This is a genomic window from Citrobacter sp. Cpo103, assembly GCF_030332605.1.
Lineage (GTDB): Bacteria > Pseudomonadota > Gammaproteobacteria > Enterobacterales > Enterobacteriaceae > Citrobacter > Citrobacter portucalensis.
This window is the reverse complement of the sequence record NZ_JAOWHO010000029.1, coordinates 400,903-458,573: the sequence shown is the minus strand read 5'-3', so window position 1 is coordinate 458,573 and position 57,671 is coordinate 400,903. Positions and strand designations below refer to the sequence as shown.

General features: G+C 51.4%; 54 protein-coding genes (2 of these 54 only partly in view). 22 read left to right on the top strand and 32 right to left on the bottom strand.

What is annotated here, in order from left to right; all coding sequences use genetic code 11:
- Positions 1-695, bottom strand: the 5' portion of a protein-coding gene (gene apbC, locus OGX89_RS10865) for an iron-sulfur cluster carrier protein ApbC (RefSeq protein WP_003027343.1). 415 nt of this gene lie to the left of the window's left edge; 695 of the gene's 1,110 nt are visible here — the first part of the coding sequence; it begins with the start codon at positions 693-695; the stop codon falls past the left edge of the window.
- Positions 696-859: 164 nt separating this feature from the next.
- Here apbC and metG point away from each other — a divergent pair, with 164 nt between their 5' ends.
- Positions 860-2,893, top strand: coding sequence for a methionine--tRNA ligase (gene metG / locus OGX89_RS10860; RefSeq protein ID WP_003834451.1), 2,034 nt, complete (start codon positions 860-862; stop codon positions 2,891-2,893).
- 205 nt (positions 2,894-3,098) lie between these two features.
- Positions 3,099-3,557 carry a YehR family lipoprotein gene (locus OGX89_RS10855; RefSeq protein ID WP_125112583.1) on the top strand — a complete coding sequence of 153 codons (459 nt, stop codon included), beginning with the start codon at positions 3,099-3,101 and terminating at the stop codon, positions 3,555-3,557.
- A gap of 43 nt (positions 3,558-3,600) precedes the next feature.
- Here OGX89_RS10855 and OGX89_RS10850 read toward each other — a convergent pair whose 3' ends face one another.
- The 3 genes from OGX89_RS10850 to OGX89_RS10840 are packed head-to-tail and all read right to left on the bottom strand — an operon-like array spanning position 3,601 to position 6,519.
- Positions 3,601-4,071, bottom strand: coding sequence for a YehS family protein (locus tag OGX89_RS10850; protein ID WP_003834454.1), 471 nt, complete (start codon positions 4,069-4,071; stop codon positions 3,601-3,603).
- Between the two features lie 46 nt (positions 4,072-4,117).
- Positions 4,118-4,837, bottom strand: coding sequence for a two-component system response regulator BtsR (btsR, locus tag OGX89_RS10845; RefSeq protein WP_003834456.1), 720 nt, complete (start codon positions 4,835-4,837; stop codon positions 4,118-4,120).
- On the bottom strand, positions 4,834-6,519 hold the full coding sequence (locus OGX89_RS10840; RefSeq protein ID WP_003834458.1) for a sensor histidine kinase: 1,686 nt from the start codon (positions 6,517-6,519) through the stop codon (positions 4,834-4,836). The genes btsR and OGX89_RS10840 overlap by 4 nt, the downstream gene beginning before the upstream one ends.
- Before the next feature lie 225 nt (positions 6,520-6,744).
- Here OGX89_RS10840 and mlrA point away from each other — a divergent pair, with 225 nt between their 5' ends.
- Together mlrA and OGX89_RS10830 are read left to right on the top strand one after the other, a co-directional pair.
- Positions 6,745-7,476: an HTH-type transcriptional regulator MlrA gene (gene mlrA / locus OGX89_RS10835; RefSeq protein ID WP_125112584.1), complete on the top strand. Its 732-nt coding sequence runs from the start codon at positions 6,745-6,747 to the stop codon at positions 7,474-7,476.
- 259 nt (positions 7,477-7,735) lie between these two features.
- Positions 7,736-7,843 (top strand): protein YohO, encoded by a 108-nt coding sequence (locus OGX89_RS10830; RefSeq protein ID WP_003027354.1) that lies wholly within the window; start codon positions 7,736-7,738, stop codon positions 7,841-7,843.
- Here OGX89_RS10830 and OGX89_RS10825 read toward each other — a convergent pair.
- The 5 genes from OGX89_RS10825 to bglX all read right to left on the bottom strand — a co-directional run bounded on the left by OGX89_RS10825 (position 7,824) and on the right by bglX (position 14,108).
- On the bottom strand, positions 7,824-8,555 hold the full coding sequence (locus OGX89_RS10825; protein WP_232397645.1) for an ABC transporter permease: 732 nt from the start codon (positions 8,553-8,555) through the stop codon (positions 7,824-7,826). The two genes, OGX89_RS10830 and OGX89_RS10825, sit on opposite strands and share 20 nt — an antisense overlap.
- Entirely contained in the window at positions 8,539-9,486 is a 948-nt protein-coding gene (locus OGX89_RS10820) for an ABC transporter ATP-binding protein (protein ID WP_125112586.1), read from the bottom strand. Before OGX89_RS10820 ends, OGX89_RS10825 begins: the two co-directional genes overlap by 17 nt.
- Positions 9,479-10,645 (bottom strand): ABC transporter permease, encoded by a 1,167-nt coding sequence (locus OGX89_RS10815; protein ID WP_125112587.1) that lies wholly within the window; start codon positions 10,643-10,645, stop codon positions 9,479-9,481. The genes OGX89_RS10820 and OGX89_RS10815 overlap by 8 nt, the downstream gene beginning before the upstream one ends.
- 15 nt (positions 10,646-10,660) lie before the next feature.
- Positions 10,661-11,578 (bottom strand): glycine betaine ABC transporter substrate-binding protein OsmF, encoded by a 918-nt coding sequence (gene osmF, locus OGX89_RS10810; protein ID WP_125112588.1) that lies wholly within the window; start codon positions 11,576-11,578, stop codon positions 10,661-10,663.
- Between the two features lie 232 nt (positions 11,579-11,810).
- Entirely contained in the window at positions 11,811-14,108 is a 2,298-nt protein-coding gene (gene bglX, locus OGX89_RS10805; protein ID WP_003834471.1) for a beta-glucosidase BglX, read from the bottom strand.
- 232 nt (positions 14,109-14,340) lie between these two features.
- On the opposite strand from bglX, the gene dld reads away from it, so the two are divergent.
- The gene (gene dld / locus OGX89_RS10800) at positions 14,341-16,050 is read left to right on the top strand and encodes a D-lactate dehydrogenase (protein WP_063940511.1); all 1,710 of its coding nucleotides are present in this window, start codon (positions 14,341-14,343) and stop codon (positions 16,048-16,050) included.
- A gap of 102 nt (positions 16,051-16,152) precedes the next feature.
- On the opposite strand, the gene pbpG is transcribed toward dld, so the two are convergent.
- Complete coding sequence (pbpG, locus tag OGX89_RS10795; protein ID WP_003027363.1) at positions 16,153-17,100, bottom strand: D-alanyl-D-alanine endopeptidase; 948 nt, start codon at positions 17,098-17,100, stop codon at positions 16,153-16,155.
- Between the two features lie 180 nt (positions 17,101-17,280).
- Positions 17,281-17,868 carry a Yip1 family protein gene (locus OGX89_RS10790; RefSeq protein ID WP_125112589.1) on the bottom strand — a complete coding sequence of 196 codons (588 nt, stop codon included), beginning with the start codon at positions 17,866-17,868 and terminating at the stop codon, positions 17,281-17,283.
- A 161-nt stretch (positions 17,869-18,029) separates the two neighbouring features.
- Here OGX89_RS10790 and OGX89_RS10785 point away from each other — a divergent pair, with 161 nt between their 5' ends.
- Positions 18,030-18,599, top strand: coding sequence for a DedA family protein (locus tag OGX89_RS10785; RefSeq protein WP_003834476.1), 570 nt, complete (start codon positions 18,030-18,032; stop codon positions 18,597-18,599).
- Positions 18,600-18,636: 37 nt separating this feature from the next.
- Here OGX89_RS10785 and mdtQ read toward each other — a convergent pair whose 3' ends face one another.
- Positions 18,637-20,076, bottom strand: a complete 1,440-nt coding sequence (gene mdtQ, locus OGX89_RS10780) for a multidrug resistance outer membrane protein MdtQ (RefSeq protein ID WP_125112590.1) — start codon at positions 20,074-20,076, stop codon at positions 18,637-18,639.
- Positions 20,077-20,245: 169 nt separating this feature from the next.
- On the opposite strand from mdtQ, the gene OGX89_RS10775 reads away from it, so the two are divergent.
- On the top strand, positions 20,246-20,980 hold the full coding sequence (locus OGX89_RS10775; RefSeq protein ID WP_125112591.1) for a class I SAM-dependent DNA methyltransferase: 735 nt from the start codon (positions 20,246-20,248) through the stop codon (positions 20,978-20,980).
- Positions 20,981-21,050: 70 nt separating this feature from the next.
- Complete coding sequence (gene yohP, locus OGX89_RS23875; RefSeq protein ID WP_015572324.1) at positions 21,051-21,134, top strand: small membrane protein YohP; 84 nt, start codon at positions 21,051-21,053, stop codon at positions 21,132-21,134.
- Between the two features lie 103 nt (positions 21,135-21,237).
- Here the strand turns inward: yohP and dusC are convergent, their stop codons facing one another.
- The 6 genes from dusC to mhbT form a co-directional block, all read right to left on the bottom strand.
- A complete protein-coding gene (gene dusC, locus OGX89_RS10770; protein ID WP_125112592.1) occupies positions 21,238-22,182 on the bottom strand; it encodes a tRNA dihydrouridine(16) synthase DusC in 945 nt (314 codons plus the stop codon).
- Positions 22,183-22,243: 61 nt separating this feature from the next.
- Complete coding sequence (locus OGX89_RS10765; protein WP_063940515.1) at positions 22,244-23,437, bottom strand: 3-hydroxybenzoate 6-monooxygenase; 1,194 nt, start codon at positions 23,435-23,437, stop codon at positions 22,244-22,246.
- 14 nt (positions 23,438-23,451) lie between these two features.
- Positions 23,452-24,096 carry a maleylacetoacetate isomerase gene (maiA, locus tag OGX89_RS10760; protein ID WP_003834489.1) on the bottom strand — a complete coding sequence of 215 codons (645 nt, stop codon included), beginning with the start codon at positions 24,094-24,096 and terminating at the stop codon, positions 23,452-23,454.
- An 8-nt stretch (positions 24,097-24,104) separates the two neighbouring features.
- Positions 24,105-24,806, bottom strand: a complete 702-nt coding sequence (locus OGX89_RS10755) for a fumarylacetoacetate hydrolase family protein (protein ID WP_063940516.1) — start codon at positions 24,804-24,806, stop codon at positions 24,105-24,107.
- Between the two features lie 15 nt (positions 24,807-24,821).
- Positions 24,822-25,859 (bottom strand): gentisate 1,2-dioxygenase, encoded by a 1,038-nt coding sequence (gene gtdA / locus OGX89_RS10750; RefSeq protein WP_003834492.1) that lies wholly within the window; start codon positions 25,857-25,859, stop codon positions 24,822-24,824.
- Positions 25,860-25,870: 11 nt separating this feature from the next.
- On the bottom strand, positions 25,871-27,229 hold the full coding sequence (gene mhbT, locus OGX89_RS10745) for a 3-hydroxybenzoate transporter MhbT (protein ID WP_125112593.1): 1,359 nt from the start codon (positions 27,227-27,229) through the stop codon (positions 25,871-25,873).
- Positions 27,230-27,355: 126 nt separating this feature from the next.
- Here mhbT and OGX89_RS10740 point away from each other — a divergent pair, with 126 nt between their 5' ends.
- The 6 genes from OGX89_RS10740 (at position 27,356) to OGX89_RS10715 (ending at position 31,650) form a co-directional block, all read left to right on the top strand.
- Positions 27,356-28,264: a LysR substrate-binding domain-containing protein gene (locus OGX89_RS10740; RefSeq protein ID WP_125112594.1), complete on the top strand. Its 909-nt coding sequence runs from the start codon at positions 27,356-27,358 to the stop codon at positions 28,262-28,264.
- 131 nt (positions 28,265-28,395) lie between these two features.
- Entirely contained in the window at positions 28,396-28,800 is a 405-nt protein-coding gene (locus tag OGX89_RS10735; RefSeq protein WP_003834497.1) for a CidA/LrgA family protein, read from the top strand.
- A complete protein-coding gene (locus OGX89_RS10730; protein WP_003027380.1) occupies positions 28,797-29,492 on the top strand; it encodes a CidB/LrgB family autolysis modulator in 696 nt (231 codons plus the stop codon). The genes OGX89_RS10735 and OGX89_RS10730 overlap by 4 nt, the downstream gene beginning before the upstream one ends.
- Positions 29,493-29,640: 148 nt before the next feature.
- A complete protein-coding gene (gene cdd / locus OGX89_RS10725) occupies positions 29,641-30,525 on the top strand; it encodes a cytidine deaminase (protein ID WP_125112595.1) in 885 nt (294 codons plus the stop codon).
- A gap of 163 nt (positions 30,526-30,688) precedes the next feature.
- A complete protein-coding gene (gene sanA, locus OGX89_RS10720; protein WP_003027383.1) occupies positions 30,689-31,408 on the top strand; it encodes an outer membrane permeability protein SanA in 720 nt (239 codons plus the stop codon).
- A gap of 2 nt (positions 31,409-31,410) precedes the next feature.
- Positions 31,411-31,650 carry a DUF2542 family protein gene (locus OGX89_RS10715; RefSeq protein WP_003834502.1) on the top strand — a complete coding sequence of 80 codons (240 nt, stop codon included), beginning with the start codon at positions 31,411-31,413 and terminating at the stop codon, positions 31,648-31,650.
- Between the two features lie 51 nt (positions 31,651-31,701).
- Here the strand turns inward: OGX89_RS10715 and mglC are convergent, their stop codons facing one another.
- The 6 genes from mglC to folE all read right to left on the bottom strand — a co-directional run bounded on the left by mglC (position 31,702) and on the right by folE (position 38,622).
- Positions 31,702-32,712, bottom strand: a complete 1,011-nt coding sequence (mglC, locus tag OGX89_RS10710; protein WP_003027393.1) for a galactose/methyl galactoside ABC transporter permease MglC — start codon at positions 32,710-32,712, stop codon at positions 31,702-31,704.
- 15 nt (positions 32,713-32,727) lie between these two features.
- Positions 32,728-34,248, bottom strand: a complete 1,521-nt coding sequence (gene mglA, locus OGX89_RS10705) for a galactose/methyl galactoside ABC transporter ATP-binding protein MglA (RefSeq protein ID WP_003027396.1) — start codon at positions 34,246-34,248, stop codon at positions 32,728-32,730.
- 71 nt (positions 34,249-34,319) lie between these two features.
- Positions 34,320-35,318: a galactose/glucose ABC transporter substrate-binding protein MglB gene (mglB, locus tag OGX89_RS10700; RefSeq protein ID WP_125112596.1), complete on the bottom strand. Its 999-nt coding sequence runs from the start codon at positions 35,316-35,318 to the stop codon at positions 34,320-34,322.
- A gap of 293 nt (positions 35,319-35,611) precedes the next feature.
- Positions 35,612-36,637 carry an HTH-type transcriptional regulator GalS gene (galS, locus tag OGX89_RS10695; protein ID WP_032943995.1) on the bottom strand — a complete coding sequence of 342 codons (1,026 nt, stop codon included), beginning with the start codon at positions 36,635-36,637 and terminating at the stop codon, positions 35,612-35,614.
- Between the two features lie 144 nt (positions 36,638-36,781).
- Positions 36,782-37,939 carry a DUF418 domain-containing protein YeiB gene (gene yeiB, locus OGX89_RS10690; RefSeq protein WP_125112597.1) on the bottom strand — a complete coding sequence of 386 codons (1,158 nt, stop codon included), beginning with the start codon at positions 37,937-37,939 and terminating at the stop codon, positions 36,782-36,784.
- 14 nt (positions 37,940-37,953) lie between these two features.
- A complete protein-coding gene (gene folE / locus OGX89_RS10685; protein WP_003027410.1) occupies positions 37,954-38,622 on the bottom strand; it encodes a GTP cyclohydrolase I FolE in 669 nt (222 codons plus the stop codon).
- Between the two features lie 322 nt (positions 38,623-38,944).
- Here folE and fghA point away from each other — a divergent pair, with 322 nt between their 5' ends.
- A complete protein-coding gene (fghA, locus tag OGX89_RS10680) occupies positions 38,945-39,781 on the top strand; it encodes an S-formylglutathione hydrolase (RefSeq protein ID WP_125112598.1) in 837 nt (278 codons plus the stop codon).
- Here fghA and OGX89_RS10675 read toward each other — a convergent pair whose 3' ends face one another.
- Both OGX89_RS10675 and OGX89_RS10670 read right to left on the bottom strand, forming a co-directional pair.
- The gene (locus OGX89_RS10675) at positions 39,782-40,171 is read right to left on the bottom strand and encodes a helix-turn-helix domain-containing protein (protein ID WP_087878893.1); all 390 of its coding nucleotides are present in this window, start codon (positions 40,169-40,171) and stop codon (positions 39,782-39,784) included.
- Positions 40,161-41,531, bottom strand: a complete 1,371-nt coding sequence (locus tag OGX89_RS10670; RefSeq protein ID WP_125112599.1) for an L-serine ammonia-lyase — start codon at positions 41,529-41,531, stop codon at positions 40,161-40,163. Before OGX89_RS10670 ends, OGX89_RS10675 begins: the two co-directional genes overlap by 11 nt.
- A 216-nt stretch (positions 41,532-41,747) precedes the next feature.
- Here OGX89_RS10670 and serB point away from each other — a divergent pair, with 216 nt between their 5' ends.
- From serB to OGX89_RS10655, 3 genes are all read left to right on the top strand, one after another.
- A complete protein-coding gene (gene serB / locus OGX89_RS10665; protein WP_125112600.1) occupies positions 41,748-42,635 on the top strand; it encodes a phosphoserine phosphatase SerB in 888 nt (295 codons plus the stop codon).
- Positions 42,636-42,666: 31 nt separating this feature from the next.
- Complete coding sequence (locus OGX89_RS10660) at positions 42,667-43,989, top strand: MFS transporter (protein WP_125112601.1); 1,323 nt, start codon at positions 42,667-42,669, stop codon at positions 43,987-43,989.
- Positions 43,990-44,324: 335 nt separating this feature from the next.
- On the top strand, positions 44,325-46,310 hold the full coding sequence (locus OGX89_RS10655; protein WP_003834514.1) for a ligand-gated channel protein: 1,986 nt from the start codon (positions 44,325-44,327) through the stop codon (positions 46,308-46,310).
- Positions 46,311-46,375: 65 nt separating this feature from the next.
- Here OGX89_RS10655 and lysP read toward each other — a convergent pair whose 3' ends face one another.
- Complete coding sequence (gene lysP, locus OGX89_RS10650; RefSeq protein WP_125112602.1) at positions 46,376-47,845, bottom strand: lysine-specific permease; 1,470 nt, start codon at positions 47,843-47,845, stop codon at positions 46,376-46,378.
- 195 nt (positions 47,846-48,040) lie between these two features.
- Positions 48,041-48,922, bottom strand: a complete 882-nt coding sequence (yieE, locus tag OGX89_RS10645) for a DNA-binding transcriptional regulator YeiE (RefSeq protein WP_003834519.1) — start codon at positions 48,920-48,922, stop codon at positions 48,041-48,043.
- A 244-nt stretch (positions 48,923-49,166) separates the two neighbouring features.
- On the opposite strand from yieE, the gene OGX89_RS10640 reads away from it, so the two are divergent.
- The 3 genes from OGX89_RS10640 (at position 49,167) to OGX89_RS10630 (ending at position 52,236) form a co-directional block, all read left to right on the top strand.
- The gene (locus tag OGX89_RS10640; RefSeq protein WP_003834521.1) at positions 49,167-50,216 is read left to right on the top strand and encodes a YeiH family protein; all 1,050 of its coding nucleotides are present in this window, start codon (positions 49,167-49,169) and stop codon (positions 50,214-50,216) included.
- 71 nt (positions 50,217-50,287) lie between these two features.
- Positions 50,288-51,145: a deoxyribonuclease IV gene (nfo, locus tag OGX89_RS10635; RefSeq protein WP_003834523.1), complete on the top strand. Its 858-nt coding sequence runs from the start codon at positions 50,288-50,290 to the stop codon at positions 51,143-51,145.
- 2 nt (positions 51,146-51,147) lie between these two features.
- Positions 51,148-52,236, top strand: a complete 1,089-nt coding sequence (locus OGX89_RS10630; RefSeq protein ID WP_125112603.1) for a sugar kinase — start codon at positions 51,148-51,150, stop codon at positions 52,234-52,236.
- A gap of 43 nt (positions 52,237-52,279) precedes the next feature.
- Here the strand turns inward: OGX89_RS10630 and OGX89_RS10625 are convergent, their stop codons facing one another.
- The 4 genes from OGX89_RS10625 to hypT form a co-directional block, all read right to left on the bottom strand.
- Positions 52,280-53,530, bottom strand: coding sequence for a NupC/NupG family nucleoside CNT transporter (locus OGX89_RS10625; protein WP_125112604.1), 1,251 nt, complete (start codon positions 53,528-53,530; stop codon positions 52,280-52,282).
- Between the two features lie 96 nt (positions 53,531-53,626).
- Positions 53,627-54,562: a pseudouridine-5'-phosphate glycosidase gene (locus OGX89_RS10620; protein ID WP_123267564.1), complete on the bottom strand. Its 936-nt coding sequence runs from the start codon at positions 54,560-54,562 to the stop codon at positions 53,627-53,629.
- Complete coding sequence (locus OGX89_RS10615; protein ID WP_003834530.1) at positions 54,550-55,491, bottom strand: pseudouridine kinase; 942 nt, start codon at positions 55,489-55,491, stop codon at positions 54,550-54,552. Before OGX89_RS10615 ends, OGX89_RS10620 begins: the two co-directional genes overlap by 13 nt.
- A gap of 303 nt (positions 55,492-55,794) precedes the next feature.
- On the bottom strand, positions 55,795-56,706 hold the full coding sequence (hypT, locus tag OGX89_RS10610) for a hypochlorite stress DNA-binding transcriptional regulator HypT (RefSeq protein ID WP_003834533.1): 912 nt from the start codon (positions 56,704-56,706) through the stop codon (positions 55,795-55,797).
- A 352-nt stretch (positions 56,707-57,058) separates the two neighbouring features.
- On the opposite strand from hypT, the gene cuyB reads away from it, so the two are divergent.
- Positions 57,059-57,671 carry the 5' portion of a cysteate racemase gene (gene cuyB / locus OGX89_RS10605; protein WP_125112605.1) on the top strand. The gene runs 107 nt beyond the window's last position, so only the first 613 of its 720 coding nucleotides appear in the window; it begins with the start codon at positions 57,059-57,061; its stop codon lies beyond the right edge, outside the window.

The following is a 57,671-nucleotide window of genomic DNA, read 5'->3' as shown; positions in this document are numbered from 1 at the left end:
AGCTGGATGTCACCGGTGCCCGGCGGCATATCCAGTACCAGATAATCAAGATCCGGCCATAAGGTTTCCTGCAACATCTGCAGCAGCGCTTTACTGGCCATCGGGCCGCGCCATACCATTGCGTTATCGTCAGTGACCAGATAACCAATGGAATTCGTTGCCAGACCATGAGACATGATCGGTGCCATGTGGGTACCATCTGGCGAGGTTGGACGCTGGTTTTCCGCGCCAAGCATTGTCGGGATAGACGGACCATAAATATCGGCGTCCAGAATCCCCACCTTCGCCCCTTCTGCAGCCAGCGCCAGCGCCAGGTTCACGGCGGTAGAGGATTTACCCACACCACCCTTACCTGAACTGACGGCGATGATGTTTTTCACACCATTAATACCCGGCTGGTTTTTCACGCGTTTCAGCGTCGCGATGTTATGCGACAGTTTCCAGTCGATCGCTTTCGCACCGGTAATACGCAGCAGATCGGCGCTACATTGCTCTTTTAAGTCCTCAAACGCGCTATGCCAGACAAACGGCATGACCAGCTCAACGTGCAACGTGTCATCCATCCAGGCGACGTGGTGCAACGCTTTAAGCGTCGTCAGATTATGCTTCAGGGTTGAATGCTGAAAATTCGCCAGCGTCCCGGCAACCATGGCGCGCAGGGTCTCTGGTGATTTGGCCTGGGATTGTGCGTTCATCCCGACTCCTTTTTGTTGTTCTGAATATACAATAGTCACCAGGTAGTTTACTCCAACCGCAACAATTATTCATTTACGGATAAATGCCCTTATCGCTTGGCGCAGTAATTACCATTTTGGTACTATCAAAGCCCTTTTCACTACAAAAGAAGTAATTGCCCACTATGACTCAAGTCGCGAAGAAAATTCTGGTAACGTGCGCGCTGCCGTACGCCAACGGCTCAATCCACCTCGGCCATATGCTGGAGCACATCCAGGCTGATGTCTGGGTCCGTTACCAGCGAATGCGCGGCCACCAGGTTAACTTCATCTGCGCGGACGACGCACACGGTACGCCAATCATGCTGAAAGCACAGCAGCTTGGGATCACGCCAGAGCAGATGATCGGTGAAATGAGTCAGGAGCATCAGACTGATTTTGCAGGTTTTGACATCAGCTACGACAACTACCACTCGACGCACAGCGAAGAGAACCGTGAGTTGTCTGAGCTGATTTATACTCGCCTGAAGGAGAACGGTTTTATTAAGAACCGCACAATCTCCCAGCTTTACGATCCGGAAAAAGGCATGTTCCTGCCGGACCGTTTCGTTAAAGGCACCTGCCCGAAATGTAAGTCTCCGGATCAGTACGGCGATAACTGTGAAGTCTGCGGCGCAACCTACAGCCCGACCGAACTTATCGAGCCGAAATCCGTCGTGTCTGGCGCAACGCCGGTGATGCGTGACTCCGAACACTTCTTCTTTGATCTGCCGTCATTCAGCGAAATGCTGCAGGCGTGGACACGCAGCGGCGCGTTACAGGAGCAGGTCGCCAACAAAATGCAGGAATGGTTCGAATCCGGCCTGCAACAGTGGGATATCTCTCGCGATTCCCCGTACTTCGGTTTTGAAATCCCGAATGCGCCTGGCAAGTACTTCTATGTCTGGCTGGACGCGCCAATTGGCTATATGGGTTCATTCAAAAACCTGTGCGATAAGCGCGGTGACACCACCAGTTTTGACGAATACTGGAAGAAAGATTCCGACGCCGAGCTATATCACTTCATCGGTAAAGATATCGTTTACTTCCACAGCCTGTTCTGGCCTGCCATGCTGGAAGGCAGCAACTTCCGTAAGCCGACCAACCTGTTTGTACACGGTTATGTGACGGTGAACGGCGCGAAGATGTCCAAATCTCGCGGCACCTTCATTAAGGCCAGCACCTGGCTGAAGCACTTCGATGCCGACAGCCTGCGCTACTACTACACCGCGAAGCTTTCTTCACGTATTGATGACATCGACCTAAACCTGGAAGACTTTGTCCAGCGCGTTAACGCCGATATCGTCAACAAAGTAGTCAACCTGGCATCCCGTAACGCCGGCTTTATTGCTAAGCGTTTTGACGGCGTTCTGGCGGCTGAGCTGGCCGACCCGGCGCTGTATAAAACCTTCACCGACGCCGCAGCGGTGATTGGCGAAGCATGGGAAAGCCGCGAATTTGGTAAAGCGATCCGTGAAATCATGGCGCTGGCCGACGTGGCAAACCGCTACGTTGACGAACAGGCACCGTGGGTCGTGGCCAAACAGGAAGGCCGCGATGCCGACCTGCAGGCGATCTGCTCTATGGGTATCAACCTGTTCCGCGTGCTGATGACCTACCTGAAACCGGTTCTGCCAACGCTTGCTGAACGTGTTGAAGCTTTCCTGAACAGCGAACTGAGCTGGGATGCCATTGAGCAGCCACTGCTCGGCCACAAGGTCAACACCTTTAAAGCGCTCTACAATCGTATCGACATGAAACAAGTTGAAGCGCTGGTTGAAGCGTCGAAAGAAGAAGTGAAAGCAGCAGCTGCACCGGTTACCGGCCCGCTGGCTGATGACCCGATTCAGGAAACCATCACCTTTGACGATTTCGCCAAAGTTGACCTGCGCGTAGCGCTGATTGAAAACGCCGAGTTCGTGGAAGGTTCCGACAAACTGCTGCGTCTGACGCTGGATCTCGGTGGTGAGAAACGTAACGTCTTCTCTGGTATTCGTTCTGCGTATCCAGATCCGCAGGTCCTGATTGGCCGCCAGACCATTATGGTTGCCAACCTGGCTCCTCGTAAGATGCGCTTCGGCATTTCCGAAGGGATGGTGATGGCCGCAGGTCCTGGCGGGAAAGATATCTTCCTGTTAAGCCCGGATGAAGGTGCAAAACCAGGCCAACAGGTGAAGTAAATCAAACATCTCAAGCGCTGCAACTGCAGCGCTTTTTTTTGCTACGCAAGTGCTTCCTCTAATCTCAACCCCTGCTCCATTTTCGGACTGCTTCGTTGTTAATATTAGATTTATTCTATACTGCTCTGGTATCAAGGTAGTCTGAGCTCACCAGATTCGTGGACGTTATTATTTAACATCCGATATTCATGAAATGGAGTTTTACATGAAAGCGTTACAAAAATTATTTTTTCTCGCCGTGGCATCGATTGTGGTTTTTTCCCTGGCGGGATGTGGTGATAAAGAAGAGACAAAAACATTCAATGCCAACCTTAATGGTTCTGATATCACCGTCTCTTACACCTATAAAGGTGATAAAGTCCTGAAGCAAATCTCCGAAAGTAAAATTAGCTATGCGTCAGTCGGTGCCAGCAATAAAGAGGAGGCAGCAAAAGTATTCGACGCATTAAGCGCCAAATATCAAAACATTACTGGCATAGAAGAAAAACTCACCTATTCAGATACCTACGCGCAAGAAAATGTCACTATCGATATGGAAAAAGTTGATATAAAAGCGTTGCAGGCTATTTCAGGGATGAAGCTATCTGAAAACGCCGATAAAAACATCAGCATGAAGCAAATGCAAACGGTAATGGAATCGGCGGGTTTTAAAGAAGTGAAGTAAACCATCGGCGACCCGATGTTAATCGGCGTCGCCCATTTTTTCTTTATGGCTTCGCGTTATGTACCCGTGATGTCAAACCACGCAGAAAATAACGCAGGAACTGATCGCCGCATTCGCGATAGTTCTTATGATCAGGTGCACGCATCATGGCGGTAATTTCCGGCATCGACACACGGAATTTCTGCTCGGTCATAATAGCCAGAATATCGTCGGTTTTCAGCGAAAAAGCGATACGCAGCTTTTTCAGCACCGTATTGTTATTAACACGACGCTCCAGCGCCAGTTCCGGTGCAGAATCATCTTTACCACGCAGATGATAAATCAGGCCGTTTAAAAAACCGGAGAGAATGATATCCGGGCAACGAACAAACCCTGCTTCATCTTCTTTTGTCATCCAGGTATCGAAACCTGCGGAGGTGGATTCCATGTCAGCAAGCGCAAGAATACGCACCATGTCGTTATTGTTCGCTTTTAGGGTGTAGCGCAGGCTACGAAGAATATCGTTACTTAGCATAGAGCCTTCAACTGTCGGTGATGCAATGGCGCGCAGTGTATCAGTTTTACAGTCCAATCGCCTCTTTTAGACTTTTAAGATAACGACGACTCACCGGAACGGTCAGTCCGTTACGCAAAATCAGTTCCGCCTGACCGTTGTCTTCCAGACGGATCTCCTGCAATTGCGCCATATTCACCAGATATTGCCGATGACAACGCAGCAGAGGAGTACGGCTCTCCAGCGTCCTGAGCGTCAACTCAGTGAAGCCTTCTTTACCATCGCTGCTCGTCACATACACACCACTCATGCGACTGCTGATAAACGCCACATCATCCATTTGCAGCAAATAAATCCGACTATGGCCGCTGCACGGAATAAACTTCAGTGCCTGCTGATTTTCTGGTAGCAGTGATACATCCTGCTTGGTGCGCTCCTGACGCAAACGGATCAGCGTTTTTTCCAGCCGTGTTTCTTCAATCGGCTTGAGCAGATAATCAAACGCATGTTCTTCGAAGGCTTTCACCGCATACTCATCAAAGGCGGTCAGAAAAACAATGTATGGACGATGCTCAGGATCAAGCATACCAACCATTTCCAGGCCGCTGATTCGCGGCATCTGAATATCAAGGAACAGAACATCCGGACGCAATTTATGCACCGCGCCAATGGCTTCCACCGCATTCGAACATTCACCGACAATCTCGATGTCGCTTTGCTCTTGCAACAGGATCCGCAGATTCTCCCGGGCTAACGGTTCGTCATCGACAATCAGCACTTTGATCATGCCAGTTCCTCCAGAGGAAGTCGTAAAGTGATTCGGGTAAAGCGGTCAGGTTCACACGCTACGCTGATGCCAAAATCATCGCCAAACCGCTCGCGCAGTCGTTTATCGACCAGATTCATACCCAGTCCACTGGCTTCTGAGGTTGGCTGATACAGCCCAGCATTGTCTTCAATATCCAGCATCAGATATTGCCCTTCGCGACGGGCGGTAATCGATACTTCACCGGTATCCAGTAACTGAGAAGTGCCGTGTTTGATGGCATTCTCCACGATGGGCTGCAGAGTAAAGGCGGGTAATTGCTGATGCGAAAGTTCTTCTGGCACCGTCAAGGTCACCTGAAGACGCGACTGGAATCGTGCCTTTTCAATTTGCAGATAAGCATTAACGTGTTCAATTTCATCGGCCAGCGTCACAATTTCCGACGGGCGTTTTAAATTTTTACGAAAGAACGTCGACAGATACTGCACCAGTTGGCTGGCCTGCTCGCTATCGCGTCGGATCACAGCTTTGATGGTGTTAAGTGCATTAAACAGAAAATGGGGATTGACCTGGGCGTGCAGGAGTTTTATTTCCGACTGCGTGAGCATCGCTTTTTGCCGCTCATACTGCCCGGCCAGAATCTGTGCCGAAAGCAGTTGGGCGATCCCTTCCCCCAGCGTACGGTTGATCGAACTAAAGAGGCGGTTTTTGGCTTCATACAGTTTGATGGTCCCCATTACCCGCTGGTTTTCACCTCGCAGAGGGATCACCAGCGTCGAGCCTAATTTGCATTGCGGGTGCAAAGAGCAACGGTAAGGAACTTCATTCCCATCGGCATACACCACCTCTCCGGTTTCAATCGCGCGTTGGGTATATGACGATGAAATAGGTTTTCCGGGTAGATGGTGATCGTCGCCAATACCGGTAAATGCCAGCAGTTTCTCACGATCGGTAATCGCCACCGCACCGATATCCAGCTCTTCATACAGCACCTGAGCAACCTTCATGCTGTTAACCTCGTTGAACCCCTGGCGTAAAATACCTTCCGTTGAGGCGGCAACTTTGAGTGCTGTGGCGGAAAAAGCGGAGGTATATTTTTCAAACATCGCCCGTTTATCGAGCAAAATACGCATAAACAAGGCGGCGCCCACGGTATTGGTTACCATCATAGGTGCGGCAATATTGCTGACCAACCGAAACGCATCGTCAAACGGACGGGCAATTAATAAGATGATCAGCATCTGCACCAGTTCGGCGACAAAGGTAATCGCCCCCGCAGTCAGCGGACTAAAGACTTTATCGGTACGACCACGACGGGTGAGCACGCTGTGCACCAGCCCGCCGAGCAACCCTTCCACAATGGTCGAGATCATGCAGCTAAGCGCTGTCATCCCACCCATAGAATAACGATGCAAACCGCCGGTAAGACCAACTAAGCCACCGACCACCGGGCCGCCAAGCAGCCCGCCCATCACCGCGCCAATAGCGCGAGTATTAGCAATAGAGTCATCGATATGCAGCCCGAAATAGGTGCCTAAAATGCAGAAAATGGAAAAAGTAACATAGCAAAGCAGTTTATGCGGGAGTCGGATAGTCACCTGCATCAGCGGGATAAACAAACGCGTTTTGCTCATGAGCCACGCGATAACGAGGAACACACACATCTGCTGAAGCAGCAGCAACACCAGATTAAACTCGTACATACCCGCCAACCACACATCACTTAAAAGCGCGTAACATACATGGGCTGCGTGTAACTTTCTTTGAAGTGTTGCAAAAAAAGACGAATTTGTGAGAACGATCACTCGAAAGCGCGAGCATGGTTACAAATTCACCCATTCATAGATCAAAAAACAGACAAAACTACCTGGTTCGCAAAAGAGCGTCTAAAGTAAAACTGGGACCTCGCGAGCAAGAGTGAGACGACGATGGCGCTTTACACAATAGGTGAAGTGGCTTTGCTTTGTGATATCAACCCTGTCACTTTACGCGCGTGGCAGAGGCGTTACGGATTACTTAAACCGCAGCGGACAGACGGCGGGCATCGCCTGTTTAACGATGCGGATATTGACCGGATCCGCGAGATAAAACGCTGGATAAACAACGGTGTCCAGGTAAGTAAGGTTAAAATGTTGCTCAGCAATGAGAGCATTGATGTGCATAACGGTTGGCGTGAACAACAAGAGACGCTGTTGAGCTATTTGCAAAGTAATAATCTGCATAGCCTCAGACTATGGATCAAAGAGCGTGGCCAGGATTATCCCGCACAAACGCTCAACACCCATTTGTTCATTCCGTTACGCCGACGTCTGCAATGCCAACAGCCGATCCTGCAGGCGTTACTGGGGATCCTCGACGGCGTACTGATCAACTACATCGCGATTTGTCTGGCCTCAGCACGTAAGAAACAGGGGAAAGATGCTCTGGTGGTTGGCTGGAACATTCAGGATACGACCCGCTTATGGCTGGAAGGTTGGGTCGCCAGCCAGCAGGGATGGCGCATTGACGTCCTTGCCCATTCGCTGAACCAACTGCGACCGGAGCTGTTTGAAGGTCGCACCTTGCTTGTCTGGTGCGGCGAAAACCAAACGTCCGCTCAGCAGCAACAGCTGAATGAATGGCGCGCGTTAGGTCACGATATTTATCCACTCGGTATTTAGAGCCTATCCCATTAGGGCTATTTTGCTTGCCATTTCGAACCAGGGCAGTGCTCAGACAACACTCAGAGAGTTTTGAACGCCCTTTAGGGCGGCCCGGAGGGTGAGCGTAGCGAATAATCCTCACGTACTACGTGTACGCTCCGGTTCTTCCGCGCTGGCCGTGTTCAAACTGTCTGCGCCAATAACACCTACTGAGATAGGCTCTTAATATTCTATTAACAAACGTGTACAATCCTTGAATTCACATAAGGAGTGCATAATGAGCGCAGCTAAAATCGGTGTCATTACCCTCTTCCTGCTGATGGCCATCGGCGGTATCGGCGGTGTCATGCTGGCAGGCTATACCTTTATTTTACGTGCCGGGTAAGATGTCTCGCTAATTTCTCAAACCCGCGGTCAACAATTACCGCCGCCAGCGCGACCAGCAGCGCCCCCTGAATCACATAGGCGGTATTGAACCCACTCAGCCCGATAATAATCGGCGTACCCAGCGTGTTCGCCCCAACGGTTGAGGCGATGGTTGCGGTGCCGATATTAATAATCACCGACGTGCGAATCCCGGCCAGAATCACCGGGGCCGCCAGCGGCAACTCGACTTTACGCAGCCGCTGCCCCTGACTCATGCCCATTCCGCTGGCAATATCCATCACGCTGGGTGAAATTCCGCCGAGTCCCGCCAGCGTTGCCTGCAAGATCGGTAATACGCCATACAGGATCAACGCGATAATTGCCGGTTCAGGACCAAATCCCATCACCGGTACGGCGATCGCCAGCACAGCAACTGGCGGAAAGGTCTGTCCCACGGCGGCGATGGTTTCCACCATCGGCCTGAATTCCGCACCCCAGGACCGGGTTACAGCTATACCGGCCCCGGTGCCAATAAGTACGGCAATCAGACTTGAAATCCCCACCAGGCCAAAATGGCTCAAAGCCAGCGCCGTGAAACTTTCCTGCTGATACACGGGACGCGGTAGCGCCGGAAATAGCGCACTGAACAAGGCCTGACTATGAGGCAACCCAACTAACAGGACCAGAAACAGGACAATAAGCCATAACAACGGATCAGCAAGACGTTTCACGGGTCGGCATCTCCGAAAGCAAATCACGAAAATGAAGCGTCCCGCAGGACACCCCCTGCGGGGTCACGACCGGCAAGACGTCGCAACCGCGCGCTACGAACACCGACAACGCATCACGCAGCGTCATTTCATCTACCAACGGTTCACCGGCGGTGTGTTCACCGCGACGGATAAAATCCCCTACCGTGCGAAGCGACAACAGACGTACGCCCAGTTCACTACGGCCAAAGAATGTTTGCACGAATTCGTTCGCCGGTGCAGTCAGCATCGACAGCGGCGTGCCTTGCTGTACTACCTTTCCTGCATCCATCAGAACCAGATGCTCCGCCAGCCTTAGCGCCTCGTCGATATCATGCGTCACCAGCACAATGGTACGCCCGAGCAGACGATGAATACGCGTCATCTCCTGCTGCAGCGCACCGCGGGTGACCGGATCCAGCGCGCCAAAAGGCTCATCCATCAGCAGTACCTGCGGATCTGCCGCCAAGGCACGCGCCACGCCGACCCGCTGCTGTTGCCCGCCAGACAGCTGATGCGGATAACGATGGCGCAAACTTTCCTCAAGACCCAGCAGCGCCATCAGTTCGTCTGTTCGGTCATCAATACGTGAACGCGACCACTTTTGTAGCTGCGGCACCGTGGCGATGTTCTGCGCGACGGTCCAGTGGGGAAACAAGCCAATAGACTGAATCGCGTATCCCATGCGCCGCCTTAACTCCAGCACCGGCAGGCTGCGGATTTCTTCCCCGGCAAAGCGAATCTGTCCGCTGTCATGTTCAACCAGCCGATTGATCATTTTCAGCGTGGTGGATTTCCCGGAACCTGACGTGCCAATTAACACCGAAAAGCTGCCCTCCCCCAACCGCAGATTAAGTTCGTCAACGGCTGTTTGCTGACCATAGGTTTTACTGACATGGCGAAATTCAATCATTGTTTGTTACCTTCAACAGCGCGAGCCCTAAATCAAACAGCGCATCAATCAATACCGCCAGTACCACAACCGGGATCACGCCCAGCAACACTAAATCGACGGCGCTACTGAGCAATCCCTGAAAGACCAGCGCGCCAAATCCCCCTGCGCCAATCAGCGCAGCGATTACCGCCATTCCCACCGTTTGCACCATCACCACCCGCAAACTGCGCAAGAAGACCGGCAGCGCCAGTGGAAACTGCACCGAGACAAATCGCTGGAAAGTGCTCATCCCCATCGCTCGGGCGCTTTCCAGCACATCGCGTGGAACCTGATGCAATCCAGCTACTACGCCGCGCACCAGCGGTAACAGCGCATACAGCACCAACGCAATAAGCGCAGGCGTCAGGCCGGTTCCGGCGACGCCGAGTGAACCCAGCAAGGGAAAATGCTTCACCAGCCCGGCAAGGGGCGCAATCAACAGGCCAAACAGCGCGACGGAGGGGATGGTTTGGATGATATTCAGTACTGCAAAAACCGGTCCCTGACGGGCGACAGAGAAAGCACACCAGATGCCCAGTGGTACGCCAATCACGAGTGCGGGCACCACGGTAGCGAACAGAATTGTCAGATGTTGTGCCAGGGCGTCGTTAAAAACATCCTGGCGGTTGGCATACTCTTTAAGAAGGGAAAGATCGTTAAACGTGCCGGAGAACAAAAGCACCAGCGGAAAAATAAACATTTGCGCGTGCAACAGCCAGCGCCATGACGCCTGTTCGGTGATGCGACGAATGGCGTCACTGGCGGCCAGCAGCATCAGTCCTAGCCCCAACCAGAACCCGCTGCCCAGGCTGGTTCTGGCCAGTGGACTTCCCGTCTGGGCCAGATACGTTGCCGTTGTTCCTGCGGTTACCAGCGCTGCTATAACCAGCAACTGGCTAATAACAAGCGTCAATATATTGCCGGGCTTTCCCGGTACAAAGCACAGAAGAAACAGCAGCAAACAGGCTACTGCCAATCCCCACGCCATGTCGGGCCGGATATCCCAGAGTTGGCGCCCCTCACCAGAGACCAGGCGATTAGGCGCATAGCTAATGAAAGGCAGCGCTGCCGCCGCGAAGGTAAGAAGTACCAGTAACAACAGCACCCGATTAACTGAAATCTTTGACAAAACACCCACCTGCTGCAAACTCCGTTACTTCACCCATCCTTTTTGCTTCAGGTAGTCTGCTGCAACTTTTTTCGCATCCAGCCCCTCCACGGCAATACTGGCATTCAGCTTCTGCAACGTTTTTTCATCCAGGCTGGCAAAAACCGGTTGTAGCCATTCTCCCATTTGCGGGTAGTCTTTCAGCACCGATTCACGCACAACGGGTGCTGGCGCATAAATGGGCTGGACACCTTTTGGATCGCTTAAAGTTTGCAGACCGAGCGCCGCAACCGGGCCATCGGTGCCATAAGCCATCGCCGCATTGACGCCAGAAGTCTGCTGCGCCGCCGCTTTAATCGTCACCGCGGTATCCCCTCCTGCCAGCGACAACAGCTGGTTTTGATTCAGTTTGAAATCATAGGCTTTTTCAAACGCAGGCAGCGCGTCAGCCCGCTCAATAAATTCAGCAGAGGCGGCAAGTTTGAACGTTCCCCCGTCTTTCAGGTAACGGCCTAAATCAGCAAGGGACTCAAGCTTGTTCTTTTGCGCGATATCCTGGCGTACTGCAATGGTCCAGGTATTGTTGGCAGGAGCAGGCGTTAGCCAGACCAGCTTATTTTGCTCTGCGTCCAGCTTTTTCACTTTCTCGAATCCGGCCTGCGCATTTTTCCACGCGGGATCATTTTCATCTTTAAAAAAGAATGCGCCATTACCGGTATATTCCGGATAAATATCCAGCTCACCGGAGGTGATTGCCCCACGCACCACTGGGGTGGTACCCAGCTGTACTTTATTGACGGTTTTCACGCCATGGCTTTCGAGCACCTGCAAAATAATGTTGCCGAGCAGCGCCCCTTCGGTATCGATTTTTGAACCGACCGTGACGGGTGACGCGGCCTGTAAGGGCAGGCTTATCGCGGCTAACAGCGCCAGCGAACCCACCGATACTTTTGAGATTATCATGCTGTACTCCTCATCCTTTTGCGGCCCTTTTCAGAGACTTGAGGAAAAAGCATAGTCGAAAAATCAAGCCTTAACCTGGCTATTGGGTGGTAACGCTGAGAGTTATTAGCGGTAAGGCGATAATAAAATAAAAAAAATCCGGCAAACCCAATGTGAATTTGCCGGATGATACGATTTAGTCGGCCTGATAAGCATTGCGCCATCAGGCCTGCTGCATGAATTTACTCGTCAATTAAAGCAGTTCGAATTCGCCCTGCTTCACTCTGGCGGAATCCACACCGATAAAGACGTTAAACTTGCCAGGCTCTGCATCGTATTTCATCTGCTGATTCCAGAATTTGAGCGCTTCAATATCAATCGGGAAGCTGACGGTCTGGGTTTCACCTGGCTTAAGATTCACTTTTTCAAAACCTTTCAGCTGTTTTACCGGACGACTCATGGAGGCGGTCACATCCTGTAAATACATCTGAATCACCGTTGCACCTTCGCGCTTGCCGGTGTTGGTCACCTGCACGCTGGCCGTCACGGTTCCGTCACGCTTCATCGTCGGAGAAGAGAGCTTCACATCAGAAACCGTAAACGTGGTGTAGCTCAGGCCATAACCAAAGGGATACAACGGACCATTGGCTTCATCAAAGTAGCGCGACGTGTACTTGTTCGGCTTATCGGCGTTATACGGACGACCGGTATTGAGATGGCTGTAATAGACCGGGATCTGTCCAACAGAGCGCGGGAAAGACATCGGCAGCTTGCCTGACGGATTGTAATCACCAAACAGCACATCGGCGATGGCGTTACCGCCTTCCGTCCCGGCAAACCAGGTTTCGAGGATCGCATCGGCTTGTTGATCTTCCTTAACCAGCGCCAGCGGACGACCGTTCATCAACACCAGAACCAGAGGTTTACCCGTGGCTTTCAGCGCAGCAATCAGGTCACGCTGACTTTGCGGAATGGTGATATCGGTGCGGCTGGAGGCTTCATGCGCCATGCCCTGCGCTTCACCGACTACCGCGACAACCACATCTGATTGCTTCGCGGCGTTAACGGCTTCATCGATCATCGCCTGCGGCGAACGCGGGTCAACCTTCACCGCTTCTTCATACAGGTTGAGGAAATCGACAATGCCTTTATCGTTGGTGATATTCGCCCCTTTGGCGTACAGCACTTTGCCCTGATCGCCGACGGCATTTTTAATCCCCGTCAGTACCGTTACCGACTGATCGGCAACACCAGCGGCGGACCAACTGCCCATCACATCACGCTTGCTGTCGGCCAGCGGACCGACAACCGCCACGGTGGCGGATTTTTTCAGCGGCAACGTTTCCAGACGGTTTTTCAGCAGCACCAGGCTTTCGCGTGCCACTTCACGCGCCTCTTTGCGATGCAAACGGCTTTCTGCGTTGGTGTCCTGTGGGTCAGATTCTTTGGCTCCCAGATGGCTGTACGGATCGTTAAACAGCCCCATATCATATTTCACGTTCAGCACGTGGCGCGCGGCGTCGTCCAGCTCCGCCATCGTCACTTTGCCGGATTTAATCAAGCCCGGCAGATATTTGCTGTAATACTCATCGCTCATACTCATGTTGATGCCGGACTTGATCGCCACACGCACCGCATCCTCAGGATCGGAGGCGGTACCGTGCTTAATCAGTTCCTTAATCGCGCCGTGATCGGAAACGGTAATCCCCTTAAAGCCCCATTCATCTCGCAGCACGTCTTTTAACAGCCAGGCGTCTGAGGTTGCAGGCGTACCGTTTAGCGAATTAAGACCCACCATCACCGCACCGCTACCGGCGTCCAGCCCGGCTTTATACGGTGGCATATAGTCGTTGAACAGACGCTGTGGGCTCATATCGACGGTGTTATATTCCTTGCCACCTTCAACCGCGCCATAGGCGGCGAAGTGCTTGACGCTGGTCATCACCGAATAGCGATCCGCCGGGCTTTTCCCCTGCATCGCTTCCACCATGGTTTTACCCATCGTAGCCGTTAAATACGTGTCTTCACCAAAACCTTCTGAAGCACGGCCCCAGCGCGGATCGCGAGAGACATCGACCATTGGCGCCCAGGTCATATTCAGACCATCATCGGCAGCTTCATACGCGGAAATACGGCCAACGGTTCTGACCGCATCGAGATTAAAAGAGGATGCCAGGCCGAGACTTATCGGGAACACGGTACGCTGGCCGTGCAATACGTCGTAGGCAAAAAAGAGAGGAATTTTCAGGCGGCTGAGCTCCATCACCTGATCCTGCATTTTGCGGATATCCTGGCGCGTGACGGTGTTAAAAATTGCCCCAACCTGCCCGTCTTTGATCATCTCGCGGATGGCTTCTTTCGGGTTATCAGGCCCGACGCTTATCAAGCGTAGTTGCCCAATTTTCTCATCCACGGTCATCTGTTTAAGTAAATCGGTAACGAATGCATCCCGCGCTTCTGGCGTCAGAGGATGGTTACCAAACAGCGTGTCCGCCAGCGCTGGTTGCAACGCCAGACTCACCGCGACACCTACAGAACATAGCCATTTCATGTTGATTCTCTCTTTATTTTTTCCCGACCAGGCAGCGAAAATATAACAAAAACCGCAGTTTGCCGTAAGACTAAACGGGAGTGATAAAGAAAGCTAAGGTTATTCTCCTAATTTTCAAAACCAGCGCGAATCAGTAGAAGACGAACCAGAGACAATATGAATGAGAAAGCGTATTGTCATACAAAGCGCTATGCTTGTTCCTGATATTGAGTCCCACCACAAGGAGTGGAGAATGTCTTCCATTACAACAGATAATAAAGCTTTTCTGAATGAACTGACCCGTCTGGTAGGTCATTCACACCTGCTCACAGACCCTGCTAAAACCGCCCGCTATCGCAAGGGATTCCGCTCCGGTCAGGGCGATGCACTCGCCGTGGTGTTCCCTGGCTCGCTTTTAGAACTGTGGCGCGTCCTCAACGCTTGCGTCGCCGCAGATAAAATTATCCTGATGCAGGCCGCCAACACTGGCCTGACCGAAGGCTCTACGCCGAGCGGTAATGATTACGATCGCGAGATTGTCATTATCAGCACCCTGCGCCTTGATAAGCTGCACGTCATCGGCAAAGGCGAACAGGTGCTGGCCTATCCCGGCACCACGCTTTATTCACTGGAAAAAGCGCTCAAACCGTTTGGCCGCGAGCCGCATTCGGTGATCGGATCTTCCTGTATCGGCGCTTCAGTGATTGGCGGTATTTGTAACAACTCCGGCGGCTCGCTGGTTCAGCGCGGTCCGGCATACACGGAGATGTCGCTGTTTGCGCGTATTGACGAGCAGGGTAAATTACAGCTGGTTAACCATCTGGGTATCGAACTGGGCCAGACCCCGGAACAGATCCTTAGCAAACTTGATGACGACCGTATCAAAGATGACGATGTGCGCCACGATGGACGTCATGCACACGATCACGACTACGTTACCCGCGTCAGAGATATTGAGGCGGACACGCCCGCTCGCTATAACGCCGACCCGGACCGGTTGTTTGAATCATCCGGTTGTGCAGGCAAGCTCGCGGTTTTTGCTGTGCGTCTGGACACCTTCGAAGCCGAAAAAAACCAGCAGGTCTTTTACATCGGTACCAACCAGCCAGAGGTGCTGACGGAGATCCGCCGTCATATTTTGGCAAAATTTGAGCATCTGCCGGTCGCCGGTGAATATATGCACCGCGATATTTATGACATCGCTGAGCAATACGGCAAAGATACGTTTCTGATGATCGACAAGCTCGGCACCGACAAAATGCCGTTCTTCTTCACCCTGAAAGGTCGCACCGATGCGATGCTGGAAAAAGTGAAAATTTTCCGTCCGCATTTCACCGATCGGGCAATGCAGAAATTTGGCCATTTGTTCCCCAGCCACTTACCCGCGCGCATGAAAAGCTGGCGCGATAAGTATGAACATCACCTGCTGTTAAAAATGGCCGGTGGCGGCGTGGCTGAAGCGCAAAACTGGCTAAGCGAGTTTTTCAAAACCGCTGAAGGCGACTTCTTTGCCTGTACGCCGGAAGAAGGCAGCAAGGCGTTTTTGCATCGCTTTGCGGCGGCTGGCGCGGCTATACGTTATCAGGCCGTGCATGCCGATGAAGTGGAAGATATTCTGGCGCTGGATATCGCGCTACGCCGTAACGATACCGAATGGTACGAGCATCTGCCTGCAGAGATCGACAGCCAACTGGTGCACAAACTCTATTACGGTCACTTTATGTGCTACGTCTTCCATCAGGATTACATTGTGAAAAAAGGCGTGGACGCGCATGCGCTGAAAGAGCAGATGCTGGAACTCCTGCGCGAGCGTGGGGCGCAGTATCCGGCAGAGCACAACGTCGGGCATCTGTATCAGGCGCCGGAAACCTTGACCCGTTTTTACCGTGAGAACGATCCCACCAACAGTATGAATCCGGGTATTGGGAAAACGAGTAAGCAGAAGTTCTGGAAAGAGTCGTAAACCAAAAAAAAGATAAGCGCCACCGGGCATGTTGCCGGGGGAGCTTCGCTTGCCCGGCCTACAGCCACATTAGTTTTGTGCAGGCCGGATAAGACGTCTTGTTTAATCGTTCTGTGCGGTTTGCTCGCCCGTCGCCGAACCTGCCGCCGCCATCTGCGCGGCTTTTTGCTTTTTATAGCTCAGCGCCGCCGCCGGAACCGGCATCACCTTGCCCGTTTCGATCCAGGTACGTAAACGGCTGGCATCGGCAAAGTGGGTATATTTACCGAACGCATCCATCACCACCAGCGCCACCGGTTTGTTATTGATCACCGTGCGCATCACCAGACAGTGTCCTGCCGCATTGGTAAACCCGGTTTTGGTTAACTGAATATTCCAGTTATCGCGGTATACCAGATGGTTGGTGTTACGGAATGGCAGCGTATAAGCCGGGTTGGCAAAGGTCGCCATATCTTCACGCGTGGTGCTTAACTGGCCAATCAGCGGATACTGCTTGCTGGCGATCAGCAGCTTGGTTAAATCACGAGCGGTCGATACGTTATGAATCGATAAGCCAGTTGGTTCCACAAAGCGAGTCTGAGTCATGCCGAGCGCTTTCGCTTTGGCATTCATGGCCTTAATAAATGCGTTATAACCGCCAGGGTAATGATGCGCCAGGCTCGCCGCCGCACGGTTTTCTGATGACATCAGCGCCAGCAGCAGCATGTCTTTACGGCTAATTTCACTGTTCAGTCGCACACGAGAGTAGATGCCTTTCATTTCCGGCGTCTGACTGATATCAACTTTCAGTTTCTCATCCAACGGCAGTCGTGCATCAAGCACCACCATCGCGGTCATTAATTTGGTAATCGACGCAATCGGACGCACAAGGTCCGGGTGGTTCGAATAGATAACTTTGTTGGTATTCAGATCAACAATCATCGCGCTACCGGACGCTATCTCAGGTTGAGAAGCCGCTGCGGTAGTTGCCGTTTTAGCCACGGCTTGGGGTGCAAAAGGAACGGCCAGCACCAGGGCAAGGCTTAATAATGAAACTCGGAATTTCAGCATGATGAGATTTCTGATAATGGTTCACGCACGTCACAACGCACACCGCCAGAGACTAAGTATTATCTCAAGCTAGCTCAGGCATCATAGCGATCCAGCAGGTTTGCCGCCACAGGAGAATCGTCTCGAAATGCTGCATTGCTGACTTTTACGTCAACAACGCAGCGCAGACAGGTTTATCCGTCAGAATAACCGATAGCCGTAACCCCACAGGATTACCGTAATCGCCAGCAGAACTTCCAGTACCAGCACACCGATCGCCAGCGTCGAACTGGAAAAGCTCAGGCCTTCCTCTTTAGAGATATTCAGGAACGTCGGTATGCCGAGATAAAGTAAATAGCCGGTGTAAAATAGCGCGATCGTTCCTACTAATGCACACAGCCAGACCAGCGGATAAAGTGCGACCAATCCGCTTAAAAACAGCGGCGTCGCGACATATCCTGCAAAGACCATACAGTGGGCCAACGACGGGCGCTGCGGGTAATTACGTGCCATCCACCAGATAACCCGGCCCATGACGGCGACGCCTGCCAGCATGACCCCGTAAAACAGAATTGCCATCGCAAATCCGGTCAACAGAGATAACTTCAGGATATTGCCATCGCCAAAATTCCAGCCGATTTGCGTGGTGCCGATAAACGCGCAAATAACCGGGATTGCCGCCATCAGCAGTACATGGTGGGTATAGTGATGCGAAACACTTTCGTTTTCGCTGTTGATCACGTGCATTTCACGATCGGGATGGGAAAACAGCCCCCAGACATGGTTCATACCGCCCCCTTCTTGTCAGCTCCGGACCTCAACACTTCAAGTATAATTCAGCTTTTGATTATTTTATGTACACAGGAAAAATACCGAAGCGCCAGGTTGTGCTTTTCCGGCATCAAATATTCATTGGGTGTATGCTATGACCAGTGGAGGTCATACAACGTATGGATATAACGCATTATGTTGCGCAATACGGCTATGCTGCGTTAATCATCGGCAGCCTGGCAGAAGGTGAAACCATTACCCTGTTAGGCGGCGTCGTGGCGCATCAGGGAGTCCTGAAATTCCCGCTGGTGGTGCTCTCGGTCGCGCTGGGTGGGATGATTGGCGATCAGTTGCTCTATTTACTCGGACGTCGTTTTGGCGGCAAAATTCTGCGTCGTTTCTCGCGCCATCAGGCGAAAATTCATTATGCGCAGAAAATGATCCAACGACGTCCTTACCTGTTTGTTGTCGGTACTCGCTTTATGTACGGCTTTCGCGTTATTGGTCCCTTACTGATTGGCGCCAGTCACCTGCCGCCGAAGATCTTTTTACCGCTGAATATTCTTGGCGCGTTTGTCTGGGCATTGCTATTTACCACCCTCGGCTACGTCGGTGGTGAAGTGATCGCGCCGTGGCTGCACAGCCTCGACCAGCATATCAAGCATGGCATCTGGCTGGTGCTGGTTATCGGGATAGTCGCGGGCGTCCGCTGGTGGATGAAACGTCGAAGCACGCGTAAAGCGCAATGAAGATGGCCCGACAGCGGAACACCGGCGGGCCGAACAATCAGGATGCGTGATAACCGCCACCCAGCGCGCTGGTCAACTGGATTGAGGCATCCAGCCACTGTCCTTGTAAAAGCAGACCGTTGCACAGCTCACGTAATGCCGGGATCTTTGCCTCGCTGACCCTGGAACCCGCAATAATACCTGCATTAAAGCGCGCCTGCGCCAGCCCCACTACGCGCTGAGCGTCATGTTCAATCTGCTGCTGATGCTGATTTTTCTGCGCCAGTGTTTCTACCTGCGATGCCGCACGTGCCACGTCATTCACCGCATCCACCACAGCTTTGTTGTAATTCGCCACCGTCAGGTTACTTTGCGCTTTCGTAATATCGAGATTCGCATTCAGTCTGCCGCTGTCAAAGATAGGCAGCGTCAGCCCGGCGGTTACACCCATTTGCTGCGCGGAATGGCGGAACAGGTCACTAAGATGTAACGCATCCTGTTGTAAAAATGCCATCAGATTCACATCGGGATAAAACGCCGCTTTCGCCGCATCAATGCTGCTCAGCGATGATTCGATGTACCAGTGCGCCGCCTGTAAATCCGGTCGGCGGGCCAGTAGCGAGTAACCTAACTGGGACGGGAGCTGACTTTCGACCGCAGGCAGTTTGGTCGTATGGAGCTTCAGGGCAGTGGACTGGGCATTAGTCAGCGCGCTCAGTCGCGCCTCGATGACCTTCATTTTACCGCTGACGTCGTTTAACTGCTGCTCTGTCTTGCTGGAATCGATGTCGGTTTCAACGCCTTCCACCGAAGAAGTAAGACCGTTTTGATACAGCTGACGATCGACGGTAATCACGTTTTGCTGCTCAGTTTCGATTTGCGTCAGCACGGTTTTCAGCGCGGCCTGCGTTTGCCATTCCCAGTACAGTCGAGACACGCCGCTCGCCAGCAGCTGTCGGGTTTGCTCACGCTCGGCTTCACGCGCCTTAACGGCCCCTATACGCGCCGTCACTTCAGCCCGATTCTTACCCCACAGATCCAGATTCCAGCCTGCGGTTAAACCAAAGGTGCCGTTGGTGTACCACGGCCCTGTCGTCCCGGCGGCCGGATCGGTAATGGCAAACGGTCCCATCAGCCCTTCGGCTGACATTCTCTGACGCTCAACGTCCGCGGAGAAGTCGATCTCCGGGCCATCCTGCGCCTCCACCGCCTTAGCCTGCGCCTCCGCCAGTTGAATGCGCTGTTCCGCGACCTGCATATCAGGAGAATTTCGCAACGTGCTGTCAATCAACGCATTAAGCTGGGGGTCGTGATATGCCTTCCACCACTGGCTGTCCGGCCAGCCATTTTTTAACGCGGCAGGCAATGTGGTATCGACATTTGCGGCAGGCGTCTGCTGTGACAGAGACTGGCGGTCATCATGCATCGGCGCGCAGCCAGACATCAGAACAAAAAGCGGCAACAATGCCGTCGTGACAAACACAGAATTACGATTCATGGAGATATACAGGTAAGAAAAGATGTGCAGAGATTACGACTTGTCGCTGTTGCTTTTTTAGTTACGCGTGGCAATACATCTTTGGCAATAAAAATATATAATCAGAAAAATATACACCTCGTGAATAATATAGATTAAATAATTTTAATAATTAATGGATGGAGATGTTATGTCACAGAATATCTATGACGATCCTGAGTTCTTTGCCGGATATGCCACGCTGGATCGTTCAGTAAAGGGACTCGACGGTGCGCCAGAATGGCCGACAATACAAGCGATGCTCCCCTCTCTTCAAGGCAAAAATATTCTTGATTTGGGCTGTGGATATGGTTGGTTTTGCCGCTACGCGCGCGATAATCAGGCAGCCAGCGTAATGGGACTGGATATTTCACAAAAGATGTTAACCCAGGCACACAGTATGACTCAGGGTAATGGCATCGTTTATCAGCGTGAAGATCTCGAAACGCTAACCCTGTCCCCAAATTCTTTTGACCTGGTTTATAGCTCGCTTGCCCTGCACTATTTGCACGATATAGAACGATTATTCGTAACCATTTACCAGTCATTAACACCAGGCGGTATGTTAGTTTTCTCTGCCGAGCATCCAATTTATACCGCACCGCTCAATCAGGGCTGGATAAAAGATAAAACTGGGCAGCAGTCCTGGCCGGTTAATCATTATCAGCAGGAAGGTGAGCGCATCAGTAACTGGTTTGCTGAAGGCGTCAAAAAACAGCACCGTAAGCTGGCGACCTGGATTAATGCGCTGATTGCCGCCGGATTCGAGATCGTTTGTCTCGATGAATGGGGACCTTCCGGGCAACAGATTGCTGAAAACCCGGCTTTAGATGAAGAAAAAGAGCGGCCGATGGTGTTTCTGCTCAGCGCACGTAAACCAGCATAACAACGCCCCCAGGCAGAATGATTGATACTTTCCTATACTCAATCTGAACTTACCAAAAAAAGGAAAGTTAATGAAAATTCTGCTGTGGGTAATTCTGATTATTTTTCTGATTGGGCTATTGGTGGTAACAGGCGTGTTTAAGATGATTTTCTGATGTCGTCATTTCGCCCAGGCCTGATAGCAGAAATCTCAGGCTATTATTCTCTCTGATGCCGGATGGCGGCGTAAACGCCTTATCCGGCCTACTGGAGCTGAGATCAGGCAGTAATCTCGATAGCCTGAATCGCTCGTGCGATATCCGGCGAATTATTTAACGCACGAATTTCCTGAAATAGTTCTGTTGCCTCTGAATATTCTTTGCGCAAATACCCTAACCACTGCTTAATCCGCGCTACATGATACAGCCCGGTGTCCCCCTGCTTTTCAAGGCGGGTATATTTTTGCAACAGCGTCACGACTTCAGGCCACGGCATACGCGGCTCGTTGTATTTCACCACGCGGCTCAGGTTCGGAATATTTAATGCGCCACGTCCGATCATCACCGCATCGCATCCGCTGATGGCCATACAATCCTGGGCGCTCTGCCAGCCCCAGATTTCGCCATTCGCAATAACCGGAATGGTCAGCCGCTGGCGGATCTCGCCAATCGCCTTCCAGTTAATATGTTCGGCCTTGTAGCCCTGCTCTTTGGTTCGGCCATGCACCGCCAGTTCGCTGGCACCGGCCTGCTGGACGGCATCGGCAATTTCAAACTGCCGGTCGCTGTTGTCCCAGCCCAGACGAACTTTCACCGTCACCGGAAGATGAGCCGGGACCGCCTCACGCATAGCTTTTGCGCCCCGGTAGATAAGCTCAGGATCTTTCAATAACGTTGCGCCACCGCCGCTACCGTTCACCAGCTTCGACGGACAGCCGCAGTTCAGATCGACACCGTACGAGCCCAGTTCTACCGCGCGTGCGGCATTCTCCGCCAGCCACTGCGGATACTGTCCTAACAGCTGAATGCGAACCAACGTGCCGGATGGCGTCCGGCTGTTATTATGCAGTTCCGGGCAGAGTCGATGAAATACTTTTGCCGGCAGGAGCTGATCCACCACGCGCACAAACTCGGTGATGCACAGATCGTAATCATTCACTTCAGTCAGCAGCTCGCGCACCAGTGAGTCGAGCACGCCTTCCATCGGCGCCAGTAAAACACGCATATCGTCACCCGCAAAAAAAGAGGCGCTATGGTAGCGCCTCCGTTCGGGAGATTAAAGAGGCTCAGCGCGGCAACAGGCAGTTATCTTCTTTCCAACCGTACAGCCATTCCATACCGCGATAAAACTCCGCCTGCGATTTGTCTTTCCACAGCAGATTACGCACCTGCCGCTCGACGCCTGCGGCATGGTAGACACGGCCCATTTCACGCGTTGACCAGACGATGCGTGCGGTACGCGGAATACGCACCGACTCATACAGCGCAAAGGCAGCAGCCGCATCGCCATCACACTGCTGTAGCGCTTTACCGAGCGTTACCGCGTCTTCCAACGCCATACAGGCACCCTGCGCCATATATTGCGCCACCGGGTGCGCGGCGTCTCCCACCAGCGTGATGCGGTCGGTTCCCCATTTTTCTACCGGCTCGCGGTCGGCGGTGGACCAGCGCCGCCATGATGTCGGTTTATCCAGCATCTGGCGCGGGCGCGGATGGATACCCGCAAAATAGGAGAGCACTTCCTCTTTGCTGCCATCCTTCACGCCCCACTCTTCCTGCTGACGACTGTGGAAGGTCACCACCAGGTTATACTGCTTACCTCCGCGCAGCGGATAGTGCACCAGGTGACAGTGTGGTCCGGCCCACAGCACCGGTGCGTTAATGCGTAAATCCTCCGGCATATCATCGCAATCAATCACGGCACGATAGACCACGTGTCCGGTAACCCGTGGCGCATCGCCAATCAGAGACTGACGAACGACCGATTTTACACCGTCACAGCCCACCAAAATATCCGCCGTCCAGCTGTTGCCGTGCTCATCAAATACCGTCACGTCATTCTCTGTCTGGCGAATATCAACCACGTTAGTTGAAGTGCGATACTCAACGTTAGGATGCACCAGCGCCGCTTCCCAAACGCTGGCGTGAATATCAACCCGATGGATAACCGCATAAGGACCGCCAAAGTGATCGCGGAACGCCTGCCCGGTTTCAATGCGCACAACCTCTTTTGCGTTTACCGCATCCATCATCGTGATGTGATCGGTAAAAACAGCACGCTGACGGGCGACTTCCCCCACGCCAAGACTGTCCAGAGCAGAGAATGCATTCGGCCCGAGCTGAATACCCGCGCCAATTTCACCAATCTCGTGCGCTTTCTCCAGCAACATCACTTTAATGCCCTGACGGGCCAGCGATAGCGCGGTTGCCGCGCCGCCAATCCCGCCACCCACGATAATTGCGCGTGTCACTTTAGCCATTGTCGTTCTCCTTATCAGGCTGGAATTTTATCTTGTTGATTCTCGGGCGCGGCGGCGATAAACGCCGGAAGCTGAGTACAGGCATCATATACCGCCTTACAGCGCGGATATCCGCTTAGATCGCAACCCATACGTAACGCATTCGCCCACTGTGGGATCAGACAGCAATCCGCCAGCGTCGGCGCATCACCTACGCAGAACTTACCCGAATGACTCTGGCGCAGCATCTGTTCCACCGCGCTTAACCCTTGCTGGATCCAGTGTGCATACCAGCGTTTTTTATCTTCTTCACTGACCTTTAACTCTTCGCTCAGGTAGCGCAGTACCCGCATGTTATTCACCGGGTGGATATCACAGGCGATGGCATAGACAATTTCCAGCACCTTACTGCGCACCGGGAAGTCGGCTGGCAGCAGCGGCGTTTGCGGAAAGTGGCCATCCAGCCAGTCAATTATTGCCAGCGACTGCCCAAGTGATTCTCCGTCATCGGTCACCAGCGTCGGCACCAGTCCCACCGGGTTCATCCGTCGGTAGGCCAGTTCGTTCTGCTGACCAATGCGAATGTTGACGCCCACCGTCTGGTAATCCAGCCCCTTCAGCGCCAGCGCAATGCGCACCCGATATGACGCCGAGCTATTAAAGAAACTGTACAGCTTCATCATCCACCTCAGACAATCTTCACGGCGATGGGGGTTAAACCGTCTACGTTTCCGGTGATCACATCCCCTTTCACTACCGCCCCCACGCCTTCAGGGGTACCGGTGTAGATCAGATCGCCCGGCTGCAGTTCGAAGAAGCCAGACAGATAGCTGATGGTTTCATTCACAGACCAGATGAGGTGGCGAATATCGCTACGCTGATGATCGTCGCCGTTGACCTGCAACCAGATTGGCGCATGGTTAACATCCACACTTTCGCTGGCTTTATGCAGCGGCGCGATGGGCGCGGAGAGATCAAACGCTTTGCCAATTTCCCACGGACGCCCCATCTGGCGCATCTCCATCTGCCGATCACGGCGAGTCATATCCAGACCGGTGGCATAGCCCCAGATATATTCGTGCGCTTTTTCCAGCGGAATATCACTGCCCTTTTTGCCAATCGCCACCACCAGCTCTATCTCATAGTGATAGTTATCGGTTTGCGATGGGTACGGCAGTTCGAGGGTCTGACCAGCCGCCACCGGGACTACCGCATCGGCAGGTTTACAGAAAAAGAACGGCGGTTCGCGATCCGGATCAAAGCCCATTTCACGGGCATGAGCGGCATAGTTACGGCCCACACAGTAAACTCGGCGCACAGGAAATTGTTCATCACAGCCAACAACCGGAACGGTAACAGGCGCTTGTGGTTCAAATACGTATTGCGTCATTTTCTCTCTCCCAAATTAATAACGTGCTTCGCGGAACAACCCCAGCGCTTCCTGAACCGGTCTGTCCGAAAAACTGAATAAGACGGTATCTTCGCGGGTCTGGAACGACACGCCGTGCCAGGTCGGCACCACAAAGATATCTTTTGGCGAAAAGTTGAAGGTCTCATTGCCGATGGTGACCTGCCCACTTCCTTCCACCACGTGGTAGATAGTGCTGTCGGTGGTACGCGCCATTCGTGAGGAAAAGCCCTGCGGCAACAGTTGCAGGAAGGTTCCCATTGAAGGCATGGGATAACCGCCGGTTACCGGGTTGACGTAACGCATCTTGTAACCGTCCCATTCATCGGCGTCACCCATGCGGGTCAGGTCATGCAGTGCCTCACGGCTGCGATCGTAGCGATAGTTAAAAATCGGCGATGAGTTACCTTTCTGATGACGCAGCGGCAGCATATTGGCCGCGTAGCGCGGTAAATAATCCCCTTCCTTGCGCGTGACCGGCTGCTGATCTTCCGGGTAGTCTTCCGCAAAGCCACAGCCCAGCAGGTTCACCAACGGCAGGTCCAGACCGTCCAGCCACACCACCGGTTCACTGCCCGGGTTGCCGTGATCGTGCCAGCGCCACTGCGGCGTCAGAATAAAATCGCCTTCTTGCATCTGGGTGCGCTCGCCATCCACGGCGGTAAATGCCCCTTTCCCTTCGACAATAAAGCGCAGCGCAGACTGGTTGTGGCGGTGACTCGGCGCAACCTCGCCCGGCATAATTAACTGCAATCCCGCGTACAACGTTGGGGTGATTGAAGACTGTCCGCGCAGCATTGGGTTTTCCAGCACCAGCACGCGACGAATCGCCTCTTTCGCGCCAATCAGATTGCCACTTTCTAACAGTAGTGGACGGATCTCCTGATAGTTCCAGTACGCTGGCGCGCAATGTGCGTTCGGAGTTGGCGGCACCAGACGATGCAGCGACTCCCACAGCGGGGTCAGATTCTGCCCGGAAATATGCTGGTAAAACTGCTGACGGCTGTTCTTAACATCCTGATTCAGTTCAGACATAGGGATTCTCCTTATTCATTCACAACACCTGCGCGAGGCAGAGTATTCGAGGCAGAGGCCGACTGGCGGATAACAACCGTCAGCAGCGTAAGCATCACCGCGCTGATGGCCGCCGGGACGGCAATAATGAAAAACAGGTTATCGAATGAGAAATTCATCGCCATCATCACGCCGCCGGAAAGCGAGCCGACAATCGCGCCGCAGCGTCCCACCGCATTAGACCAGCTGACGCCCGTCGCCCGGCTTTGTGTCGGATAAAGCGTGGCGGTTAACGCATTAAGACCAACCTGAGAACCGCTGATACCAATGCCGGTGCCAAAAATGGCCAGCGCCATCAGCCACAGGCCGTTCTCACTCAGACCAATCATGACGATGCATACCGCGCCCAGCGCATAGCTCACGGCCAGCACGCGGAAAGGATTGTATTTATCCATCAGCACGCCCAGCGCCAGCGCGCCAAGCGTACCGCCAATCTGGAAGGCAGCGGTCACCCAGGAGGCATGCTGCAGATCAATTCCACGGTGGTTTAACAGCGTTGGCATCCAGCTGGAGAGCAGATAAATAATCAGCAAGCTCATAAAGAACACTACCCATAGCATCAGGGTAATGGGCAGCTGTCGCCCGACGAACAGCTGGCGAATGCTGCCTTTAGCAATTGCGGCGCCCTCGTTGAGATAAAAATGGGTATTGTCATAACGTTCCCGGGTGATGGCGCTAACGGTTCTGGCAATCACGTTTTGCGGCATCTGACGACGAACCTGCCAGCGTGGGGATTCCGGTAGCGCAAACAGCAGGGCCACAAACAGCATCAGCGGTAGAACGCCTCCCAGCACCAGGATGCCGTGCCAGCCAATCACCGGCACCAGCTGCGCGCTGACGATGCCGCCCATTGCCGATCCCAAGGTGAATCCGCAGAACATCATGGTGACCAGTGCCCCACGCCGACGCGCTGGCAGGTATTCAGACGTCATGGTGATGGTATTTGGCATTGCGCCGCCCAGACCTAAACCGGTCAGGAAGCGCAAAATAACCAGCGTTTGTAGATCGGGTGAAAAAGCCGAGATCAGACTTAGCGCACCGAACAATGCCACGCAGAGTTCTATCACCCTTTTGCGGCCAAAACGGTCGGACAGCGGGCCACAGAGCAGCGCGCCAGCGGTCAGTCCCAGCAGACCTGCGCCAAACAGCGGGGCCAGATCGCCGGCAGTCAGCTGCCAGTGAGTGCGAATGTCGGGTGCGATAAAACCAATCGCCGCGGTATCAAATCCGTCGAGCATGACAACCAGAAAACAGCAGATGATAACGCGCCACTGGGTCTTACCGACGGGGGCGGAATCGATCAGCGCTTGTAGATCACGTTGTTGAGTCATAGTGAATGCCTCAGTGCAGGTAGAGTAGATGTCTGTTTTGTTTTAGGTATGTTGCGACTTTGTATGTTTGGAGATGAAATGTACAATGGCTTTTCATGCAGAGGTATAACCTGGAGGTTATAGCAAATGGCAAACTGGGCGCAGAAACTGAAGTTGCACCACCTGCAAACGCTTATTGCACTGGGCGAACAGGGAAATCTGACTCACGTCGCCCGGATGATGAATATCACCCAGCCCGCGTTGTCGAAATGGTTATCACAACTCGAAGATGAGATTGGCATCACGCTCTTTGAACGTCATAGCAAAGGCTTGCGTCCTTCCGAAGGCGGCAAACTGCTACTACAGCATGCCCAACGCCTGATCAATGATATGGAACGTTCGCAGTATGAGATCGCCCGTTTTAAGCAAGGCGGCCTTGTAGGGAGTCTGAAGATTGGCTGCTCGCCAGTAGCGACCGACTGTGTTTCTCAGGCAATACTGGGGTTGCTTAAAGAGTTACCAACCCTGCATCTTAATATTGAAGAGAAAGTGATGACCCCGCTGCTGCACGATCTGCTCGCGGGTTCGGTGGATGTCGTCGTCGGTCGCGTCGGTGGCCGGGCGCTTCAGTTGCCGCTCAATTACCAGGTGCTGTATACCGAGCCGGTCTGTTTCGTCGCTCGTCCCGATCATCCCCTGGCAGAATATCCCCTACTCACCTGGCACGATCTGGCGAACTGGCGCTGGATTGTCTGGCCGACAGGAACCCCTATCCGGATAAGCATTGATAACGCGCTGGTTGATAACGGTGTCATGTTGCCGGAAAACATCATTGAATCGGCATCGATCAACGTCAGCACCAATCTGCTGCAAAGTAGCGACATGATCTCTATTCTTTCTTTGCGTCTGGCACAAAGGTATGCCGCCCAGGGACAGCTGGCTATCCTGAATCTGCCGAAGATTGAACAAAAAGGCAGCGTCGGCGTATTCTGGCGCAACAACGAAACGCCGACTACCGCCCTGAATCGTTTTTTGTATTATCTGGCACAGGTTTAGCGCGGAGAGTTAGGGCCATCGCCCGATGTTCCAGATATCTATTTCCTCTATGCTTAGAATTCATGATGTGATCGGTAGCACGTTTTTAAGTTTAATTGTATGATGAATGAGTCTCGTCAAGGGTTTCAACTATGAGCAAAGCACTGAACGTTATCTGGCAATATTTGCGCGCATTCGTCCTGATTTATGCCTGCCTCTATGCAGGTATTTTTCTTGCATCGCTACTCCCTATCACCATTCCGGGCAGCATTATCGGCATGCTGATCCTATTTGTCTTACTGGCTTTGCAGGTGTTACCGGCAAAATGGGTTAACCCTGGCTGCTACGTGCTGATTCGTTATATGGCCCTGTTGTTTGTCCCGATTGGCGTGGGGATCATGCAGTACTTTGACCTGCTCCGCGCACAATTTGGTCCGGTGGTGGTGTCTTGTACCATCAGTACGCTGGTCGTTTTCCTGGTGGTGAGCTGGAGCTCGCACATTGTGCACGGTGAGCGCAAAATCGTTGGGCAAAAAGAGGCTAAAGCAAAAAAATGATGTCGTATATCTGGTGGTCGTTACCTCTTACGCTGGCGGTATTTTTTGGCGCACGTAAGCTGGCAGCTCGCTTTAAAATGCCTTTGCTGAACCCTCTGCTGGTGGCCATGGTGGTAATTATTCCCATTCTGCTGCTGACCGGTATTCCCTATGATCACTATTTCAAAGGCAGCGAAGTGCTGAACGATTTGCTGCAACCTGCCGTGGTCGCGCTGGCCTATCCGTTATACGAACAGTTGCACCAGATTCGCGCCCGCTGGAAATCAATCATTGCTATCTGTTTTGCCGGCAGCGTTGTGGCGATGGTTACAGGTACAACAATCGCCTTGTTGATGGGCGCATCGCCGCAAATTGCCGCGTCAATCATGCCAAAATCGGTCACTACACCTATCGCTATGGCCGTGGGTGGCAGTATTGGCGGTATTCCGGCTATCAGTGCCGTTTGCGTCATTTTTGTCGGCATTCTCGGGGCAGTATTTGGTCATACGTTGCTTAATGCGATGCGTATTCGCACCAAGGCCGCTCGTGGGCTGGCAATGGGCACCGCGTCGCACGCCCTGGGCACCGCACGCTGTGCGGAACTGGACTATCAGGAAGGTGCGTTTAGCTCACTGGCGCTGGTCATTTGCGGCATTATTACCTCGCTGGTAGCCCCGTTCCTGTTCCCGATTATTCTGGCAGTGGTGGGTTAACCTTCATTTTTTAGCTATTTATTTGCGATGCGTTGCACATTTTTCATTTAAGTTTCATAAGTTGCATACACAATGAGATTTGGATCACATATAAAGCCATAACAGGCCCGTAAACTACGATTCCATTACATTGTTATGAGGCATCGCCATGCATCCACGTTTTCAAACTGCTTTTGCCCAACTCGCGGATAACTTGCAATCAGCCCTGGCCCCTGTTCTGGCGGATGCACATTTCCCCGCCATGCTGACTGCTGAGCAGGTCTCTTTGCTGAACCGCGAATCGGGACTGGACGAAGACGCGCTGGCATTCGCTCTGCTGCCGCTGGCTGCGGCCTGCGCACGTACTCCGCTATCCAACTTCAACGTTGGGGCAATTTCTCGCGGCATCAGCGGCAACTGGTACTTCGGTGGGAACATGGAGTTCCTGGGCGCGACCATGCAGCAAACCGTTCATGCTGAGCAAAGCGCCATCAGCCACGCCTGGCTGCGCGGTGAAAAAGGGCTCGCTGCCATCACCGTCAACTACACGCCGTGCGGCCATTGTCGCCAGTTTATGAACGAACTGAACAGCGGACTGGATTTACGTATTCATCTGCCGGGACGTGCACCACACGTGCTGCGCGACTACCTGCCAGATGCCTTCGGCCCGAAGGATCTGGAGATTAAAACGCTGCTGATGGACGATCAGGATCACGGCTTCGCGCTGCAGGGCGATACGTTGACTCAGGCGGCAATCACCGCTGCCAACAGATGCCATATGCCGTACAGCAAATCCCCAAGCGGCGTGGCGCTGGAGTGTAAAGATGGTCGTATTTTTAGCGGCAGCTATGCTGAAAATGCCGCCTTTAACCCGACCCTGCCACCGCTGCAGGGCGCGTTAAACCTGTTGAATCTCAACGGTTATGATTATCCAGATATCCAACGTGCTGTACTTGCTGAAAAAGCCGACGCGCCATTGATTCAGTGGGATGCAACCTCCGCCACGCTGAAAGCACTGGGCTGCGACAATATAGAGCGCGTACTTCTGGGTTAATCGACTCAATAACGCCAGTTCATAGGCCGGATAAGGTGTTTACACCGCTATCCGGCACTATGCGCAATGCCTAAAATCCCCTCAATCAGACTGCTGTTTCTTGCGCTACGTCTTCCGGTACAGTAGCCTGATTGAAATTCCATCCAAATAACGAGTTTTCTGCATGTTAAAGCGCGTGTTTTACAGCCTGTTAGTCCTGCTAGGCTTGCTGCTTTTGACTGTGCTTGGACTCGATCGCTGGATGAGCTGGAAGACGGCTCCCTACATTTACGACGAACTGCAGGATTTACCCTACCGCCAGGTAGGTGTGGTTCTGGGCACGGCGAAGTATTACCGCACCGGCGTCATCAACCAATATTACCGTTACCGCATTCAGGGCGCATTGAACGCCTATAACAGCGGGAAGGTAAACTATCTGCTGTTAAGCGGCGATAATGCCCAGCAAAGCTACAACGAACCCATGACGATGCGTAAGGATCTGATTGCCGCAGGCGTCGATCCCGCTGACATCGTGCTTGATTACGCAGGGTTCCGGACACTCGACTCCATCGTGCGTACCCGCAAGGTCTTTGATACCAACGATTTCATCATTATTACTCAACGATTCCACTGTGAGCGCGCCTTGTTTATTGCGCTGCATATGGGTATTCAGGCCCAGTGCTACGCCGTACCTTCGCCAAAAGATATGCTCACCGTGCGGGTACGTGAATTTGGCGCCCGTTTTGGCGCACTCGCCGATCTCTACATTTTCAAACGTGAGCCCCGTTTTTTAGGCCCACTGGTGCCCATCCCTACTATGCATCAGGTACCGGACGATGCGCAGGGGTATCCGGCGGTCACGCCTGAACAATTACTCGAGTTACAAAAGAAACAAGGAAAATAAGCATGGAAGGAAAAACGATCTTTATCGTTATTGGCGTACTGATGATTGTTCTCTGGACGTGCAGAGAAGGCCTGAAGGGACTGCGTTCCGGTATCGTCGAGAAAACAGTGAAAGGTTCGCAGACGCCAATGATCATTTCTCGCGCTAAAGAACCCAGCACTTACTGGAGCTATATCATCGTTTATTTCGGTATGGCCATTGGTGCACTGTTCACTGGTATCTGGTTACTCTTTATCAAATAAAAAAACCGATGCAGAACGCCTCTGCACCGGTTTTATTTTTCTCTTCCCAGATTACTTCTTACGCGCGTACTTCAGTGAGTCCAGCGCGACCGCGAAGATAATAATGCCGCCCTTGATAATATACTGCCAGTAAGGGTTCACGCCGATGTAGGTCAAACCGTAGTTGATAACGGTGAAGATAATCACACCGGTCACCACGCCAAACACGGTCCCTACCCCGCCGCTGAACGACACGCCGCCAACCACGCACGCCGCAATCGCATCCAGCTCATACATAAAGCCGAGGTTGTTGGTCGCCGAGCCGATACGCCCGGCTTCGAGCAAACCGCCGAAGGCATAGAACACGCCAGACAACGCATAGATAATCAGCAGGTTCAGCGCAACGTTTACCCCAGACACTTTCGCAGCTTCCGGGTTTCCGCCGATGGCGAAAATGTTTTTACCGAAGCGGGTCTTGTTCCACAGCACCCACACAAAAGCCACCGCAATCAGCGCATAGAAAGTGATGTAGGAGAGTCGGAAACTGCCCAGTGCAATAAAGCCCTGCGCAAAGGTTGAGAATCCGCTGTCAAAGCCAGAAATTGGCGATGCGCCGACGAAGTCGTAGTACAGGGAGTTGATCCCGTAAACGATAATCATCGTACCCAGTGTGGTAATAAACGGTGTTACGTTCAGATAAGCAATGATAATACCGTTCACCAGACCGATAATGGCGCCAATCACGCAAACAATCAGCACCACTACAATGATTGGCATCGTCGCCATTTCCGGGAATACCTTGTTGGCATTCTCCATCGACTGCAACAGAGTTGCCGCCACTACTGCCGCCAGGCCAACCTGACGCCCCGCCGACAGGTCGGTCCCTTGGGTAACAATCAGTCCAGCCACACCCAATGCGATAATAATACGCACCGAGGATTGCGTGAGAATATTACTCAGGTTCAGTAAGCTTAAGAAAGTGGGATCCTGGAAAATAATAATCGCCAGCAAAACCAAAAGAACAACGTAAATTCCGCCTTCTTTCAGGTAAGTAAGAAAACTTTTCTTATTTAACGCACTCATGAGGAGCCCCTAATCTTAAAGGTGCAAAGACGCAAGACGGAGGATTTCGTTTTGCGTTGTTGTTTTAGTGTCAACAATTCCAGCAACGAGACCATTGCTCATCACCAGAATACGATCGGTAATACCCAGCAGCTCCGGCATTTCAGAGGAAATAATAATAATCCCCTTATCCTTTTTCGCGAGTTCGGCAATCAACTGATAAATTTCAAATTTCGCGCCAACATCGATTCCACGCGTCGGTTCATCCAGCATCAGAATTTCTGGCTGGGTTAATAACCAACGACCAATAACCACCTTTTGCTGATTTCCGCCAGAAAGTGAACCGATTTGCGTACGATGACCCGGTGTTTTTACCCTCATGGAGTCAATTACCCACTGGGTATCACTCTTCATGCGGGAATTATCCAACAGACCAACTTTGTTTTTATAGTTTTGGATATTGGAGATTAACGAGTTAAAACCAATGTCCAGATATGCATAAATACCGGTTGAGCGGCGCTCTTCCGTGACCAGTGCAAAACCATGGTTGATGGCTTCATTTGCACTGTGGTTATTAATTTTTTTGCCGTGTAGCGTAATCGTACCTGATGATTTCTCACGAATACCAAAAAGCGTTTCAACGATATCCGTGCGTTTTGCGCCTACCAGACCTGCAATCCCAAGAATCTCCCCTTTGTGCAAATCAAACGAGATATCACGAATCGACGGCTGGCGCAGCGAGGTCAGGTTACGCACTTGCAGAATGACTTCACCAGGTTTGTTTTCTTTATCCGGAAAACGTTGGTTCAGTGAACGTCCGACCATCATGGCGATGATCTTATCCATATCCAGCCCTTCCAGCGGCTGGGTCGCAATCCACTGACCGTCGCGTAGTACGGTAATTTCATCGCACAGCTGGAAGATTTCTTCCATTTTGTGAGAGATATAAACAATACCGCATCCACGCTCTTTCAGCTTACGGATGATGGTGAACAGATGGTTAACTTCTTTTTCAGTTAACGATGAAGTTGGTTCATCCATGATGACGATTTTGGCGTCATAGGAGAATGCTTTCGCAATTTCAATCATCTGCATTTGTGAAACGGATAATGTACCGACGCGCGCACGCGGATCGATATCAATATCCAGTTCATCAAATATCGCTTTGGTATCGCGGTACATTTTTTCCTGATCGACAAACATGCCTTTGGTGGGATAGCGTCCCAGCCACATGTTGTCCATCACAGAACGTTGTAATACCAGGTTTAATTCCTGGTGTACCATCGAAATACCATTTTCAAGCGCTTCTTTAGCAGAATGAAAATCGATTTCTTTACCCTGAAATAAAATACTGCCGGAATCTTTTTGATAGATGCCGAAAAGACATTTCAATAATGTTGATTTCCCCGCTCCATTCTCTCCCATTAGGGCGTGAATAGAATGCGGGCGAACTTTTAAATTGACATTATCAAGCGCCTTAACGCCGGGGAAGGACTTGTTGATGCCGGTCATTTCCAACAAGTATTCGCCTGACGACTGAGTATGTGTGCTGACCATAATTATACCTTGTTGGCCTTGCAGAGTGCATTATTAAGGGCGCAATGAAATTGCGCCCACATACGGAGTATTTATTTGTTGGTGAACTCTGCCAGATTATCTTTATCGACACCTACGTACGGAACGCGAACAATCTTGTTCTCAATTTTCCAGTTAGTGCCATCTGCCGCACCTTTGCCGTCAGCCAGGTTTTTCGCCAGATCGAAGGTGGCTTTCGCCTGGTTGTTGGCATCGTTCAGGACGGTACCGGCCATGGCGCCAGATTTCACCAGAGCCAGCGCTTCAGGCAGCGCATCCACACCAAATACCGGTACGCTGGTTTTGTTGTGCGCTTTCAGCGCTTCAACTGCACCCATTGCCATCGCATCGTTGTTAGCGATAACCACTTCAATTTTGTTCGCGTTTGGACCAGACATCCACGCATCCATCTTATCTTTCGCCTGAGCGGTATCCCACATTGCAGTATCTAACTGCAGCTGCTCAGTTTTAATGCCCTTGTCGTTCAGCTCTTTAATCACGTAAGTAGTACGCGCTTCAGCATCCGGGTGTCCCGGCTCGCCTTTCAGCAGAACAAACTGAATTTTGCCGTCTTTGTTCAGGTCCCAGTTCGGGTTAGCTGCCCAGTGTTTGGCAATCAAATCACCCTGAATAATGCCGGACTCTTTAGAGTCGGTACCGACGTAATACGCTTTGTCATAGCTGTCCAGCGCTTTACGAGAAGGTTCTTTGTTGAAGAACACGATCGGTACGTTCTGTCCGCGTGCTTTTTCAATGACCGTGCCTGCAGCTGCCGGGTCAACCAGGTTAATCGCCAGTGCTTTAACGCCTTTAGCCAGCAGCACGTCGATCTGATCGTTTTGTTTGGACTGGTCGTTCTGCGAGTCGTTCATCAGCAGCTGTACATCTGGTGCCGCTTTGGCATCTTTTTCAATAGCCTTACGTACTACAGACATAAAGTTATCGTCATACTTATAGATAGTCACACCAATGCGGGTATCAGCAGCGTGCGCAGCCGCGCCTAATAACATGCTTGCCATTACAGCAGACAGGGTCAACACCTTCTTATTCATGGTATCTCCGGTTTTATTATGCAGGGTAGTACTTGAGATAAATGCTCGGCAGGCAGAACGTTACTGAAGTGTTACTGAACGCCGAAGCTCACTTTTAAAAAATATTTCTTCCGTGTCTGGCAACGCTCCAAAAACAGGCTTTAATTTTTGTTTAAGGCACCTATACCTCGATGAAAGTGATTATTCACCGTTACATAGTAGTTACAGCGCAACAAACAGTGTCATCATAGCTATCGCATTGTTAATATACTGTGAATTTACTCACATATTGAAAGCGGTTACATCGCGCAACGTTATGAGTTAGTGATCGGTGCCGCATTCTGCCGCAGCGCTACTGAATGGCGACGCACCAGCGTTGGCATAAAACAATGCGACGCCTGCGGATCCAACGTGCCAGCCGCCCCCTGTAGCGCAAGCTCCGTCGCCATTTTTGCCATTGAAGCAATGGGATAGCGCACAGTGGTTAGCTGCGGATCGGTGTAACGCGCGATGGGAATATCATCGAAGCCAATGATAGAAAGGTGTAATGGAATAGCGATGCCGTTATCTTTTAGCGCGGTCAGCGCGCCGGCTGCCATATTGTCGTTATAAGCGAAGACCGCCGTCAGTTGTAAGTTACGCCCCAGCAGTTCCACCATCGCGGACTCTCCGCCCTGCATATCGGGCGAACCGGTGCCGACCCAGCTTTCTGCCGCAACAATCCCCTGCTCTTTCAGAGCAGTTAACCACCCTTCTTTGCGCATGGCGTCATCTTCAATGCGGTGGCTTGATGCCAGATAACCGATGCGTTGATGACCATTATTTAGCAGCATCCGGGTAGCCATTTTGGCACCGCTGATGTTATCCAGGCAGACGCAACGGTGGGCGTAGCCAGGAACAAGGCGGTTGATCAGTACCATGCCGGGGATTTGATCCATAAACTCGGCCAGTTCCCGATCGCTCAGCGCTTTAGAGTGTACAATCAGCGCGTTACAGCGTTGGCGAATCAACACCTCAATGGCATGACGTTCTTTTTCCGCCTCATGGTAGCTGTTGCCAATCAGGACATACTTCTGATGCTGCTGAGCAACCATATCCACGGCTTTTACCAGCGCGCCAAAAAACGCATCTGATACATCCATGACGACAACACCAATCGTGTCGCTTACCTGCGTCGCCAGCGCTTGTGCGTTGGCATTAGGTCGATAGCCAAGCTGAGTGACTGCCTTCATTACCGCTTCACGCGTATCGGGACTCACCAGCGCACTGTTGTTCAGTACGCGGGAAACGGTCGCTACAGAAACGCCAGACTGCCGTGCCACATCACGAATGGTTACCATATTCACTGCCCTGTTTTAGATTGCGGCTGCCCGCAGACACCCCAGGCTGGGTATTTTGTCAGCACAATGAAACGGACTGCGTGAGTGATGTCACAGGAATGAAAGCGCTTACATCCATTTTGTTAATGAATGTGATCCAGATCGTTATCTGGATGTTCGTGGTAATGATGTCCCCGAAGCACGCAGGGTTAATTGACGCCACAGCCATTCCACCGGGCCCTGCCGGTAGAAACGCAGCCATATGACAGAGAAAAGTAAGTTAATCGCCCAGACCGGGATGACGAAAAGCAGCAGCTCCAGCCGGTCAAATTTCATAAATAAACCGGCCTGATAAAACAACGTGGTGCAGATTAAGGTCTGTAACAGATAGTTGGTTAAAGCCATGCGACCCACACAGGCGACGGCAATGACCCATTTTAAGCGACTAAGCTGTGGCCAGAAACCAAACATCAGCGCGGCATAACCAATGGTCTGCAACGGCGCCCCCAGTTCTCGCGGAGCTTGCAACAGGAAGGCACACCAGCGGTAGGCCCAGTCCAGATGCCACTGAGCGATGACAGCAGGCAGGTTAATCGCCATGCCGATAATAACCAGCAGAACGCCGGTGCGTCGATAATGCTGCAAACTGTACTGCCCTTTTAGCCAGCCGCTACGCATTAATGCCGCGCCGAGCAGCATCATCCCCGCCAGTTGCCAGCCATATTGCGCACCTAACGCCAGCAAGCTATTGGACATCATATCCACGCGATTACTGATTGCTTCCATTCCGCCGTTCACTTTCCAGTATTTTTCATACAGCAACGCTGAAGCATCCGGCGTCCAGGCCCGGCTGGTTTCGCTCCCGGAGATCACACCCAACAGCAGCAATACACCAACGCCCGCCAAATAAAGCACCACGCCGGTGTTAAACAAGCTTTTCACCGACGGCGCATCCCGGATCAGCCGCCAGCAAATCAGGCCGATCAAGCCATATGCCAGCAGGATATCGCCATCCCAGAAGAGTAAACCGTGAATGAATCCCAATAGCACCAGCAACGTAAGCCGCGACTGGATCCAGCGTTTACCACGCGGGAGCAGCATTTGCAGACCAGCACCAAACAGCAGAGCAAACAGGGTAAGGAATTTTACCTGCGCAAAGAGATCGAGCAGCGCCCAGGTCCAGGCGTCAGATAAGGTAATGTCGCCATACCAGGCGGGGTTGAGGTATGCAGCCTTCGGCAGGCCAAAGGCGCTAATATTGAGAAGCAGGATACCAAGAATGGCAACGCCACGAATAAAATCCAGCGTGACATTACGCTCCATGGTTCCTGCCCTAATCAGTTGTGATGACGTACTGCGCGCAGGAATTCCTGACGCGTGTTCTGGCTGGACTTAAACAATCCGCCAAGAGAAGTGGTGGTGGTCGCACTGGTCGCATCGCGAATGCCGCGCGCTTTCACACAGTAATGCACCGCATCAATCGATACCGCCACATTATTCGTCCCGAGCAGCGTTTGCAGCGCGGTGAGAATTTGCTGGGTCAGACGTTCCTGTACCTGCGGACGCTGTGCAAAGAACTGCACAATGCGGTTAATCTTCGACAGACCAATGACCGAATCTTTCGGAATATACGCCACCGTCGCTTTGCCATCGATAGTGACAAAGTGGTGTTCGCAGGTGCTGGTCAGCGTGATATCGCGGACCGTGACCATCTCGTCCACCTTCATTTTGTTTTCAATGACGGTGATTTTCGGGAAGTTGGCGTAATCGAGACCAGAGAAAATCTCATCGACATACATTTTCGCAATGCGATGCGGAGTTTCCATCAGACTGTCATCGCTCAAATCGAGATTGAGCAATTGCATAATCTCGGTCATATGGCCAGAGATAAGACGTTTGCGTGTTTCGTTATCCATCTCTTGCACAGGTGGGCGCAGCGGGGTTTCGAGACCACGCGCAACCAGCGCTTCATGAACCAGTGCCGCTTCTTTACTGAGTGATGACATTTCTTCTTCTCCTGCAGGTGGGGCGCCTCTGCCCTGCATGGGGCAAAGTTTTTAGGCTGTGTCACAGCCAGAACATTGTGCGTGAGGCGGCGCACATAATCCAGTATTCACCGTGATAATTATTGAAATTGGCACAGCCTTTCAGCGTCGCTGATTTCACTTGTCTTTCAGCCCGGTGACGTCGAGTGTTAATGTAAAGTTATATAGATGATGAAGTATGTTTGCTCAATGCGGAAGTGAAAGTTACTCACAGTGCTATGAATAATCTGTATTATGATGAGTTCGCAAACACATTCAGGTTCAACACAACAAGGAGCCACGCATGGAAATGCTTGAAGAGCACCGCTGTTTTGAAGGCTGGCAGCAACGCTGGCGTCACGACTCCACCACGTTAAATTGCGCCATGACCTTCAGTATTTTTCTTCCACCACCCCGCGATAACGCTCCGCCTCCGGTGCTGTACTGGCTGTCGGGCCTGACCTGCAATGATGAAAACTTCACCACCAAAGCGGGTGCGCAGCGCATCGCGGCTGAGCTGGGTATAGTGCTGGTGATGCCGGACACCAGCCCGCGCGGCGAGCAGGTTGCCAACGATGATGGCTACGATTTAGGTCAAGGGGCAGGATTTTACCTCAATGCCACCCAGCAGCCGTGGGCAACGCATTTTCGTATGTATGACTATCTGCGTGATGAGCTTCCGGCACTGATTCAGTCGCAGTTTAACGTCAGCGATCGCTGTGCCATCAGCGGACACTCCATGGGCGGCCACGGCGCATTGATTATGGCGCTGAAAAATCCCGGGAGATACACCAGCGTTTCCGCCTTTGCGCCGATCGTAAACCCTTGTCGTGTTCCGTGGGGTGAGAAGGCTTTTAGCGCTTATCTGGGCGAAGATAAAACACAGTGGGCAGAGTGGGATAGCTGCGCGTTGATGCTGGCCAGCAAACCCGCAGACGCGATCCCGACGCTAATCGATCAGGGAGACAGCGATCAGTTTCTTGCCGATCAGTTGCAGCCCGCGGTACTAGCCGAAACTGCCCGTCAGACCGCTTGGCCAATGACGCTACGCATCCAGCCTGGTTACGACCATAGCTATTACTTTATTACGTCGTTTATTGAGGATCACCTGCGCTTCCACGCCCAGTATTTGCTGAAGTAATCACCAGTAAAGAGTGTTTTCTATTGCCGCGCTGTAGCTCATCTCTTCTGATTGCGGCGCGGATGCTTTACGATTTAGATCGGCCGCCTGTTGGCGTACCTGTAATCGCCCCACGCTCTCACCGCCTTCATGACCTTCGTTAAAATTACGCACTTCAGACTCGAATAAGATTGCATCCAGATGGTGCAACTTATTCAGTGCCCGCAGCAGGGAGATAAGCGTGTCCAGATTGAGGCCGCCGCCTTTCTCAATGCGTTTAATGGTCGCAATGCCCACCTGTGCGCGGTCAGCAAGCTGCTGCTGCGTTAGCGCCAGAGAAATCCGCGTTTCTCTGATGCGAGCGCATAATGACAAGATGATTTCATCATTATTCATGGTGTTATATTTCATGCCGCCCTCCCCGATTCTTTGGCTGAATTTTCCCAAGGCAGCCGTGATACGTTTCACGGTACTTCGCACTCATGTCTTTACCCGTTTCATACATGGCTGCAATCACCTCATCGAGCGAAACACATGGCTCGCTGACACGGCTCATCGCCATCGTTGCGGCATTAATCGCTTTTACGGCCGAAATCGCGTTTCGTTCGACACAGGGAATTTGTACCTGCCCGCCAACCGGATCGCAGGTCAGCCCGAGATGGTGCTCCATGGTGATTTCTGCAGCATTCAGCACCTGAGCAACTGACGCTCCCATCAGTTCCGCTAATCCGGCCGCGGCCATCGAACTGGCCACACCGATCTCTCCCTGACACCCGACTTCAGAACCTAAGATAGACGCGTTTTGTTTGAACAGTAGCGCAATGGCGCCAGCAGTGAGGAAAAAGCGGATAACCGATGCGCTATCCAGCTTACAGACAAACTTATCGTACCAACTGAGGACCGCTGGGATGATACCGCTGGCACCATTGGTCGGCGCGGTCACCACTCGCCCTCCAGCGGCGTTTTCCTCGCTGACGGCAATCGCAAACGCATTCACCCAGTTGAGGTTGGTGAGAAAGTCGTTAGCAGAGGGTTTCATTACCAGTAATTTATAGAGCGAGCAGGCCCTGCGCGGAACCTGATACGAGCCAGGCAGTAGTCCTTCAGTATGCAGACCACGATGGACTGCCTGCTGCATTATCGCCCAAACATGCGCGAAATAGTCGTGCAACGCCGCCTGAGAATGCATCTGTAACTCATTTTTCATCATTAACGCCGCAACGGATAATCCATTACGCTGACACAGCGCCTGCAGCTGCGCGGCAGTTTGAAACGCAAAAGGAAATGCGTTTTTTTGCGCGGTTCTCTCGGGCACCGACTCGCCAGGTTTGCGAACCTGGCCGGCGCCGGTTGAAAACCATGTTTCTTCATACAAGGTAAAATAATCATCCCTGGCGCGAAACGTCATCGCGTAGGGATGACCAGAATGCGGTTGTTGATTCGGCTTAATTACGACGGTCACGGTAACTGAAGGAGAAAGCGTCAGGGTGCCGTCCTGTTCAGCACGTTTAATGAGATCCATCTGCTGGCGTAATTCAACATCATCCGGCTGATTGCCTAACAGCCCCAGATAAAGAGCGATATCAACGTTATGACACTTGCGGCTTAATGAGAGCGCGCCATATAGCTCAACCTCGATCTCTCGCGTTAGCGGTAAGATCTCCTGTAGCTTTAATTGTGAAATGAAGTTAAACGCGGCACGCATTGGCCCTACTGTTCTTGAACTGGAAGGCCCAATGACGACTTTAAAAATATCAATACAACTTTCCATTTTAGACCCATCCCTGTTAGTCAAAATAGAATATACCGCCAGTAGCAACAGACCGTGACGTGTATATCAAAAACGATACCTTTCAGACTTTGTTTATTTATTGGTATAAAAAACAATACTATTTTAGCTTTTTTTTAACATTCACATCTGTGATAAAGCTGGATTCAATCGTCACTCCCCACTATTACAATAACCTCAGTTTACAGGAGTGACAAAATGGCAATTATTTATTTTATTAGTGCAAAAGATACTGAAAAACTTCAGGCATGGCTGCACAATACGTTTTTAAATACCGAGACCAAACAATTTCCGTGCGCACTGGAACAGTTGTCTATAGCCGCATTCAATAAACCGTATTTAAAATTATCAATACCCGATGAAATATTCACCGATGACATATACAAGAAACTAAGGGCTACATCGTTCACTAAGCAATTTGATTTTTTCCTTAAACCACAAAAGATCCCGAAGAACGGAATCATCGCCTTTGACATGGACTCGACGTTTATCGAGGAAGAAGGTGTGGATGAGATAGCCCGCGCGCTAGGCATCAGCGATCGGATAACGGAACTGACACAGCAGGCGATGGAAGGAAAACTGGATTTCAATAGCAGTTTCACCCGACGCATCGGAATGTTAAAAGGGACGCACATAGATGTCATCAATGCCGTATGCGATCGGATGACGGCCTCTCCCGGCATCACCACCATTTTGCCATTCCTCAAGCAGAAAGGTTTTAAAACAGCAATTATTTCCGGCGGCCTGGATATTTTCACCCACCGCTTACAACAGAAATATCAGCTGGATTATGTATTTTCCAATACTGTTGAAGTCAGGGATGGCATGCTGACTGATAATATTTCCACGCCAATCATGAACTCAGAAAATAAGAAAAAAACATTGGCCGAACTTGCCGACTCTCTGCTGATACATCAGCATAACATTATCGCCTGCGGTGATGGCGCCAACGATATTCCCATGCTCACGTATGCTGGCACAGGTATTGCCTGGCAAGCAAAGCCCGCGGTCAGGGATTTAATTACCAATCAGATTAACTTTCACGGATTCGAGTCGCTTTTGTTCTTTATCGAAAATGGATTATAACCCCACGAGCACTGTCTGAAGGGAAGATCATATGAGTTTGAAATCATTTATATTCAGCCAGGCTGATAAGCCGGTTGTAAAAGAAAAAAAAGAGATTGACCATACTTACAAAAAATTCAGGATAGAGATTATTAGCTCGGTTTTTATCTCTTACGCCGTCTTTTATTTAACACGTAAAAACTTCTCAGCCGCCATGCCGGCCATGCTGTCAGATACCGCTCTGACCGCAGAAGATTTTGCCATCATGTCTTCACTGTTTTACATCCTGTATGGCTCAATGAAGTTTGTTGGCGGCATGCTGGTTGATAAAATCAATCCGAAAGCCATGACCGGTCCGGTGCTCATTGGCGTGGGGATCGTTAATATTCTGTTTGGTTTTTCCGACAGCGTTGCCGCGTTTTATGTGTTGTACAGCCTCAATGCTATCCTCCAGGGCACCAGTTTTCCGCCAATGGCAAAAATCATGGCATCCTGGTTTTCCAAGAATGAACGCGGACGTTGGTGGGCGGTCGTTGAAGCGGCGCATAATATTGGCGGTAGTCTCGCCCCACTGCTGACAAGTTTCGCGATTGTCTGGAGCGGTAGCTGGAAAATGGGTTTTTATGTACCGGGCGCGATCTCCTTGCTGATGGGGGTCATTGCGCTCTTTACAATTAAAGACCGTCCCGGGACCTTAGGTTTGCCTAACGTAGGTGAATGGCGCAAGGATCCAACAGAGCTAGCCCAGGTTAAAGCCAGCCCGGTTAACCTCTCCTTTTGGCAGATTTTCGTTAAATATATTCTAATTAACCCGTTGGTGTGGATTATTATCATTGGCGATATGTCGGTTTATATTGCCCGCACCATCCTCAACGACTGGCCACAAATTTACTATTCTCAGGTACATGGCTGGAGCCTGATTAAAGCCAACTCGATTATCTCGTGGTTTGAAGCCGGAGGACTTGCCGGAGGTTTACTGGCAGGTTACTTATCGGACTTTATGTTCAAAAGTAACCGCTGGATGACAGGATTAATATTCGCATTAATGCTCTGCGTGTGTATTACCTTAATCCCACTGGTTCAGGATACTTCATATACCATTACGGCCATTCTCTTCACCATTATGGGTTTCGCCCTGTACGGCCCGCATATGCTTTTTGCCGTAGGTTGTCTGGACGTCACTCACAAAGATGCGGCGGGATCGATAACCGGCTTCCGAGGATTGTTTAGCTATGTTGGTGCGGCGCTAGCGGGCGTACCGGTGATATTAGTGAAGAACAGTTGGGAGTGGTCTGGAGTCTATCTCTATGCCGTGATCGCTATCCTGTTAACCACCTTGTCACTGGCCTTACTCGCCAAATTCCATCGGTTATAAGTAAGCCATAACAGGACAGCGGTGCAATTGCCGCTGTCCTTCAGCCTGGTTCTTCCAGCATCAAACAAGATTCCCCACCCTCTTCATTTCTCCATCATTCCTTCACTTTTTCTCCTTTTTTCTTCGTCCATTATCCTATTGATTAAAAAAGTATTTCACCCCAAACCATATCAAACACAAATGATTTCTATTATCATTTGTGTTTACAAATATTCATACTTTTGTACAATCCCCCCGCTTCTTTACTGAAAAGAGTCCTTAAAAGACAAATACATACAATTGTCATGGCCTTTCACATGACGCGCAGTTTGATTCATTTAAATGGAATGATACAAATGACTATACCTCACGTTAAGGCTGTAGCTGCCGCAGTATGCGTCGCCTGCCTCCCATCACTCGGCCATGCCGCTGAACAAGACACCGTGGTCGTTACCGCTACCGGTTTCGAGCAGAAAATTCAGGATGCCCCGGCTTCAATATCTGTTATTACCAAGCAGCAGATTGAGGACAAAGCCTATCGAGATGTCACCGATGCGCTAAAAGATGTCCCTGGCGTCGTCGTCACTGGCGGGGGGAGCAGTAGCGATATCAGTATTCGCGGTATGGCTTCGCAATACACACTCTTCCTGGTCAACGGTAAACGCATCAGCACCCGCGGTACACGTCCTAACAGCGACAACTCAGGTATTGAGCAAGGTTGGCTGCCGCCGCTGGAATCCATCGAGCGTATCGAGGTAATCCGCGGCCCGATGTCATCCCTCTACGGCTCCGATGCGATGGGCGGCGTCATTAACGTCATCACCAAAAAAGTGTCGAATACTAAAGCCTGGACCGGCTCTTTGCACGGCGATGCCACTTTCCAGGAAGACAGAGACTCCGGCGATATTTACCAGACCAACGCCTATGCGTCTGGACCACTGATTGACGGATTACTTGGCGCGAAGGTGACCGGATTATTCTCCCACCGCGCGGAAGATGAAATCGTAAATGGCTACAATGAACAGCGTATGCGTAGCGGGGGATTAACCCTGAACTTTACGCCAGATGATAAAAACGACATCGATTTCGATTACGCACGTGAATTGCAGGATCGCGACAGTACGCCGGGCAAATCCATGGCCGAGGAAAACTGCCGCAACGGAAGCTGTAAGCCCAACAGTAAAAGCGAAAACAAGTATGTGCACACCACGTACTCAATAACCCACAGCGGTTATTACGACGACTTCAACTCCACCAGCTATGTCCAGCAGGAAGAGACCGACAACCCCGGTCGCCAGATGAAGTCCTACAACACGATTTTCAATAACCAGAACCAGGTATTCCTTGGGGCGCACACCCTGACGTTGGGCGGGCAATACCGTTATGAAAAACTGCGCGATAATGGCAACCAGCTGCAAGCGGCTGATGGACTGAACAAACTGACTCGCTGGAGCTGGGCGCTGTTTGCTGAAGATGAATGGGCCGTTACCGATACCTTCACGCTGACCGGCGGTCTGCGTATGGATAAGGATGAAAACTACGGTGACAACTGGACGCCGCGCGGCTATGGCGTATGGCATCTGAGCGATCAGTGGACCTTAAAAGGCGGCGTTTCCGCGGGCTATCGCGCACCGGATCTGCGCCAGTCTTCTGCCAGTTGGGGACAGGTCACCGGCGGCGGTCGTCTGAACGGAATCATTGTCGGCAACCCGGACCTGAAACCGGAGAAAAGCCTCAGCGAAGAGATCGGTTTACTGTGGGATAACGGCAACGACCTCAACGCAGGCGTTACGTTGTTCAATACCGACTTTAAAAACAAAATCACCGAAGTTCGCCGTTGTAACAGCAGTTCCGATCCGGCCTGCACCATCGGCGGCACCCATTATGACTTCGTCAGCGATCGCGTTAACGTCGATAAAGCCAATATGCGCGGCGTAGAATCCACCTTCGGCTGGAAAATAACCTCTGACGTCAACTGGACCGCGAACTACACCTACACAGAATCTGAGCAGAAAAGCGGTCAGTTCTCAGGCCAACCGTTGAACAAAATGCCGAAGCATATGTTTAACACGACACTGGACTGGCAGGCTACGCAGGATCTCGGTTTCTGGAGCCGTCTGAATCTGCGCGGGAAAACGTCTGAATACCTGAGCCGTACCTCCATGGCACAGGGCACCCCGTCCTATACTCAGGTCGACGTTGGTTTACGTTACTATGCTACCAAGGATCTGTTGATGACCGCTGGCGTGTATAACGTGCTGGATAAACAAATCGATTACGATACCTACGACACCGTCCTTGATGGACGTCGTTACACGGTTGGCATGACTTACAGCTTCTAAGTTAGGCGCAATAAAAAACCCCGGCACTCATCATGCCGGGGTTTTTGTTATGCTTTTTTATACTGTTACTTCTTTACGCGGCCCGGGAATTTCATTTCGCTGTAGCGAACAAAACGGGTTCCTTTGGTCAGCTTATAGCCAAGCCAGATAATCAGGAACAGCGGGATACCGATATAGGTAGCCATCACGCCGCCCCAGTCAATGCTGTCTTTCAGGAACGCTTCGTAGTTCTGACCCAGGGTGATAATCAGGCACAGCACAAAGGCGAAGATCGGACCCAGCGGGAAGAAGCCAGAACGGTACGGCAGATCCTTCACATCGTGCCCCTGCAGTACATAACCGCGACGGAAGCGATAGTGGCTAATAGCAATCCCCAGCCAGGCGATAAAGCCCGTCATCCCGGAAGTATTCAGCAGCCACAGGTACACGGTCTGGTTGCCAAACATTGAAGTCAGGAAGCACAGCCCCGCCACCACGGTGGTCGCATACAGCGCGTTACGCGGTACGCCGCCACGAGACAGTTTGCCGAAAATACGCGGCGCTTTACCGTCACATGCCAGGGTGTAAAGCATACGCGTGGAGGCGTACATCCCGGAGTTACCTGCGGACAGCACCGCCGTCAGGATAACTGCGTTCATCACCGCTGCCGCAGACAGCAGACCCGCATGCTGGAATACCAGCGTGAACGGGCTAACGCTGATGTCTTTTACATCGTTACGCAGCAGGCTTGGATCGGTATACGGAATGATCAGGCTGATAATCAAAATTGCGAACACATAGAACAGCAGGATTCGCCAGAATACCTGACGTACCGCACGTGGAATGTTCTTTTCAGGATCTTCAGATTCGCCAGCCGCGATACCGATAAGCTCTGTCCCCTGGAAGGAGAAGCCGACTATCATCGCCACGCCAATCATCGCAGCAAAACCACCGGCAAACGGTGCATCGCCGGTCGTCCAGTTGCTCCAGCCCACCGGCTGAGCGCCTTTGAAGATACCGAAAATCATCATCACACCAACCACGATGAAGATAATGACGGTGGTAACTTTGATCAGTGAGAACCAATATTCCGCTTCACCAAACCCGCGAACGGAAATGTAGTTCAGCAGGAAGATAACGCCGAGGAACAGCGCACTCCAGATCCAGCCCGGCGTGTCCGGGAACCACCAGCTCATCACCAGCTGTGCGGCCACCAGGTCAACGGCAATCGTTACCGCCCAGTTGTACCAGTAGTTCCAGCCCAGCGCGAAGCCAAAGCCTTCTTCTACATAGTTCTGACCGTAGGTGGAAAACGAGCCGGAAACCGGCATATAGGCAGCCAGTTCACCGAGGCTGGTCATCAGGAAGTACACCATCAGACCGATCAGAATATAAGAGAACAACGCGCCGCCTGGACCCGCTGCAGAAATAGTTGCACCAGATGCAACGAAAAGACCCGTACCGATGGAGCCTCCAATGGCAATCATCGTCAGGTGACGCGCCTTCAGTTCACGACGTAGCGTGGGCGCTTCTGTGGTTTTAGTTTCGGAAACCATGTGAAAATGCTATCCATCCAAAAAATGAGGCGCGATTGTAGCAGACGAAATGGCATTCTTCCGGCACAAATACGCTGTTATAAGAGACCTTCATGACTGGCCGCGGATTATAAGTAAAGCAGAAAATATGCGGTGTAAGGCGGTTAAGTTATAACCGCCGTTCTACAGAGAGGTGACATTACGACAGTAAGCGCCCTATTCGCCCAGCTCGACCTGATCGCTGTAATGTAAAAAACGCGTAATGGCATTGGAGATGTGTTTTTGCCTGTGATGCACGCGCCAGAGAGTACGGACTAAACGCGGCAGCGGCACGGGAACTTCGCTCAGCGTTCCCGCCTGCAACTGCTCCGCAATAACCCGACGCGACAAGCAGCTGATCCCGAGACCATGACGCACCGCATGCTTAATGGCCTCGGAGTTACCCAACTCCATTGCCATCTGAAATCTCGGCAGATGAGACAGCAGCAGGTAATCCACCAGTTCGCGCGTACCCGATCCTCGTTCACGCAGGATCCACGGCGAAGCAGCCAGTTGTTCCAGCGTAACAGGCCCCTTTGTGAGCGGTGACGACGGTGCGGCAAACACCACCAGCTCGTCTTCCAGCCACGGTTCAGAAATAATTTCAGTACTGTGACAAGGCCCTTCGATCAGTCCGATATCTACCCTAAAATCCAGCACCGCATTAATCACATCCTGACTGTTACCCACGCTCAGCTCGAGCGGCAAATCAGGAAAATCCTGCCGATAGCGGGCGATCATAGCAGGCAAGATATAGTTACCAATGGTGCTACTGGCATAGACCCGAATGGCACCATTATCTTCGCGAAAAAGCTGTTCGATTTCGGTTGTTTGCTCAAGTAACGCCAACGCTCGTGGGTAGAGCAAACGCCCGTGCTCGTTGACCACCAGTCGTTTACCGACACGGTCAAACAGTTGCACGCCGAGTTGCCCTTCCAGATCGGTAAGTGCCGCACTCACCGCCGACTGCGACAATGCCAGCATGACAGACGCCTGGGTCGTTGAACCGCTTTTTAGTACCTCAGCAAACACTTCAAGTTGTCGCAGGGTGATATGCATAGTCGTTTTCCACCGGATATCCGTTACTTATACCCTAAATAATTCGAGTTGCAGGAAGGCGGCAAGAGAGTGCATCCCCGGGAGCGTACTTAAGTACGTGACTGGGGTGAACGAGCGCAGCCAACGCACATGCAACTTGAAGTATGACGGGTATACCACTTATATAGATTAATTATAAATATATAATCAATTTTATTTTTAAACCACTTCGCCGTACTCTTTTACCCAGATAAAGGAGAAGGATATGACAGAACTCACCTTGCAGACTCATCGTCGTACAGCGTGGCATTTTATTCCGGGGCTTGCCCTGAGTGCAGTTATCACTGGGGTTGCCTTATGGGGTGGATCTATTCCCGCCGTCGCAGGTGCCGGGTTCAGCGCCCTCACCTTAGCAATCTTGTTGGGGATGGTCCTCGGCAACACCGTCTATCCGCACATCTGGAAAAGCTGTGACGGCGGCGTGCTGTTTGCTAAACAACATCTATTACGTCTGGGGATCATCCTCTACGGCTTCCGCCTCACCTTCGCGCAAATTGCTGACGTCGGCGTCAGCGGTATCGTGATTGATGTGTTAACGCTGAGCAGTACCTTTATGATTGCCTGTTTCCTGGGGCAAAAAGTGTTTGGTCTGGACCGCCACACCAGCTGGCTGATTGGCGCGGGGAGCAGCATTTGCGGTGCCGCCGCCGTGCTGGCAACCGAGCCGGTAGTGAAAGCGGAAGCCAGTAAGGTAACCGTCGCTGTCGCCACCGTGGTGATCTTCGGTACCATCGCTATCTTCCTGTATCCGGCAATGTATCCGCTGCTGGCACACTGGTTTAGCCCAGAAACCTACGGCATTTACATTGGTTCCACCATGCATGAAGTGGCGCAGGTAGTGGCTGCCGGGCACGCCATTAACCCGGATGCAGAAAACGCCGCGGTTATTGCCAAAATGCTGCGCGTCATGATGCTGGCACCGTTCCTCATCCTGCTGGCAGCTCGCGTTAAACAACTGTCTCCGGTTACGGGTGGTGAGAAAAGCAAAATCACTATTCCATGGTTTGCCATCCTGTTCATTGTGGTCGCGATTTTTAACTCGTTCCACCTGCTGCCGCAGTCGGTTGTGAACATGCTGGTAACGCTGGACACCATTTTGCTGGCAATGGCAATGGCTGCACTGGGGTTAACCACTCACGTTAGCGCACTGAAAAAAGCCGGTGCCAAACCGTTACTGATGGCCCTGCTGCTGTTTGTCTGGTTGATTGTCGGTGGTGCTGCGATTAACGTCGCTGTCCACGCCCTGATGGCATAAACGATCACGACTCACCTCCATTAACCCGCTATACTCTCCCTTTTTGTATTTGAGTATGGCGGGTTAAATTTATGAAATACATCGGAGCGCACGTAAGCGCCGCTGGCGGTCTGGCTAACGCCGCTATTCGAGCCGCAGAAATCGAAGCGACCGCATTCGCCCTGTTCACCAAGAATCAGCGCCAGTGGCGTGCCGCGCCGCTGACCACCGAAATCATTGATGATTTCAAATCTGCTTGTGAGAAGTACCACTACACCTCTGCACAAATCCTGCCTCACGACAGTTACCTGATTAACCTCGGTCACCCGGTCAGCGATGCGCTGGAAAAATCGCGTGATGCGTTTCTTGATGAAATGCAACGCTGTGAACTGCTTGGCTTATCCCTGCTGAACTTTCACCCTGGCAGCCATTTGATGCAGATCCCGGAAGATGAGTGTCTGGCGCGCATTGCCGAATCCATCAACATCGTCCTCGCTCAGACCCAGGGCGTTACGGCAGTTATCGAAAATACCGCCGGGCAGGGTAGCAATCTGGGATTCAAGTTTGAGCATCTGGCCGCCATAATTGACGGCGTCGAAGATAAGTCCCGCGTCGGCGTCTGCATTGATACCTGCCACGCTTTCGCGGCGGGTTACGATTTGCGTTCCGCAGAAGAGTGCGAAAAGACGTTTGCGGAATTTGAACGTATTGTCGGTTTCAAGTATCTACGCGGTATGCACCTGAACGACGCCAAGAGCGCGTTTGGCAGTCGCGTTGACCGTCATCACAGCCTGGGTGAAGGCAATATTGGCCATGATGCCTTCCGTTGGATTATGCAGGATAATCGTTTTGACGGTATTCCAATGGTGCTGGAAACCATTAATCCGGATATCTGGGCCGAAGAGATCGCCTGGCTGAAAGCCCAGCAAACAGAAAAAGCGGTGGCCTAATCATGAACGACAGGGAAAAGCAGATCCTTAAGATCCTGCGTCGCAATCCGTTGATTCAACAGAATGAAATCGCCGATATTTTGCAGATCAGTCGTTCACGCGTCGCTGCGCATATCATGGATTTAATGCGTAAAGGCATGATCAAAGGGAAAGGTTATATCCTTACCGAGCAAGATTATTGCGTGGTTGTTGGGGCCATTAATATGGATATTCGTGGTGTTGCTGACATCGACTATCCTCAGGCTGCCTCTAATCCTGGCAGCATTCACTGCTCAGCAGGTGGTGTAGGACGTAACATCGCCCACAACCTGGCGCTGCTGGGTCGCGACGTACATTTAATTTCCGCTGTGGGCAGTGACTTCTATGGCGAAACACTGCTGGAACAAACGCGTCAGGCTGGTGTTAACGTTTCCAGTTGCATACGTCTGCATGGACATAACACCTCAACTTACCTGTCTATTGCTAATCAGCAGGAAGAGACCGTACTGGCAATTAATGATACCCATATCCTGCAACAATTGACGCCGCAGTTGTTGAACGGTTCGCGAGATTTGATTCGTCATTCCGGTGTTGTACTGGCAGATTGCAATCTCACCGCCGAAGCCATTGAGTGGGTCTTCACTATTGCTGATGATATTCCGGTATTCATTGACACCGTTTCAGAGTTCAAAGCGGCAAAAATGAAGACCTGGTTTACGCGCATTCATACGTTGAAACCCACGCAAAAAGAGCTGGCGATTCTGTGGGGGCAACCTATCCATTCAGATGCCGATCGCATACTGGCTGTCAATAGTCTCCATCAACAGGGGGTAAAAAGGATCTTTGTCTGCCTGGAAGATGAATCCGTGTTTTGCAGCGAAAAGGACGGGGAACAATTTTTACTGACCCCTCCTGAGCATACGGTTGTTGACAGTTTTGGCGCCGATGACGCATTTATGGCAGGATTACTGTACAGCTTTCTGGAAGGGAGCGAGTTTCGTGAAAGCGCTCACTTTGCCATGGCCTGCGCGGCGCTATCGCGAGCCAGCGTCAGTATCAACAACCCAACCCTCTCAGCAGATAACGCCTTGTATTTGCTACAAACAGCTTAAATGTCATGCCGGATGGCGCTACGCTTATCCGGCATGACTCTCGTTATGCTATACCGATAAAGAAACCGGCTATGGTGGCGCTCATCAGGTTTGACAACGTTGCTGCTGCCAGCGCCCGCATTCCAAGCTGCGCGATTTCCGGGGCTCGCTGGGGTGCTATCGCCGAAAACGCGCCGACAACAACGCCAATCGAACCAAAGTTAGCGAAACCGCACAGTGCAAACGAGATAATCGCAATGGTCTTCACATCCAGCGTCCCGCCGGTTTGCAGATACGGCGAGAAGTTGAGATAAGCGACAAACTCGTTGATTGCCAGTTTCTGTCCGATCAGGCTACCTGCCAGCGTCGCATCGCTCCAGTCAACGCCCATAATCCACGCCAGCGGGGCTAAGACATAGCCAAAGATCCCTTCCAGAGTAGCGTGACCCAAACCAAACCAGCCGCCAACCCCGCCGATAATGCCGTTAATCAGTGCGATAATAGCGACAAATGCCATCACTACCGTCGCCACGCCTGCGGCAATTTTCAGCCCGGTCATCGCCCCACTCGCCGCTGCTTCAATGATGCTTTTCGGCGGCGTTTCAGTAAATGACAGGTTTTCGAAGGTGACACGAGATTCTTCTGTTGCCGGACTCAGCATTCGTGCGAACAAAATACCGCCAGGGATTGCCATCAACGATGCAGCCAGCAAATAGTCAATCGGAACGCCCATTCCGGCGTAACCAATCATCATTGAGCCTGCAATTGAAGCCATCCCGCTACAAATAGCGGTAAACAGCTCATTGCGATTCAGCCGGTCAATAAACGGTTTGACGATCGCCGGGATTTCGTTTTGCCCGAGGAAAATTGTCGTTACTGCGACAAATGACTCGATCTTACTGATGTTCAGCGCTTTCTGGAAAATACCGCCGAGGATGCGGATCAACAGCCCCATCACGCCAATGTAGTAGAGCAGACTGATTAGTGCAGTCACAAAAATGATGGCCGGGAGCACCCGAAAGGCGAAGATAAACCCGGCTCCGTCAAACAGCACATCCATTTTTGGCCCGACCAGGGAGCCAAAGATAAATGCGCTTCCCGCGTCACTATAGGACATCACCTTGTGGACACCGAGCGCAGCCTGTTCCACCAGCCATTTCCCCGGCGGAAAATACAGCATAATGCCGCCAATTGCGATTTGCAGTACCAGCGCAGCTCCGACTGTGCGCAGACTAATACGTTTTTTATTTACTGACAGCAGAAACGCGATGGCCAGTAATACCACCATACCCACAACACTTCTCATTATATCCATAATGAAATTCCCTTCATGCCAGGAAACCCGGCTTTATCGCCGGGCTTTGGTAGGTTTGATATTCGCGGGCGACCGCATTCTGCCCGGAAAATTCTGTCAGGCGAGGCGCTGATATTCCTTCGCAATTTCGCAGGCCAGCACAGCGTTGTTGAACACCAGCTGAATATTTGATTTCAGGCTGTCACCACCGGTTAGCTCCGCAACTCGCGCCAGCAGGAACGGCGTACTCTCTTTGCCCACAATCCCCTGCTCTTCCGCTTCTTTTACCGCCCGATCGATTGCCGCGTTAATTTTCTCCTCTGCCATCGCAAACTGTTCCGGGATTGGGTTTGCAACAACCAGACCGCCGTCGAGACCCGTTTGCCATTTCACCGCCATGGCTCGGGCAATCTCTTTTGCGCTGTCCAGCCGGATACTGACCTCAAACGGACTGGTGCGGCAGAAAAATGCCGGCAACGCTTTGGTTTGATATCCAATTAATGGCACGCCAAAAGTTTCTAAATATTCGGTCGTTAAACCGAGATCAAGAATAGATTTCGCGCCAGCACAAATTACCGTGACATTGGTATGTGCCAGTTCTTGCAGATCCGCAGAAATATCAAAGGTATGTTGGGCTCCACGATGAACGCCACCAATCCCTCCCGTTGCAAATACTTTAATTCCAGCCAGTGCGGCAATAATCATGGTTGAGGCAACAGTCGTTGCACCATTTTTCCCTGCCGCAACCACAAACGGCAAATCACGACGACTGACTTTAGTAACGCTATGACCTTCTCGTCCAAGCAACTCAATTTCATCTTTACTTAAACCAACTTTCATTACCCCGCCAATAATGGCAATGGTCGCAGGAACTGCTCCGTGCTTACGAATAGTTTCTTCTACTTCAATCGCTGTCTGGGCGTTCTGCGGAAATGGCATACCATGGGAAATAATGGTTGATTCAAGAGCAACAATTGGTTTTTTACTGTTTAATGCTTCCTGTACTTCTGGAGATATTTGTAATAATTCAGAGGAAAGAGTTAATTCAGACATTCTGTGTTCTCCACTATTGAGCTAACATTCGCAACAGACAAATCAGGGTTATTTGTATATTCACTGGCTAATGCCATTGATGAACAACCCTGAGCAAATCGAACCGAATCAATAAAGGGCATACCGTCTAGCCAGCAGGAAGCCAGTCCAGCCATCATCGCATCGCCAGCCCCGGTAACATTAATGACGTGAGTTTTAATCGGCGGCGACCAACCACTATTCCCCGTAATATCACTGTAATAAACGCCGTCACCCCCCATGCTGAGCACCAGCCGATTTAAGCCGCGATCGTGAAACCACGCGGCGACTTTGCCAACGTCATCACGCCCGGAAAGCGCAATACCACTCAGTGTTTCGGCTTCAAGGCGGTTTGGTTTGAGGGTGTGGATTTGTCCCAGACGCTCACGAATTTTGACGCACTTCCATGCCGACACCGGGTCAACAAACACCGGAACATCCCCGGCATTTTCCAGCACCCATGCCATGGCCTCTTCGCTGATATTGCAATCAGCGACAATCACTTTCGCCTGCCGAATAAAATCATGATGCTGCGATAAAAATACTGCTGAAATATGTTCGGTAATACTCATATCATTAATAGCTACCAGCATTTCACCGGTGTTATCAAGCAGTGATAAATAACTTGATGTATTCTCTCCAGGAACGATAAGACACTTATCAACATGTACTCCGGATTGATTGGTTTGCGCCAATAACGATTGACCATAAAAATCATTACCCACTACCGTTAGCAGCCAGGAATTTTTACCCAATAGTGCGAGATTATGTGCAATGTTACGCCCAACGCCTCCTGGGGTGAATTTAATCTTTCCCGGATTCGAATCCGCATAATTTAGAGAAGCATGCGAACACCCGGCAACATCCATATTGGCCGAGCCAATAGTTACTATGTATTCCTTTTCACGCATAGCACGTCCCCTGGCAATTAGCTTGCCACAAATGAGTTCGTTAAAAATAACCAACGCCACACATTAGGTTATTAGAGCAAATGTTCACAATCAAACATGTGTTTATAATAAGCGTGTTTTTGACAAAGTAAATCCATCTGCAAGCTCTAAAGTCGATAGATATGAACAGAATCACAATTTTTTATAGATACAGTTTGTCAGGGAGAGAGAAAGTGAGAGGTAGTACACAAATTAAGCAGGACAAAAAGTATCACTCCGGCATAACCGGAGGTTTTTCAGATGCACCTGGTGAACAGCCGCATGTCAGGTAAGTGAAACCAGATCCTCTGGCATATGGTTGTACAAAATCCGCCAGAAATGCTCAGCCGTTTTATTCAAACGGGTATCCATTCGGTAAATATAGGCCTGAATTGGCACCATCAACTCCGGCGTGTCCAGACAAACCAGGCGCTTATCGCGCAATTCGTTCACGATCGTCCACGCTGGCAGCCAGGCGATACCATGACCATCTAATGCCATATTCTTCAATAGCTCACTCATCGAAGACATAAACAGCGTACGCGCCGAAATACTGCCCACCTCCGCCAAGTGACGGTTAACCAATCTTCCCATGTAGGAAGTGCTGGTGTAGTTCAGAATCGGCACCTGCGGCTGATAGATATCAAACAACGCCTTACCCTGTGCATCCGCAGCACAGACGGGATACAGCTCAGACTCAAAAACCTTCAAGCCGCAGAAAGGTGACTGCATTAAGTCTTCATCGCGAAAGGAGATAATAAAATCACTTTTCCCCTCGCGCAGCGTATTCACCGCCTGGACTACGTCAATCGCTTCGACGTGGTAAACAAACTCCTCGCCCCATGCCGACATTGAATGTACTAATCTGGGCAACATCGTCAGCGACAAAGAATGTGCCGCCGCTATTTTGATATTGGGAACGCCAAGCAGGTTGTGACCACTTAGCTCATCTAAATTGCATTCCAGTTGTTGCAGCAGGCTACGGGTCTGCGAATGGAATAACTTACCCTCCTCCGTCAGCTGCAGTGGACTCGTCGTACGGTCAAACAGCAGCACCCCAACAGCGGATTCGAGCGCCTTGATCCGCCGGCTAAATGCCGGTTGGGATAGGTTGCGCTCCTCCGCGGCCTGGGAAAAATGACGACACGCTTCCAGCGTCAGAAAATCATATAACCATTTTGTCTCGATATTTTTCATGCCTGTCACGCGGATGTTTAAATATGTCGATTAGTCTTAAGCATCATGCCTGAATATTCCCGGAGATGATATTCAACATCAGTATCTGGTGATTCGTTTTTTGCATAATGCCTTCGTTTTTGACATTAACATGTTTCTTTACTCATCGACCACGACCGCTCACCCACCGCGTAACGTCGGGCCTCTGGCTGATTTCCGGCCAGCTGAGGTGGTAAAAGACATCACACTCATGCGTTTTTTGCATTGAACCAAACATTATTGCATTTCTCCTCACGACACTCTGCTGTTAAACATAAGCACCAGATAGACACCAGCTCTGAATATTAAATATCGGTAAATAGAGGTATATATCGTGAAAGGTTTAATTGGCGTACTTGGTGGTATGGGGCCTGCTGCAACCGTCGATCTTTTTAATAAATTCGTCACCTTTACCGCAGCGCAACGCGATCAGGAACATATCCCATTAATTATTTCATCCATCCCTGATATTCCAGACCGAACTGATGCGTTAATGCATCATGGTCATTCCCCACTTCCGGCAATGCGTGATTATATGCACAAACTGGAAGATGCTGGTGCGGAGTGTATTGTGATCCCCTGTAATACCGCCCATTTTTGGTTTAATGAATTAAAAGAGTGCTGTCATACAGAGTTACTCAGTATCGTTGAAACAACCATGAATGAGGTCAAAAACTGCGGAAAATCACGTATCGGTTTACTTGCTACTAACGCCACCCTTTACATGGGACTCTACCAAAAAGGCATAGAATCTCTTGGTTTAACCTGCATCAGTCCTGATTCATCCGATCAGGAAAGGGTCATGGAAAGTATTTATTGCTTAAAAGCCGGCGACCTTAAGCGGGCACAAACGCTGATGAATGAACAGGCTGAAGTGCTCTTCTCACGCGGCGCACAAATCATTGTACTGGGATGTACTGAAGTCCCCGTCATTCTTGCCGACGCAG

What these genes read in the sequence shown, in the direction of transcription:
- galS (WP_032943995.1), bottom strand. Translation starts at nt 36,637, where the DNA reads ATGGTAACCATTCGTGATGTGGCACGGCAGTCTGGCGTTTCTGTAGCG.
- OGX89_RS10675 (WP_087878893.1), bottom strand. Translation starts at nt 40,171, where the DNA reads ATGAAATATAACACCATGAATAATGATGAAATCATCTTGTCATTATGC.
- OGX89_RS10850 (WP_003834454.1), bottom strand. Translation starts at nt 4,071, where the DNA reads ATGCTAAGTAACGATATTCTTCGTAGCCTGCGCTACACCCTAAAAGCG.
- OGX89_RS10785 (WP_003834476.1), top strand. Translation starts at nt 18,030, where the DNA reads ATGGATATAACGCATTATGTTGCGCAATACGGCTATGCTGCGTTAATC.
- OGX89_RS10765 (WP_063940515.1), bottom strand. Translation starts at nt 23,437, where the DNA reads ATGGCTAAAGTGACACGCGCAATTATCGTGGGTGGCGGGATTGGCGGC.
- gtdA (WP_003834492.1), bottom strand. Translation starts at nt 25,859, where the DNA reads ATGTCTGAACTGAATCAGGATGTTAAGAACAGCCGTCAGCAGTTTTAC.
- cdd (WP_125112595.1), top strand. Translation starts at nt 29,641, where the DNA reads ATGCATCCACGTTTTCAAACTGCTTTTGCCCAACTCGCGGATAACTTG.
- OGX89_RS10740 (WP_125112594.1), top strand. Translation starts at nt 27,356, where the DNA reads ATGGCAAACTGGGCGCAGAAACTGAAGTTGCACCACCTGCAAACGCTT.
- OGX89_RS10840 (WP_003834458.1), bottom strand. Translation starts at nt 6,519, where the DNA reads ATGTACGAGTTTAATCTGGTGTTGCTGCTGCTTCAGCAGATGTGTGTG.
- OGX89_RS10715 (WP_003834502.1), top strand. Translation starts at nt 31,411, where the DNA reads ATGGAAGGAAAAACGATCTTTATCGTTATTGGCGTACTGATGATTGTT.
- OGX89_RS10615 (WP_003834530.1), bottom strand. Translation starts at nt 55,491, where the DNA reads ATGCGTGAAAAGGAATACATAGTAACTATTGGCTCGGCCAATATGGAT.
- serB (WP_125112600.1), top strand. Translation starts at nt 41,748, where the DNA reads ATGGCAATTATTTATTTTATTAGTGCAAAAGATACTGAAAAACTTCAG.
- dld (WP_063940511.1), top strand. Translation starts at nt 14,341, where the DNA reads ATGTCTTCCATTACAACAGATAATAAAGCTTTTCTGAATGAACTGACC.
- pbpG (WP_003027363.1), bottom strand. Translation starts at nt 17,100, where the DNA reads ATGCTGAAATTCCGAGTTTCATTATTAAGCCTTGCCCTGGTGCTGGCC.
- OGX89_RS10670 (WP_125112599.1), bottom strand. Translation starts at nt 41,531, where the DNA reads ATGGAAAGTTGTATTGATATTTTTAAAGTCGTCATTGGGCCTTCCAGT.
- fghA (WP_125112598.1), top strand. Translation starts at nt 38,945, where the DNA reads ATGGAAATGCTTGAAGAGCACCGCTGTTTTGAAGGCTGGCAGCAACGC.
- OGX89_RS10755 (WP_063940516.1), bottom strand. Translation starts at nt 24,806, where the DNA reads ATGACGCAATACGTATTTGAACCACAAGCGCCTGTTACCGTTCCGGTT.
- nfo (WP_003834523.1), top strand. Translation starts at nt 50,288, where the DNA reads ATGAAATACATCGGAGCGCACGTAAGCGCCGCTGGCGGTCTGGCTAAC.
- hypT (WP_003834533.1), bottom strand. Translation starts at nt 56,706, where the DNA reads ATGAAAAATATCGAGACAAAATGGTTATATGATTTTCTGACGCTGGAA.
- OGX89_RS10630 (WP_125112603.1), top strand. Translation starts at nt 51,148, where the DNA reads ATGAACGACAGGGAAAAGCAGATCCTTAAGATCCTGCGTCGCAATCCG.
- mhbT (WP_125112593.1), bottom strand. Translation starts at nt 27,229, where the DNA reads ATGACTCAACAACGTGATCTACAAGCGCTGATCGATTCCGCCCCCGTC.
- OGX89_RS10830 (WP_003027354.1), top strand. Translation starts at nt 7,736, where the DNA reads ATGAGCGCAGCTAAAATCGGTGTCATTACCCTCTTCCTGCTGATGGCC.
- folE (WP_003027410.1), bottom strand. Translation starts at nt 38,622, where the DNA reads ATGTCATCACTCAGTAAAGAAGCGGCACTGGTTCATGAAGCGCTGGTT.
- dusC (WP_125112592.1), bottom strand. Translation starts at nt 22,182, where the DNA reads ATGCGTGTTTTACTGGCGCCGATGGAAGGCGTGCTCGACTCACTGGTG.
- mglC (WP_003027393.1), bottom strand. Translation starts at nt 32,712, where the DNA reads ATGAGTGCGTTAAATAAGAAAAGTTTTCTTACTTACCTGAAAGAAGGC.
- maiA (WP_003834489.1), bottom strand. Translation starts at nt 24,096, where the DNA reads ATGAAGCTGTACAGTTTCTTTAATAGCTCGGCGTCATATCGGGTGCGC.
- OGX89_RS10660 (WP_125112601.1), top strand. Translation starts at nt 42,667, where the DNA reads ATGAGTTTGAAATCATTTATATTCAGCCAGGCTGATAAGCCGGTTGTA.
- OGX89_RS10855 (WP_125112583.1), top strand. Translation starts at nt 3,099, where the DNA reads ATGAAAGCGTTACAAAAATTATTTTTTCTCGCCGTGGCATCGATTGTG.
- yeiB (WP_125112597.1), bottom strand. Translation starts at nt 37,939, where the DNA reads ATGGAGCGTAATGTCACGCTGGATTTTATTCGTGGCGTTGCCATTCTT.
- lysP (WP_125112602.1), bottom strand. Translation starts at nt 47,845, where the DNA reads ATGGTTTCCGAAACTAAAACCACAGAAGCGCCCACGCTACGTCGTGAA.
- yieE (WP_003834519.1), bottom strand. Translation starts at nt 48,922, where the DNA reads ATGCATATCACCCTGCGACAACTTGAAGTGTTTGCTGAGGTACTAAAA.
- OGX89_RS10820 (WP_125112586.1), bottom strand. Translation starts at nt 9,486, where the DNA reads ATGATTGAATTTCGCCATGTCAGTAAAACCTATGGTCAGCAAACAGCC.
- mlrA (WP_125112584.1), top strand. Translation starts at nt 6,745, where the DNA reads ATGGCGCTTTACACAATAGGTGAAGTGGCTTTGCTTTGTGATATCAAC.
- OGX89_RS10790 (WP_125112589.1), bottom strand. Translation starts at nt 17,868, where the DNA reads ATGAACCATGTCTGGGGGCTGTTTTCCCATCCCGATCGTGAAATGCAC.
- OGX89_RS10640 (WP_003834521.1), top strand. Translation starts at nt 49,167, where the DNA reads ATGACAGAACTCACCTTGCAGACTCATCGTCGTACAGCGTGGCATTTT.
- OGX89_RS10775 (WP_125112591.1), top strand. Translation starts at nt 20,246, where the DNA reads ATGTCACAGAATATCTATGACGATCCTGAGTTCTTTGCCGGATATGCC.
- btsR (WP_003834456.1), bottom strand. Translation starts at nt 4,837, where the DNA reads ATGATCAAAGTGCTGATTGTCGATGACGAACCGTTAGCCCGGGAGAAT.
- osmF (WP_125112588.1), bottom strand. Translation starts at nt 11,578, where the DNA reads ATGATAATCTCAAAAGTATCGGTGGGTTCGCTGGCGCTGTTAGCCGCG.
- bglX (WP_003834471.1), bottom strand. Translation starts at nt 14,108, where the DNA reads ATGAAATGGCTATGTTCTGTAGGTGTCGCGGTGAGTCTGGCGTTGCAA.
- sanA (WP_003027383.1), top strand. Translation starts at nt 30,689, where the DNA reads ATGTTAAAGCGCGTGTTTTACAGCCTGTTAGTCCTGCTAGGCTTGCTG.
- metG (WP_003834451.1), top strand. Translation starts at nt 860, where the DNA reads ATGACTCAAGTCGCGAAGAAAATTCTGGTAACGTGCGCGCTGCCGTAC.
- OGX89_RS10655 (WP_003834514.1), top strand. Translation starts at nt 44,325, where the DNA reads ATGACTATACCTCACGTTAAGGCTGTAGCTGCCGCAGTATGCGTCGCC.
- OGX89_RS10730 (WP_003027380.1), top strand. Translation starts at nt 28,797, where the DNA reads ATGATGTCGTATATCTGGTGGTCGTTACCTCTTACGCTGGCGGTATTT.
- OGX89_RS10620 (WP_123267564.1), bottom strand. Translation starts at nt 54,562, where the DNA reads ATGTCTGAATTAACTCTTTCCTCTGAATTATTACAAATATCTCCAGAA.
- mglB (WP_125112596.1), bottom strand. Translation starts at nt 35,318, where the DNA reads ATGAATAAGAAGGTGTTGACCCTGTCTGCTGTAATGGCAAGCATGTTA.
- mdtQ (WP_125112590.1), bottom strand. Translation starts at nt 20,076, where the DNA reads ATGAATCGTAATTCTGTGTTTGTCACGACGGCATTGTTGCCGCTTTTT.
- mglA (WP_003027396.1), bottom strand. Translation starts at nt 34,248, where the DNA reads ATGGTCAGCACACATACTCAGTCGTCAGGCGAATACTTGTTGGAAATG.
- OGX89_RS10735 (WP_003834497.1), top strand. Translation starts at nt 28,396, where the DNA reads ATGAGCAAAGCACTGAACGTTATCTGGCAATATTTGCGCGCATTCGTC.
- OGX89_RS10625 (WP_125112604.1), bottom strand. Translation starts at nt 53,530, where the DNA reads ATGGATATAATGAGAAGTGTTGTGGGTATGGTGGTATTACTGGCCATC.
- yohP (WP_015572324.1), top strand. Translation starts at nt 21,051, where the DNA reads ATGAAAATTCTGCTGTGGGTAATTCTGATTATTTTTCTGATTGGGCTA.